A 57,671-nucleotide genomic window follows, 5' to 3' on the forward strand; every position below is an offset into this window, starting at 1 on the left:
TACAGGTTTTTCTATTTTTCACTCAAAATTTATTCAATTATTGATGTTTTAAAGTAGTTTATTTACTTATCAATGGGTATTTCTAGTTAATTTAATTGCTATATCTATCTAAAAATTTTTTATTGTCTTTATTTCAGATCAAACACAACAGATGAGTTAATAAAATAGATTGACTATGGAATCCCTTACCCATTTTAAAAATATAATCCTCATCCATCCATTAAAATTCCATTCAACAAGATAATCACTCTATAGATAAACTCTGGTTAAATTGTTGAATGATTAAAATTAAGAGTGAAGCAATGCGAGAAGAAAGCAATCTTCAATGCACAGTTTTATTAGATGAAAAATAATTTAATAGGGATTCGAGCATTCACCATGATAGCCACCGATAACAATTGTATATTTTTTATTCACATTGAATTTCAGGCATAAAAAAACCGCTTAACGCGGTATCTTTTATCTCGACCATCTTGAAGGAGATGGTCGGAGCAGTAGGATTCGAACCTACGACCCCCTGGTCCCAAACCAGGTGCACTACCAGGCTGTGCTATGCTCCGATTTCAACTTTAAAAGTTGGGGTGAATGACGGGATTCGAACCCGCGACAACTGGAATCACAATCCAGGGCTCTACCAACTGAGCTACATCCACCATCATTTTGATTCTTAACATCAAGCGACCAAATGGCGCGCCTGACAGGATTCGAACCTGTGACCATCCGCTTAGAAGGCGGATGCTCTATCCAACTGAGCTACAAGCGCGTTACTGATGCAAACATCATTTGCCTTGAAGAATTGGTCGGAGCAGTAGGATTCGAACCTACGACCCCCTGGTCCCAAACCAGGTGCACTACCAGGCTGTGCTATGCTCCGATTCATCTCAGCTTTCGTATCGAACATCGTTCGGTACGGTGTGCATTCTAGGCGCGACGCCCGGAGACGTCAACACCTATATTTAAAAAAAACCGAAAAAACGCTTCAAGCGTTTATTTATCAATCGCTTCAGACATTTTTTATACAAATTTTAACGTTTTAGTCCGGCACTAAAGTTCAGCATGCGATCTAGAGGCAGTTTAGCTCGTTCAGCAAGTAGCGGATCGACATGCACTTCCTGATCTTTATGCTGTAACACATGCAAGATACCATCCAGCTCGTTCATGGCCATCCAAGGACAATGCGCACAAGAACGACAAGTTGCCCCCTCTCCTGCGGTTGGTGCTTCAATCAGAATTTTATCCGGCACTGCCTGCTGCATTTTATAAAAAATACCGCGATCAGTAGCTACGATTAAACGCTGATTTGGCAAAGTTTGTGCTGCTTTAATTAATTGTGAGGTACTACCCACCGCATCGGCAATCTCGACCACAGACATCGGTGATTCGGGATGTACCAGAACTGCCGCATCTGGATAGAGCGCTTTCATATTGGCAATACCGCGTGAACGGAATTCTTCATGCACGATACAGGCGCCATCCCAGAGCAACATCTCTGCACCGGTTTTTTTCTGGATATAACGACCCAGATGCTGATCTGGTGCCCAGATGATTTTTTCGCCCAGACTGTCCAGATGTTCGATAATTTCCACTGCACAACTTGAAGTGACGACCCAATCGGCTCGGGCTTTCACGGCCGCTGACGTGTTGGCATAAACCACCACGGTATGATCCGGGTGCGCATCGCAAAAAGCGGTAAACTCATCGACAGGACAACCTAAGTCCAGTGAACAGGTCGCTTCCAAAGTTGGCATCAGCACGGTTTTATTGGGTGAAAGAATTTTAGAGGTTTCGCCCATAAATTTCACACCAGCTACCACAAGCGTTGAAGCTGGATGATCGCGACCAAAACGCGCCATTTCCAGTGAATCGGAAACACAGCCCCCCGTCAGTTCAGCCAGTTCTTGCACTTCAGGATCACAATAATAATGCGCCACCAAAACAGCATCCTGTTTTTCCAGCTCTGCCTTGATCTGTGCAAATTTGTCCAATTTTTCCTGCTGGCTCATTTGATGTTCTTGTGGAACACCTAAACGATCTAAATGCGCCTGCACAATCGATTTAGCTTCATTGGCTATTAATTTGGTCGCATCATTCATAACAACTCTTACTCTACCCTCATGGTTCACTATTCAATGAACCTTTCACCCTACATCCCGGTCATCTCTGGCGAAATGCTATTTTTGACCAGTCATTAAAAATCATTAAGTATAAAAAAAGCCCCACAACGGAGGCTTTATAAACAATCTGAATTATGAGCGATAATCTGCATTGATTTTTACGTAGTCATACGACAGGTCACAGGTATAAACCGTATCTTTTGCCTGACCTCGTCCAAGATCAACACGAATCGTCATTTCAGCCTGGGCCATCACACGTGCACCGGCTGCTTCAGTATAGTCTGCTGCCGCACCACCATCTTTGCAGATTTGTACATCATCTAACCAAACCTGAATTTTTGCAACGTCTAAATTTGGCACACCGGCATAACCAATCGCTGCCAGAATACGGCCCCAGTTTGGGTCAGAAGCAAAGATTGCGGTTTTGACCAGCGGTGAATGCGCAATGCTATAGGCAATATCGCAGCACTCTTGAGTATTGCCACCACCTTCTACAGTCACGGTAATGAATTTAGTCGCACCTTCACCATCACGTACAATCAGTTGCGCAAGGCGTTTCATGGTACGTGTCAATACGTCTAGCACCACTGCATAACGTGGATCTTCAGTCGAAGTGATTTCAGCACCACCGGCCTGACCTGTGGCAATAAAAATACACGAGTCATTAGTTGAGGTATCGCCATCAATTGTAATACGGTTGAACGATACATTGACTGTTTCAGTTAATAACTGTTGAACCAGTTCACGGCTGATCGGTGCATCCGTCGCAACATAGCTCAGCATGGTCGCCATATTCGGGCGAATCATGCCTGCACCTTTGGAAATACCGGTCATGGTATAAGTCACACCATCCAGCTCGAACTGTTCTGACGCACCTTTCGGAGTAGTATCTGTGGTCATGATTCCAGTCGCTGCATCGCCCCAGGCATCATCACGCAATGAATCCAGCGCAGGCTGTAAACCTGTAAGCAAACGCTCCATTGGAAGCTGCTCACCAATCACACCAGTCGAGAATGGCAACACTTCAGCAGCCTGTACGCCTGCAAGTTCAGCTAACTTGGCACAGGTGGCTTCTGCATTTGCCATGCCTGTAGGACCTGTTCCTGCATTGGCATTGCCGGTATTGATTACCAGGTAACGTGGATTTCCCGCTTGCAAATGTGCTTTAGATACATGCACTGGTGCTGCACAAAAGGCATTCTGGGTAAACACCCCTGCAACATTGGAGCCTGCAGCCAGTTCAAATATCACCAGGTCACGTCGGTTCTGATAGCGCACATAGGCTTCAGCCGAACCAATTTTAACCCCTTTCACCACATGCATCTGTGGCATAGATACGTCACCAACTGCCATTTTAAAGTCCAATATTGAAGTTTTAGAAAAATACAGCTTAGTTGATCTGCAACAAAAAATCGAGCCAAAGCCTGAGCCAGCCTGAGATTTGTTATGGATTTTCACAATAAAAAACCAGTCATCAAGACTGGTTCCTACATTTTTAAAATAAGATATTTTTAATTTTGTGCAAGTTGTCCAGATTCGCTTAGCAAAGCCTGTTTCGCCTGTTGTTGACTTGCAGTAGAAAGTGCCGGATTTGTAGCAACAATACGGTCTGCATTTGCCGCATTGGCAGCTGCAATCGCAGCCGTCTGCAACACAATCGGACGATTCTGGTTGGCAAAGGTATAACGGATGCCGGTACGTGGGCTTGCCACAGTCACTTGTGCATCGGTACGTTGTACTTGAGCAGTGTTAGTACCCACCGCTTGCTGAACTTTATCAATTGTTGTGGTCGCTGCAGTTTGTGCAAAACTTAAGGCAGGCATTGCCAAAACGGCAATCATGAGCGTTTTTAATACTTTTTTCATTCAGGTTATTCCACTTTGAGGTGTTGAATGAGCCATTAAATAGCATTTAATTCCTAAGACTGCAAACAGTATTCAATTTCTGAAAAATCTTCATACATAAAAAATCAAAGCCATGGGGCTCTGATTTTTAATAGCGTTTAGATCTTACCATGACACTGTTTGTATTTCAGGCCTGAACCACATGGACAAGGTGCATTACGACTTGCCGGTGCTTCAAAAACTGGTGCTACCGGATTGGCCTGAGCATTTTGCTCGGTCGTCACCTCATGGTCGCCTGCCAACAAGCCGTCAAACTCTTCATGAGATAACTGCAAACGCATTGCCTCAGCCTGTGCCTGCTGCTGTGCTTCCATTTCCGCCAGCTCTTCAGGGGTCGGTACGTGGATGCGTGACAGATCTGTCACGACATCGGATTTGATCGTACCCAGCATGTTCACAAACAGGTTATAAGCTTCTTTTTTGTATTCCTGCTCCGGATTCTTCTGCGCATAACCACGTAAATGAATACCCTGACGCAAGTAATCCATGGCCGCCAGATGCTCTTTCCAATGACGGTCCAGAGAATTCAGCATAAAGTGACGTTCAAGCGATGCTGCAGATTCCCCACCCATTTGTTCACGACGCGAACGGTAGCGGTTCAGCACTTCATCGGTAATACGAACCACCAAAGCTTCTTCATCCAGACGACGGTCCTGTTCCAGCCATTGCCCGATAGGAAGATCCATCGAAAGATCTTCACGTAGCGCCAGTTCCAGACCTTCAATATCCCACTGGTCATGAATCGATTCAGGTGGAATATAGTTGGCGATCACACCCTGCATCACTTCACGGATCATTTCTTCAATATAATCCTGCAGTGAATTTTCTGCCAAAATGTCATCACGCTGACTATAAATGATCTTACGCTGTTCGTTATTCACGTCATCGTATTTCAGCAAGTTCTTACGAATATCGAAGTTACGTGCTTCCACTTTACGCTGCGCATTTTCAATCGAGCGAGACACCATTTTGTGCTCAATCGCTTCATCTTCCTGCAAGCCCATGGCACGCATCATGCCGACTACGCGATCACCGGCGAAAATACGCATCAAGTCATCTTCAAGTGACAGGTAGAAACGTGATACACCCGGGTCACCCTGACGACCGGCACGGCCACGCAGCTGGTTATCGATACGGCGTGATTCATGACGCTCGGAACCGATAATATGCAAACCGCCTGAATCCAGCACGGCCTGGTGATTAACATCCCATTCTGCTTTCAGACGAGTTTCATCTTCAGGAGTCGGGTTTTCAATTTTAGCCAGCAACGCCTTCCAGTTACCACCCAACAGGATATCGGTACCACGACCGGCCATGTTAGTGGCAATCGTCACTGCACGCGGCGCACCGGCCTGCGCAATAATATCGGCTTCACGTTCGTGCTGTTTGGCATTCAGTACTTCATGCTGGATCCCTGCCGCTTTTAGCTTATCCGACAGAATCTCAGAAGCTTCAATGGTGGCTGTACCAATCAAAATTGGTGCGACACCAGCTTCATGCACACGCTGAATTTCTTGAATAATCGCGTTATATTTCCCTTCACGATTTAAATAAATTAAATCGTTATGGTCTTGACGAATCATTGGACGGTGGGTCGGAATCAGCACCACATCCAGACCATAAATTTCTTTCATTTCCGCTGCTTCAGTATCAGCAGTACCGGTCATACCGGATAATTTTTTATACAGACGGAAATAGTTCTGGAAGGTTGTGGTTGCCAGAGTCTGGTTTTCCGGCTGGATTTCCAGACCCTCTTTGGCTTCTACGGCTTGATGCAAACCTTCAGACCAGCGACGTCCCGGCATGGTACGACCGGTATTTTCATCGACAATAATCACTTCACCATCGTTGATGATGTATTGCACATTGCGTTGATAGAGATAATGGGCACGGATCGCTGCAGTGACATGATGCAACAGGTTCAGGTTCGACGCTGAATACAAGCTCTCGCCTTCTGCCAGCAAGCCCATTTCAATCAATTCACTTTCAATGGTTTCAAAACCCACTTCAGTAATTTCAACTGAACGCTGTTTTTCATCAATCCAGAAGTGACCGCCATCCGGCACTTTCTCTTCTTTCTGTGCCTGTAATTTTGGTGGAATATTATTGATCGCTGCATAAAGCTGTGAAGAATCTTCACTTTGACCGGAAATAATCAACGGGGTACGTGCTTCATCAATCAGGATCGAATCGACCTCATCGATAATCGCATAGGTCAAACCACGCTGCTTTTTCTCTGCTAGCGAGAACACCATGTTGTCACGCAGGTAGTCAAAGCCGAATTCGTTATTGGTACCGTAAGTAATGTCGGCACGATAAGCTTCCGCTTTTTCCATCGGATTTTGCATGGAATAAATAATGCCGATGCTTAGACCCAAAAATTCGAATAATGGACGGTTTAACTCAGCATCACGTTGCGCCAGGTAGTCGTTCACGGTAATGACATGTACACCCTGACCACTGATGGCATTCAGATAACAGGCCAAAGTACCCATCAGGGTTTTACCTTCACCGGTACGCATTTCTGCGATTTTACCTTCGTGCAAGGTAATACCACCGATCAGCTGCACGTCATAATGACGCATGCCCATCACCCGCTTTGCGGCTTCACGACAGACTGCAAATGCTTCAGGCAGTAATTTATCGAGGGTTTCACCCTTATTATATCGTTGTTTGAATTCTTCAGTTTTTGCAGATAAGTCTGCATCGCTAAGGGTAGATATCGTCGGCTCGAGCACATTAATCTTGTCTACGATTTTACGCATGCGTTTGAGTTCGCGCTCATTTTTGGTACCGAAGATTCCTCCGATCAGACTTGCCAACATGAATAGACTCTCTAAATCTTGCTTGTCAAATGAATATGTTCTTAGTCGTTATTATGGTGCTAGAAATTTGAACTACAAGGGTTTTGCTGTAAAACCGCTAAAAAAATCTGATCCTTAGTTCTAGCCCTAAGATCTAAGGCAAAGTAATGTAGCAAATTTTCCCTGTGCAACATAGTCAATTAAGTGACTGATTTTTGCGCTTCTGGATAGATGGATATCCTACTTATGCAATTTACTCATAAAGAAAGCAAAAAACACTATTTTTAATCATAAAAAAATTGATTCATATTAAATCCTATCTCGACATTAAAAGACCAATTGAGGCTAAAAAGATGAGTTTACGTTTAGGCGATACCGCACCGAATTTTGAACAGCAATCCAGTGAAGGCCTGATTAATTTTTATGATTTTCTGGGTGATAGCTGGGGCATTTTATTTTCACACCCTGCCGACTATACACCGGTATGTACGACTGAGCTCGGCTATACCGCAAAACTGAAAGATGAGTTTGCAAAACGTGGGGTTAAAGCCATTGCCTTGTCGGTCGATGATGTTGAATCGCATCATGGCTGGATTAAAGACATCAATGAAACCCAGAACACCACGGTGAATTTCCCGATCATTGCCGATCAGGATCGCAAGGTTTCCGAGCTGTATGACTTTATCCATCCGAATGCCAGCGAAACGCTAACAGTTCGTTCTTTAGTGGTCATTGATCCCAACAAAAAAGTCCGTTTGATTATTACTTATCCTGCATCGACCGGTCGTAATTTCCATGAAATCTTGCGTGTGGTGGATTCACTGCAACTGACAGATAGCCATAAAGTAGCAACGCCTGCAAACTGGCAGCATGGCGATGATGTGGTGATTGTCCCTTCATTGAAGGATGAGGAGGAAATCAAGCAACGGTTTCCAAAAGGTTATACCGCGGTTAAACCTTACCTGCGCTTAACGCCACATCCTGAGCAAAATTAAAAGGACTCCTTTTTAATTTTGCGCAAGACAAGCGAAGCGCGTAGCACAGGATAAGATGGAGCTCGTAGTAAAGAATAAGAGAAACTCTATTTTTCCAGATTTTATGTTTTATCGAATACGACATTGACGTGCCACGGATTCGATTTGTTGATACAGCCTGTCTTCGGATAGGCTTTTTTATATTCAAAATTCCATATCCACTTTAAACTTGAAATAACAAAAACAACATCTATGCTCTGTATGAAAATCTGCATATTTCCAATCCTGATGAGCTGCCTCCTGACAGGTTGTATGACCACGCCGGCCCTGCCTGAACCTCAACGTCCTCAGCATTGGGGACAGCCCATTCATCAGAATCATAATTTTCATCAAATCAGCAATTTTGTCTATCGTAGTGAGCAGCCTTCAACTGAACTCATTCCTTTATTAAAAAAGCATCAAATCGATGTAGTTATTAATTTACGTTCACGGGATCAAGACAGCTTTGTTTTGAGCAATGAAAACTTTCAGCTACATCATGTACCCATACATACCTGGGCAATTGATCGGGAAGATTTATTGAAAATTATGCTACTGATTCAGCAAGCACAACAAAATCACCAAAAGGTGCTCCTGCATTGTTATCACGGTTCAGACCGCACTGGTGCAAGTGTCGCCATGTACCGAATTATTTTTGAACATTGGCCGATTGAGCAGGCGCTACAGGAAATGAAACATGGCGGTTATGGCTTTCATGCCATTTGGAGCAATATCGAAAAGTTATTCACGCCTGAAAATGTAAAATGGATTCGCGAGCAACTCAAGAATCCATCTACAGAAACTTTGATTAATACAAAGAATTAACGCTTATCCAGCGGCACCCAGTCATTCACCCAAGCTGATTTCATATTCAGGCTGGCATCAGACGCAATTTTCTTACGGAGTGCATCTGCAGTCTCACGGTCTTTGGACGGACCCACCATGATACGTACACCTTTAGAAGTTGAGCTTTTGGTCACTTTATAACCTTTGGCACGCAGTTTGGCTGCTACAGCATCTGCATTGGCTTCATTCGCTGCCAGTGCCACCTGCACCATCCATTGCTTGTCCTCTTCGCCTTCCAGTAACTTACGCGCCTGTTCAGCTTCGGCTTTCTTCTTGGCTTCTTCGGCTGCAGCCTTTTTCTTGGCTTCTTCAGCTTTACGCTTTTCGTCAGCTTTACGTTTTTCCTCGGCTGCTTTACGTTCAGCCTCTTTCTTTTCAGCTGCCTTACGCTCTTCCTCGGTTTTACGTTTTGCTTCAGCCGCCTTACGTTCTGCTTCGGCTTTTTGCTGTTGCTCTAACTTGCGTTTTTCTTCAGCGGCTTTGCTTTCAGCAGCTTTACGCTCTGCTTCTTTCTTGGCTGCATCAGTAGAACTATTGGCTTTTTTTTGGTCCAGCTGCTGCTGGGCTAACTTTTTTTCTTGCACCGCTTTTTCTTCAGCCAGACGTTTCTGCTTGGCCTGTTCGTCTTCAACCAGTTCTGGTGGAATATTATCGGAACTTTGCTGTCCTAGGCGGTGTGCATTCAGGGCAGCATATTCTTCAGCCGCTTTACGTGCAGCATCTGCTTCAGCCTGCTGTTGCATCGCTAAAAATTCGGCTGCACGCGCCTCCTGTTCTGCAACCGCTTTTTCGCGATCACGGCGTTGCTGTTCAAGTAAACGCTTTTCTGTTTCTACATCGACCGTCAAAGAACCGAGCGAATGATTGCCTGTCTCTTTATTTTCAACTTCCGCAGCCTGTGCCGGATTTTGCTGACGGTCCTGATTGATTTCATCTTGGCCTTTCAGGAGTAATGCTGCCAATAAAACACCACCACCGAGTAAAACAACACCGCCCATCCAGCGCTGTTTGTTATTCATTGACATTCTTCCAAATACTCCCATACCGCTTCTAAGGTATGAAATGATCCACATACCAAAATCAGCTGATTATTATCTGTTTGATCCAGTGCTGATTTAAAAGCTAATTTTACATTGTCAAATTGTTCTACCGCCTCACCGTTTAAAGCATCAGCCAAAACTGTGACCTCTGCCGCACGTGGAACGGATAATGGTGCAATTTTCCACAATTGCACCGTGTCTTTCAATAACTTGACGACAGAATTTATATCTTTATCTGCCAGCATTGAAAATACACAAATGACTTCATTATATTTTTGATTGTAATTTAAATAATCTCGTAATTGTTTCAGTAGAAATTCGACCCCATGCGGGTTGTGTCCTGCATCAAAAATCACGGTTTTATTCTGGATTTGACGAACTTCAAAACGTCCCGGCAATTTTGCCGTTTGAATGCCTTGTGCAATTGCCTGTTGACTGACGTTTAATCCGCTCAGCAGAATGGCGGCCACGGCGGTAGAAATATTATCCAGTGCCAGCGAACCTGTTGGGAGTTTTAAGGTCGTACCCGATGAAGCAAAAGCCCAGCTTTGGCCATCTTCAAAGGCTTTATAGAAATAATCCCGGTTGATTGCATACAAAGATGCATTACATTCTTGAGCTTTATTTAGAATGGCTTGCGGGATCTGTTGCTGTCCACCAAACACGACTGGAATATCCGGGCGAATAATTCCGGCCTTTTCAAAAGCAATTTTCTCGATGGTGTCACCAAGCCAGTCAGTATGATCCAGACCAATATTGGTAATCACCGCAACATCCGGATTGACCACATTGACCACATCCAGACGGCCGCCTAAACCAACTTCCAGCACCCAGACATCACAGCACTGATCTTTAAAAATCACAAAAGCAGCCAGTGTCGTGGCTTCAAAGAAAGACAGGCTCAAACCGCATTCGCGACGAGCCTGATCGACCTGAACAAAAGCATCAATCAGCAACTGATCTTCCACTTCAATGCCGCGCAATTTAACACGCTCATTGAAACGGTACACGTGGGGGGATTGATATAGCCCGACCTTGAAGCCTTGCGCATTCAGGATCGCGGCCAGCGTGGTAGTGGTCGAACCCTTACCATTGGTTCCTGCCACCGTCAGCACTTTGGCCTCTGGAGATGTCACGCCCAGCTTTTCAGCTACAGGAATAACCCGTTCCAGACCTAAATCAATACCCGTAACGTGAACATGGCTCCAATAATCGAGCCATGTGTTTAAAGAATCTGTTGCTAATGGTGCTGTGTTCAATGCAAATTCATCAACTTCGTAACGATACGATAAACTGTATCACGTAATGCATGACGGTGAACAATCTGATCGATTACCCCATGATCAAGCAAATATTCCGCACGCTGGAACGGCTCTTCCAGTTTTTCACGTACAGTCTGTTCGATCACACGTTTACCGGCGAAGCCAATCATCGCTTTCGGTTCAGCAAGATGTACATCACCCAGCATTGCCAATGAGGCAGTTACACCACCGTATACCGGATGAGTCAGCACGACCACATAAGGCAGACCCGCTTCTTTTAAACGCTGGATCGCAGCCGAAGTACGCGCCATTTGCATCAGGGACAACATGCCTTCCTGCATACGTGCACCACCAGAAGCAGCAAAACAGATCAAAGGTTGACGAGCTTCAATCGCACGTTCTGCAGCCTGAACAAAGCGGTCACCGACCACAGTTCCCATAGAACCGCCCATGAAGTCGAATTCAAAGGCACAGGCAATCATCGGTACGCCTTTCAACAAACCTTGAATCACGACCAGTGCTTCAGTTTCACCGGTTTTCTTTTGCGCTTCCGCCATACGGTCTGGATAGGCTTTGCTATCGACAAATTTCAGTGGATCTTTGGCTACAAATTCCTGACCCAATTCTGTTTGCACCTGGTCAAAGAACCAGTTCAGACGTTCACGGGCTTTCATACGCAAATGTTCATCACATTGCGGACAGACATAGGCATTAAATGACATGGCAGTACGGGTCACCAATGCATGACATTCAGGACACTCAATCGTAGGCTCGGTAAATGTCGCTTTATATGCCGTTTGCTCATCGGGTACCTGAATGCCCGGAACAGTACGCTCCGTCCATGGGGTCGATGGGCTCAGAATTTTGCCTGATTTCACTTGTTGACTCATACTAACTCATCGAGCGCTGCTCGAAGCTCCTTGACTTTATTCACCGTCGCAATAACGGCTTGTTCTGGTGCGAGCGTTGCAAACTGCTTTACAAACGCACTACCCACAATAACTGCATCGGCAGCAACACCCATCGCTTTCGCAGATGCAGCATCACTGATACCGAAACCTACGCCTACAGGAACATCAGTCACAGCTTTAATCTTTTGAATGCGTGTAGCGGCTTCAGAAACATCTAAAGTTGCTGCACCGGTCACGCCTTTCAGTGACACATAGTAAATAAAGCCGCTGGCCTGTTTTGCTACATGTTGAATACGTGCATCGGTTGAAGTTGGTGCCAGCAGGAAAATCTGATCCATGTCATATTTTTCCAGTACTTCACCCAGACCTTGTGCTTCTTCTGGTGGCAAGTCCACCAGCAGTACACCATCTACTCCACATTCATAGGCATAAGCCACAAACTTTTCATAGCCAATCACTTCAACCGGATTCAGATAACCCATCAGTACCACTGGTGTTTCGCGATCTTTCAAGCGAAATTCTTTCACCATGTGCAGGGCATCCAGGGTATTGGTTCCACCTGCCAGAGCACGTTCAGCAGCTAGTGCAATCACCGGCCCATCTGCCATCGGGTCCGAGAAAGGAAGTCCCAGCTCAATCACGTCGACACCCGCTTCCACCATCTCATGCAGCAAAGGCACTGTGACTTCTGGATGCGGATCACCCGCCATGACATAAGAAACTAAAGCTTTACGCTGTTGAGATTTAAGTTGTCCAAATCGTGTGGCTAAACGTGACATAGAGAGGTATTTTCCTTAACGTGTTTCAAACTTGAGGCATTGACTATGTAGAAATACAAGACATCGCATTGTAACGCTATTTTTTGTCCAATGAACAGTCTGCGATACCGACCTCGAGTACTTCATTTCCTGTGCGAAGATTTCAAAACAATTCGGAAGGGTCTATTTACGATTATTTTGATTTTTTTCACAATGATCAAAGATGCCTAATTTTGCTATTACCTAAAATCCTGAATATTTAGATAAACTTATTTTTATCATATAAAAATTAATAAAAATGCAGATGTTAGCGCATTCATTTAAAGTTTTCTGAAATAGCAAAACCTGCTTTATACTAGTCCTATTCTCTTACTTTTTTATCTCCTATGCAGACTGATTCTGAGGCTACAGTGCAGGCACGCGCCATTGCACTGCTGCCGCTTATTGTATTTTTAACCATATTTTTGGGTAGCGGGATCTATCATTCCCTGATCGGAACCGAGTTCGCGTTCTATCAGGTGAAAGCGCCTGTGGCCGCCCTGCCTGCGATTATCTTGGCTGCATTAGTGTATCGCGGCAAACTCAACCAGGGCATTGAGGAATTCCTCAGAGGTGCCAGTCATCCGAACTTAATTCTGATGTTTATGGTGTTTATGCTGGCAGGTGCTTTTGCCAGCGTCAGTAGCGCCATTGGCAGCGTCGACGCCACCGTGCAGATGGGCTTGTCAGTGATTCCACCTACATTTATTCTGCCGATGTTATTTGTGATCTCGGCCTTTATTGCCACGGCGATGGGTACCTCCATGGGCACCATTGCAGCCTGTGCGCCGATCGCTTTTGGTTTCACCCAGGTTACCGATATTGACGTGATTTATGCGATTGGTGCGGTGGTTGGCGGTGCTATGTTTGGTGATAACCTGTCCATGATTTCGGACACCACCATTGCGGCAACCACCAGCCAACGCGTACAACTGCGTGACAAGTTCAGGGTCAATGTCTGGATTGCGGTCCCTGCATCAATCGTCACTATTTTGATTTACGTATTGAGTACTGGCAGTAGCAATGCGGTGGAATACAAGGATTTTAACTGGCTTCTGGTTTTACCTTATATCGCCGTATTTATTTTGGCCTTTAGCCGTTTACACGTTCTGGCTGTACTGACCATTGGCGTACTACTTTCCGGCTTGTTTGGCCTATTTGCCACAGCTGAATTCGATCTGCTCAAACTGAATACTTCAATTTACGATGGCTTTGTCGGCATGTTTGAAGTGGCGTTATTGTCGATGTTTCTGGGTGGCCTGTCGGCGATCATGCAGCGTGAAGGTGGTTTACGCTGCATGATCGAGCGTATTTATAGCCTGACCCGTCTGTTTAAAGTTGGGAAGCAACGTGCCGGCGAAATCGGGATTAGTTTTTTGGTGGTGTTTTCGAATATCTTTGTGGCCAATAATACCGTGGCGATTATTCTGTCTGGTGATATGGCACGTGAAGTTGCCAAAGAATACGGCGTAGATCCTAAGCGTTCTGCGGCACTGATGGATATTTTCTCCTGTGTGGTACAAGGGTTGATTCCCTATGGCGCACAGTTACTACTGGCCTGTTCCATTGCAAAAATCTCACCGGTTGAACTGATTGGTGGTGTGTACTATTGCTGGATTCTGGCCATTTTTGCGATTGCGGCGATTGCGTTTAGATTCCCTCAAATCAAAGCCAACGCTTAACCTCACCATTTTCTTCAAATAAAAAAGCGACCGATACGGGTCGCTTTTTTTAGCTGCGCTGTTTGTGTAACTGCTTTCTGCGCTCTAATAATGTCTGTCCGGTGGCTGCCTTGTAGGCCCGTGCCAATGCCGACTGGTCAGAATAATCCAGCTGCTCGGCGATTTCGGTCAGACCTAATCCCTTCTGCAACAACAGCTCGCAACGTTTGATCCGCTGCTGTTCCAGCAGTTTTTTAAATGAAGTGCCATGGGTACTAAATAAGCGTTGCAAACTCCGTGTCGACATCAACAACTGCCGGGCAAGCTGTTCAACTTTAATGGCCTGATGCTGGGTCCGCAGCTGTTCGGCAATCATTTGCTGCGCCTGTTCCAAATGATTTTCAAGGGGCGGCTTGGCTGCAATCGCCTGTTCTGCCTGATGAACCAGTAGCTGCAACAGCATTGGATCAGCCTGCTCAGACCGATGTGCCAGTCCTTGCAAATCCAGTTCTATGCCATAGTAGGCTTGGGAAAATCTCACCTCGCTGGCGAAAAACTTTTGATAATGCATTTGTCCCCTATCGGGCGCATGGGCAAAGCGTACACAACGGACTAACAGTTGATGATCCTGTAAAATGACACGTCCCAACTGCACCATCGCGGCCATGGTCAGTTCATTGAGCAAATTATATTTTTCGTCCAGATAAGCCCAGTATAATTCAATACTATGTTCATGCTGTTTCAACTGCAAAGGTACAAACTCACTGCCATCAATCACCAGTCGTTGAAAGCGCATGATATGGCGGATCATTTCCGAAACACTACTGCTGCGCGAAGCCATATAACCGAGCACACCAAAATGTTCTGGGCGAATGACCTGCACAATCTCGAAAATCAGCTGCGGACAGTTTAAATACTGCCGGGTTGTTAAAAGAAGCTGATTCAATAATTCTAGAGGCACTTGTGTGGCAAAAGGCTGATCAATCAGGGGGACAAGTACTTCATGTAGTTCTTGCAGAAAGTCAGCTTCCAAAGGCTCAATTTGCAGACCGCGCAGATAGGTCGCCCAGAGTTGAATATAACCATTGGATATTTTAATTTCTTGCATGCGCGCTTCTCGCTGCCTGCTTTAGTCTGAGCAGTTTTATTTTCATTTGGCATAAAATGTATAAAAATTGGCAAGCACTGTCAAAACAATTACAGGATTCCCGACATACTGTTCACATCGTCATAAAAAAGAACGTACAAGATGAATGCAGTATTAAAATCTTTGATAAAGCCCGTGGTCCGGACCCAGCTTGATTTTAAACTGGATGAAATTCCGCGCTACTGGTTTGGCGGTGATCCCTTTCTGACCCGCATGTTCGATGCCCTGAGCCTGACATTTCCTGATGGTGAGCGCTATTTTATTCAGAGTGTACGCCTGTTCCGCGAGCAAATCACAGACCCGGAACTACAGCAGCGTGTTGCAGATTTTATTCGTCAGGAAGCACAGCATGGCATTGCCCATGAAAAAATGAATCAGCTGATGCGCGAGCAAGGCATGCCCGTAGATCAGTTCATCCAGCGCCTCAATTACATGATGAATTACGACTTGAAAAACCGCTCACCTGAATACAATATTGCGGTGACTGCTGCTGCAGAGCATTTGACTGCGCTCATGGCCGAGACTTTTTTTGGACAGAAAGATACGTTAAGAGATGCCCATCCTTTTATTCGTGCCATGTTTGCCTGGCATGCCATTGAAGAAATGGAGCATCGTGATGTGGCTTTTGACGTGATGAAAGATGTCGCGAAAACACCTGAATGGATGCGCAAAATGACCCTGCTCAGCACGACATTTTTGATGTTTAGTTATACCGTCTATCGCGCCAATGTCATGCTGAAACATGATGGCTTCAGTGTCTTGGAGCGTTTGCAAATGAACCTGAAAGGACTGCCTTGGTTGTTTGGCCGTAACGGCACCTTGACCCGCATGGGCCCACAATATCGGGACTGGTTTAAAAAAGACTTCCATCCCAGCCAGCATCCTGTGATTGCGCAATACGATGTCTGGGTAAAAACCTTAGCCGAAACCAATGATCCAATTCAGGCCGGTGAAGCCTTCTGGCAGGCCGCCAAAGATTAAGCTCAAATCAAAAGAGCCTTCAAAATTGAAGGCTTTTAAATTAGGTCTTATGTCCTGCACTTTTACCATTTGGCATAATGCTGTTCAAGCAAGGCATATTCATTTAGTAAAATAATTTCCTGATCATCCTGCTGAATCGTTCCGGAAACCTTGGCTTGCCACTGACTAAACTGGCTCCCGACCAGACGCAGGTTCAGATTTTCATAACGGCGCCAGCCTGTGCTGACCATCAGATTCAATCTTTCATCCAGCGACTGAATCGTCCATTGGTTTTCCGATTCCTGTTGAAACAGCACATCGGCCAGTGGATAAATTTTTCCATTGACCCATAGACAGTTCTCGTTGCCAAAACTTTCATTCACGCCCGAAGCCAGATTAAGCCCAATCCGGTTATGGTTCACATCCCAGAAATTACAGGACAGCCAGAACCAGGCGGTTTCCGGGCGTAAAAAGCCACACGTATCATCTAATGAGGCAAAGCTGCGTTCATTAAACTGGATGGTTTGCCCCTGCTTGTTAATGAAAAAGCCTTCACAGCCCAAAGTGGTCAGTTTCTGGGTATAGGTCCAGCCGTTGATGCCAGTCGGACTGCACATACTCAGCGGGTCTGTGCCAGCACAAAAAATCCGGGCACTGAGTTTAATCTCGCCATATTTGCTGACGTTGATATAACGCACGCCGTTGGCATGCTGGATATCGATCTGAAAAGGTGACTTGTGAAAATAACTATGATTAAACAGCGGCTGTTCATCCAGCACAGTGTTGCGTGACAGGAAATTAATCGCATTCCATTCCAGCACTTCATTGCTCATATGGTTATAGACATAGACAAAACCATGCCCTGCCCATGCAATATCGGCAATCGCCAGTCCAATCGTATAATGCTCGTGCTGAATACTACAGAATTTGAATTTTTTATATTTTAGATGCTTACGCCAGCCTGACAGCACATGACCATAAGGATTTTTGTATTGATATGCCTGATAGTCAATACTTTTTGGAAGCTCCTTGAAACGTCCATAACGTGGTTGTCCATTTGCCTGAATTAAATCCATTTAAGACATTCCATCTCAGTCAAAACTGTTTTTCCTTGGCAGTATTATGCCAATTATTAAATTTTGATAAAGAGATTTTTTAAACCGCTTATCGAATCATCAAGCCAGCCGCAAGTTTAATTCAATCGCAAACTGCTTTAAATCGTGAGATAGGTATTTTCCCAGCGATTGCCGCTAAAACTACCCTCTAGCAGTTGGACGTAGTGGCCATAAACCTGATCGATGGCAATACAGTCATCTACATCCAGCACGCGGTCGGTATGCTGTTTTTGCCAGTGCCCGGCGAAGTAAGCTTTACCGCGCTGTTTAGCGACCATAGCATTCTGCGCAACCACCAACACATAACGATGTAACTCACCAAACTCACGTGGATCATAACCACCCAGATTAATCAGCCAAAGTTTTTCATCGGATTGCTGTGGCTGTGCATCAGTAAATTGCAGCACATAGGACTTGCCCTCGAACTCTAGCCCGTTGATTTGCGCCCAGGCATCAATATGCAAGCCTTTCTGTTCCGCAAACCAGGCATTTTTTAATTGCGGATAGGTATCTTCCAGACTCTCCCCCACAGCCAAAACCACATCATGAACTTCTGTATTGGCACGGGCATGACGACCACCGAGCATTACAATAAACAGGCTGGGCATTACATTTCCTTGTTAGTGTCAATCTTTAAGATCATTTCATTAATGCTTGCCAGTATAGCGCAAAGCTATTCCATGATGATGTAGCCATCTGCCAAGGACAAATTTGCATCATCAGCCTGACTGAATTTGCGCAAAACAGCATGAAGTCATTCGGTACCGATATACATCTCGAGGATCAGTTTAAGTCTATGTCGGACTCAAAAAACCATTTTCAGTGAATACAATTGGCTAGCGAATCATTTCCGATCATTTTCATCAGGATTTACAGCAGAAGATGATTATTTTTTTGTACAAAATATAAACACGGCTAAACCATACAAATCTGTACAAATTTTCACCCAAATTTCAATCTAAAGGCATATTTCGTTGACTGAAATGCGCTGAAAGACGATACTCTCAATGTTTTTATTTAAGCAAATCGGTTCAAAGAGGCTGGGCCAAAAGTTCGGTCCTCAGAAACTCAATCCAACGCAAGGGGCTATATATGGCTGGTGGAAAGTCAACTATCATTTACACACTGACCGACGAGGCGCCATTACTGGCGACTTATTCTCTGCTGCCGATCATTGAGACCTTTACTAAGCCAGCTGGCGTTGAGATCGTCAAAAGTGACATCTCTGTAGCTGTGCGCGTGCTCTCCGAATTTACAGATTACCTAAGCGAAGAGCAAAAGGTGCCTGACACTCTAGCTGAGCTAGGTCGTCTTACACAAGATCCAGACACGAACATTATCAAACTCCCAAATATCAGTGCTTCTGTTGGCCAGCTAACAGCGTGTATCAAGGAACTTCAGTCTAAAGGCTATGCAATCCCTGACTATCCTGAAAACCCGACCACTGAAGAAGAAAAAGCAATCAAGGCACGTTATAGCAAATGTCTTGGTTCAGCAGTAAACCCTGTTCTACGTGAAGGTAACTCAGATCGTCGTGCACCTGCTGCCGTTAAAAACTACGTGAAAAAACACCCTCATTCTATGAGCGAGTGGAAACAGTGGTCTCAAACTCACGTTTCACACATGGACGAAGGTGACTTCTACCACGGCGAAAAGTCAATGACTTTAGACCGCGCACGTGATGTGAAAATGGAATTGATCACCAAGTCTGGTGAAACCATTGTTCTTAAGCCAAAAGTTGCGCTTCAAGACGGCGAAATCATCGACTCAATGTTCATGAGCAAGAAAGCACTTTGCGACTTCTACGAGAAAGAACTTGAAGACTGTCGTGAAGCAGGCATTCTGTTCTCTTTACACGTTAAAGCAACCATGATGAAGGTGTCTCACCCAATCGTCTTTGGTCACTGTGTAAGAATCTACTACAAAGAAGCATTCGAAAAACATGGCAAGCTTTTTGATGAGCTTGGCATTAATGTCAATAACGGTATGGCCGGTCTTTACGAGAAAATCGAGACGCTTCCGACTTCTCAACGTGAAGAAATCATCCGTGACCTGCACGCTTGTCAAGAACACCGTCCAGCACTGGCGATGGTTGATTCAGCAAAAGGCATCACTAACTTCCACTCTCCTAACGACGTCATTGTAGATGCTTCTATGCCTGCCATGATCCGTGGTGGCGGTAAAATGTGGGGCGCTGATGGCAAACCTTACGACTGTAAAGCAGTCATGCCTGAATCTACATTCGCGCGTATTTACCAGGAAATGATCAATTTCTGTAAGTGGAATGGTAATTTTGATCCAAAAACCATGGGTACTGTACCGAACGTTGGTTTGATGGCACAAAAAGCTGAAGAATACGGTTCACATGACAAGACTTTCGAGATCTCTGAAGCCGGTGTTGCAAACATCGTTGATCTTGAAACTGGTGAAGTGTTGATGTCACAAAACGTGGAAGAAGGCGATATCTGGCGTATGTGTCAGGTGAAAGACGCACCGATCCGCGACTGGGTAAAACTTGCAGTTACTCGTGCACGCAACTCTGGCATGCCGGCAATCTTCTGGCTTGACCCGTACCGTCCACACGAAAACGAACTCATCAAGAAAGTTGAAAAATACCTGAAAGATCATGACACCACTGGTCTTGACATCCAGATCATGTCACAAGTACGTGCAATGCGTTATACGCTTGAACGTGTTGCTCGCGGTCTAGATACTATTTCTGTAACAGGTAACATCCTGCGTGACTACCTGACTGACTTGTTCCCGATCATGGAATTGGGTACATCTGCGAAAATGTTGTCAATCGTGCCATTAATGGCAGGTGGTGGCATGTACGAAACAGGTGCAGGCGGTTCTGCTCCTAAGCACGTACAGCAGTTAGTTGAAGAAAACCACTTACGTTGGGATTCACTCGGTGAATTCATGGCGTTGGCGGTATCTTTAGAAGAAATGGGTATTAAAGAAGGCAATGACGACATCAAGTTACTTGCTAAAACTTTAGACCAAGCGACTGGTAAATTGCTAGATAACGACAAGTCTCCTTCTCGTCGTACTGGCGAATTGGACAACCGTGGTAGCCATTTCTACCTGGCGAAATTCTGGGCTGAAGCTTTGGCTGCTCAAGACGAAAATGCTGAATTGAAAGCGAAATTTGCACCACTTGCAAAAACTTTAGCTGAAAATGAAGATAAAATCGTTGCTGAGCTTGCAGAAGTTCAAGGCAAATCAGTAGACATCGGCGGTTACTACGCAGTTGATCAAGAAAAAGTAAATGCAGTAATGCGTCCAAGTGCAACTTTGAATGCAGCGCTTGAAACGATCTAAGCTTTTAAGAACTAACTGAGTCAGTGATGTAGAAAAACCGGCGTCTAGGCGCCGGTTTTTTTAATGTGTTTAAAATAATTTATTAAAATCTACCTCGTAACCAAGGGATTTAATTTCTTTGGCAAGTTGAATTTCCCAGCCATTATCAGACATGTAAACCATTCCACTGATATCTCCTGGAAGTTCAATATTATGATCAACAACTAATGGAATTACTTTATCACGTCCTAACTTTCCAATTAAAAGACCGTGTTCAAATACAACATTTTGTCTCGCTCGCAGTTTTAGATTAGCCTGCTTAGAAACTGCCTCACCAACATCATCTGGCGTATATAGCACAATACCAAATCCAACATCGATAAATTTTTCTAATTTTTCAATAATAGTTTTCCCACTACTAGCTTGCTCATGCAAGATAATAGCCTCAAAACCTATTTTTTCTAAGAAGCGTGCTGTCTCAAGCTTTTTAGCTTTATCATGACCATGAACAATAAAAGCTTTTCTTAATGGTGTATTCGAATTTGTATCAGATTTACTAAGTTTGACTTTTGATTTACTAGAATCATCAGCTAGTACTTCATCATTCTCAATATCCATAATTAGAGAATCAATAAAGGAGATTGAGGGTTTATACTCGTCCTCCATAAATTGCTTAATTGGATCATGATAACCAACCATCACTAGAGGATGAAGTTTTGAGTGTAATTTACTAGTATAAGCAGGAAAATATTTTTCTAAAAATTTTTGTATTGCTCTTTCCCATGATTTAAATCTTTCCCGCCCATACTCCCTGCCTTTCTCTTTATAAGCACTATATACTTCTTCGCTAAGCCTATTTTTAAATTCATTTAATTTTTGAATCAATTCGATTTTCTCTACGGTCATACTTAACTCTTTAATTTAAGCTTGATAATTGTTTTATTAAATTAGTGATAACAGTTTCTTCATTATAAACTAGTTGTTATATTTTTCATTAGACAATAAAAAACCCCAAGACTGAATGCGCTTGGGGTTTTCTAGAATTTTGGTCCCGAGGGTCGGACTCGAACCGACACGTCATCTCTGACAGCGGATTTTGAGTCCGCCGCGTCTACCAATTTCACCACCTCGGGAGTGGATGAAAGGTATAATACGCGATTTCTCAGCACTGTCAACGCAGAATATTTTCATTTGTTTATTTTTAAAACAAATCGCATTTTTTCGTTTTAAAATCGAGCAATTCCCGCCATAAAAAAGAAAAAAGTTTATACTAGCCGCAGTTTTTTTAGCGTAAATCATCATGCAACTTTCTGATTTTAATTTTGATCTCCCCGATGAGCTGATTGCTCGCTACCCACTGGAAACACGCAGTGCCTCTCGCCTGTTGCACCTCGATGCCCAAGGTCAATATCATGACCATCAATTTACCGATATTCTGGATTTACTTGAAGACGGCGACTTGTTGGTATTAAACGACACCAAAGTCATGAAGGCCCGTTTAAAAGGTAAACGTGCTTCAGGCGGTGCGGTAGAAGTGCTGGTTGAGCGTATGCAAGATCGCTTTATTGCCTATTGTCATATTAAGGCCAGCAACACTCCGAAAGCCGGTGCAGAACTTTTTATTGGCCCGGATGCAGTGAAAGTGACCGTACAAGGCCGTCATGAAAATCTGTTTATTGTAGAATTTTCACAACCAATTCTCGATGTGCTGGATCAATACGGCGCCTTGCCGATTCCGCCTTATTTCAACCGTGAAGCGGAAGAGATTGATACTGAACGTTATCAAACCGTGTTTAATGACCCAACCAAACTGGCCAGCGTTGCAGCACCTACTGCCAGCCTGCATTTTGATGCCGATCTGTTGGCAAAATTGGAAGCCAAAGGGATTCAAAAAACTTTTGTGACCCTACATGTTGGTGCAGGTACTTTCCTGCCAGTGCGTACCGATGATATTCAAAATCACATCATGCACAGCGAATGGTGCGACGTCCCTGAAACTGCGGTCGAGATGATTCGTCAGACTAAAGCCCGCGGTAATAAAGTCATTTCTGTAGGCACGACTGCCACCCGTGCAGTCGAAAGTGCAGCACAAGCACATAACGGTGAACTGGCAGCCTGGACAGGTGATACCCAGATTTTCATCTATCCGGGTTATCAGTTTAAAGTGGTCGATCGTTTGATCACTAACTTCCATTTACCAGAATCGACCCTGTTAATGCTTGTGTCTGCCTTGTCCAATCGTGACAATATTCTCAATGCTTATAAGCATGCAGTAGACAGCCAGTATCGCTTCTTCAGTTATGGCGATGCCATGCTGATTGATCAGGCGAAATAAGCGAGAACCATTGCCCATGCCGATCGAGTCTGTACAACAGTCCATTCATATTCGCCGCAAGAAAAATGCAGTGGTGTTTCAAAATATCGCTCGGCTTTGGGATCTGGGTCAACAGGCCAAAACGCATCAGCAATTGCTGGATGGGCTGCATCCCTGGAATGGCCCGATTACGCTCAAGTTTGAAAATAACCTGCCGCTTGCGCTTGCCGGAATTGGGCTTTTTCTGATTGGCAGCATTTTTATTGCGCCGGGAAATATCTGGATTCAGGGCAGTTTTTTCCTCGGCTGTCTCTGCATCTTCTGGGCCTATATTTGCTATGAACAGCAGCAGCCCTTAGAGGAAGTCATTGCTTTTCTGGAAGAACAGGCATTGGCCAAGAAATATCAGCTTGCCTTTCAAAAACAGCCACAGCATATTTCCATGCCTCTTAATCCCCTGCACTTTATCCGGCATTTAAAACAATTATTTCCAGTATTCAATCAAGGTTCGTTGAGTAATGAAATTCAACGTTATGCCAGCACGGTCTGGGAAGACGAAAATGGCCAGCAACATCAGGTACTACTCTTCCAATACCACTATATTGATGAAGTGCAGGCCCGAAACAAGGAAGGTCAGCCAGTCAAACTGATGCAGGTCCATAAAGACCTGTGGGGCGTGTTTGTTTTTGATATCCAGATTCAGGGACTGGCCGTTACGACTTCCAGAAAGAAATTTTATTATCCTTATAGCCATCCCTGGCACAGCAGCGATATTCGCACCAACCAGAGATTAAGCTTTTATGGCAGTGATCCGCTGCAAACTGCCAAATTACTCAGTCCGGGTTTTGTGCTGCGACTGGCCGACTTTTTTGAACAGCGTCAGGGTGATTTACTGTTTCACCCAGAAAATAAGATGCTGTGCTATCTAGGGCCCCATGATTTATTTCAGGTATCGAGCAAGCAGCAGAATATTAGCGATATTTCCACATTGCGCGGCCACCTGAGAACGTTTAAATTAAAACAGCTCGAAAACTTACAACATGATCTGCTGCAGTTTTTAAAATAAATTTTTCGCATCATTTTTAAAATATAGATATAGCTTGGGGAGATCTCGGATGGGATTTTTGATTTTATGTTTGATCATCGTTGCGCTGATTGTCGCGATTATCATGATCCGCAACAGTATTGTCCGTCATCACAACGCCACGATTCGCGCCTGGTCAGATGTCGCCAGTTATGAACGGCAAAAACTGAAAATTCTGGATGGGCTACAACCGCTGGTCGAGCAATACTCGAGTTTCGAAAAAGGCACCCTGGAAAAAGTTACCGAACTGCGTCAGAACATCATGAATCTGAATATTAAGGATGCCGATATTGGGCAGTTACAGCGCATTGAAAGCCTGAATAAGCAGTTGATGCATAGCCTGAATGTGGTGATTGAAAATTATCCGGAACTGAAAGCCAATGACATCTATCTGAAAATGATGGCTGAAATTGAAGAACAGAATGAAAATGTCGGTGCTGCGATTACCATTTATAATCGTAATGTCGAGCTGTTTAATAATCAGATCCAGATTTTTCCGCACAACATCATTAACAATATGTTGCTCAGAAAAAAAGTGGTACGTCCATTCCGTGATCAAAGCGTGACCCAGAATTTTGATTACCGTCCGAACTTTCACTGAGTGAACAGCAAGATCTGATAAAATTTTGCATCCTTGGCGCATTAACTTATTATAAAAATAGCCAAGGATGCGGCTGTACCTATCTAAAACTTATAATATAAAGAATAAAAATTATGCTGGATTATTTAGAGCACTTGCAACAGACGCTGGTCGAGGAATTTTATCGGTTATACGACCATTATCAGGATGATCAAATCTATGCCTGTAGTCTGGTCTTTGACGAATTTTTACTGCTGGATGATCTGGCCATCTCGACTGAACGCAGTATTTTTAAAGATCCTGAAGATCCTCAGCAATATCTAGCGGAACAGGATCGCTGGAATGTCCAGAAATGGCGTTATCGGGCCCACACTTCGCCCGACTCAGGACTCACCCCCTTTAAAACCTTGCTGGCCGATTATTTTAAAACCTAGCACAGCTTTGGCCATCCGGTATTGACACAGCAAAAACAGCTGCACGCGACGCATCTGGATTTATTGCTGGATAGTTTTAAACAGGCCAAACATCGTCTTTCTGAGGCCTATGGTCTGGATCTGGATCGCATCCTGTTTTTCATGAGCCTGCCGCCCCAAGTCGCATTTGAATGCCAATCTGCACAGACACTTAATCCTGAGCATATTCATTTACAGGAATTTCTGGCATCCAGACAAACTACTCATTTACCTGCCATACAGAAACGCTTGAAACTCTCGCAAAACGACAAAGATATTCTGATTGATCTGGAGCAGATGCTGGTGATGGAGCCTTATGACTATCTACAAGTGGCGCAAGATGCCTATTTGCTGACTTTGGAATCCTATTTTGTCGATAGCAATATGTATATCCAGAAACTGATCCAGCATATCGCCGCAATGGCCTCTGAGCCGGGAAGATATTCAGCAGCGCTTGCAGCAGTTTTCTACACATCCGCCAATTTCCCCGGATGTTCCCTAGCTTCAGCGATAAATAAAATTACAGAGCGAATGCTCTACAATGCTGGCGTTTAGCGTAAGAATCAAGGAAAATAGCGCCCTTTAGCTATAACAATCAGCGAACTGTTTTTTCGCCTTGATGTGGAACTCCTATGAAGTTTGAAAAATTAGGTCAGTCGGGCCGTGCCCGTCGTGGTCGTTTAACGCTTGAACACGGTGTGGTGGAAACCCCGATGTTCATGCCTGTGGGTACGTATGGTACGGTCAAGGGCCTGTTGCCACGCGACATTAAAGAGATCAAATCTCAAGTCATTCTGGGCAATACTTTCCATTTGTATCTACGTCCAGGACTGGATGTGATTCGTGAACATGGCGGCCTGCACGGCTTTATGAAATGGAATAGTCCCATTTTGACCGATTCAGGTGGCTTCCAGGTCTTCAGTCTGGGCGCAATGCGTAAAATTAAAGAAGAAGGTGTGACCTTCCGCTCGCCAATCGATGGTTCAAAAGTATTTTTATCTCCTGAAATTTCAATGGATATTCAGCACACGCTGAATTCTGACATTGTAATGATTTTTGATGAATGTACCCCGTATCCTGCGACGCATGAAGAAGCGCAAAAATCTTTGCAACTATCTTTACGCTGGGCCAAACGCTGTAAAACCCAGCATCATGACGTACTGAAAAACCGCAATGCGCTATTCGGTATTATTCAAGGCGGCATGTATGAAGATTTACGTGATGAATCTTTAAAAGGCCTGCTAGAAATCGACTTTGATGGTTATGCGATTGGCGGTCTGTCCGTGGGCGAACCAAAAGAGGAAATGATCAAGGTCCTGGATTATCTTCCAGAAAAAATGCCTGCAGACAAACCGCGTTATTTGATGGGTGTCGGCAAGCCTGAAGATATTGTAGAAGCGGTGCGTCGTGGTGTCGATATGTTTGACTGCGTGATGCCAACCCGAAATGCACGTAACGGTCACTATTTTGTGACAGACGGCTTGGTGCGAATCCGTAACAGTAAATATCGTCATGACCAAAGCCCACTCGATCCGCATTGCGACTGCTATACCTGCCAGAACTTTACCCGTGCCTATTTATTCCATCTTGAGAAATGTGGGGAAATGCTCGGCTCTATGCTCGGTACGATTCATAATCTGCGCTATTACCTGCGTTTGACTGAAGCGATGCGTGATGCATTAGACAACGGTACATTTGACGAATTTGTTCATGACTTTTATGCCCGCCGTGGCCTGGAAGTGCCACCTTGTCCGCAAGATTAATCCATCAGCATTTGCGCTGAGGAAAAAGACAATGTAAATTGCAAGAATATGTCAATTTATTATCGAGTTGATCACCAGTTTTTTATTTTAGGAAAATGTAATGAGCCTTTTTATTTCGACTGCTCACGCTGCAGGTGAAGCTGCACAACAACCAAGCATGATGGCGAACCTTTTGATGATTGCTGTTTTTATTGCAATCTTCTATTTCTTGATCTGGCGTCCTCAATCTAAACGTGCCAAAGAACACCGTGCTTTGGTCGACAGCCTTGGCGTTGGCAGTGAAGTGGTATTTGCAGGCGGATTAATGGGCAAAATCACCAAGATTGAAGGTGACTTCGCAGTGGTTGAATTGAGCCGTGGTGTAGAAGTCAAAGTTCAACGTGCAAGTGTGATTTCAGTCCTCCCTGAAGGCACTTTAAATAACCTTTAATCAAAAATAGTCGTGCCCTCGCACGACTTTTTCATTTTAAGAAGAAAACGAATGCGTTACCCAGCATGGAAATATGTACTGATCCTGGTTGTCCTGGTGATCAGTACTTTATATGCCCTGCCAAGTTTGTATCCAGATGAACCTGCTGTACAGATTTCGGGTGCCAAAGCCGGTACTCAAATTGATGCAAGCATCGTACAAAAAGCAGAGCAAATTTTAAAAACTGAAAATATTGCCACCCATGACAATAGCTTTGGCAACAATGCAGCTTTATTACGTGTAGATTCAAGTGAATCGCAGCTTAAAGCTAAAGAGGCTTTACGTCGTGGTTTAGGTGATGATTACGTGGTTGCATTGAACCTTGCCCCGACCACCCCAGAATGGCTGCAAAAAATTGGTGCCAAACCAATGAAGCTCGGCCTGGATTTACGTGGTGGTGTTCACTTCTTGCTTGAAGTGGATATGGACAAGGCCATTTCCCAGCGCATGGAAACCTCTGCGACGGATCTACGTCGTCAGTTGCGTGATAACAACCTGAAATTTAATAGCCTGAATTTAAGCAACAACACCATTGTGATGCAGTTTGCCAACAATGATGATCGTTCTGCAACGATGGACTTCTTGCGCCGTAATGGCAATGAGTTTACCCAGCAGGCTGTTGCGACCGAGACCGGTTCGACCTTACGTCTAAACTATACTGATGTGCGTAAGCAAGAAATTGAATCTTATGCTGTCAATCAGAACTTGACCACTTTACGTAACCGTATTAACGAGTTAGGTGTGGCAGAAGCACTGGTTCAAACTCAGGGCAGCAACCGTATTGTGGTTGAGCTTCCTGGTGTGCAGGATACCGCTGAAGCGAAACGTGTCTTAGGTCGTACCGCGAACCTCGAGTTCCGTCTGGTGTCTGACCTGAATGATCAATATATTGATCCATATACCGGTCAGGCAACGGGTGCATTGCCACCAGGCACAGAAGTCTTTGCTTATGAGTCACTGGACAGTGGTCGTCAGCTCCTCTTGAACCGTAACCGTATCTTAACCGGTGAACGTGTTCAGAATGCATCAAGTGGCTTTAGCCAAGACACAGGCGGTGCTGAAGTTAACATTACCTTGGACAGCGCAGGCGGCAAACTGATGTCGGATGCCACCCGTAATGCGGTCGGCAAACGTATGGCCGTCTTGTTCATCGAGAACAAGCAGCGCATTAATTATGTGGAAGACCCTGCGACCGGCACTCAGACTGAAGTTCGTACCCCGTATACTGAATCTGTAGTCATTAACGCTGCAACCATTCAGGCAGTACTGGGTTCTCAGTTCCGTATTACTGGCCTGGACTCGCCGCAAGAAGCTGCTGAACTTGCCTTGATGCTGCGTGCAGGTGCGTTGGCTGCGCCAATGTATTTTGTTGAAGAACGTGTAATTGGTCCAAGTCTGGGTCAAGAAAACATCGATAAAGGTGTACTTTCAACTCAGATCGGTTTCCTTCTGGTCGCCATCTGGATGGTGGTATTCTTCCGTCTGTTTGGTGTGATTGCCAACTTTGCCTTGGTCTTTAACCTGGCGATGATTCTGACAGTCATGTCTTGGATTGGCGCTTCCCTTACCCTTCCGGGTATTGCCGGTATCGTCATTACCATCGGTATGGCGGTCGATGCCAACGTACTGATCTGTGAACGAATACGGGAAGAAATGAAATGGGGAGCTTCGCCAAAACAGGCGATTGTGGCCGGTTATGATCGTGCCTATAACACCATTTTCGACTCGAACTTGACCACATTCCTGGTGGCGTTCATTCTGTTCGCGATTGGTACAGGTCCGATCAAAGGCTTTGCCGTAACCCTGATGATTGGTATTGTCTGCTCGATGTTTACTGCCATTACAGTAACGCGTGCCGTGGTACAGCTCATTTATGGCAAAAAACGTAACTTGAAAAAGTTGAGCATTTAAGGAGATCACTGATGACTGAAAATACTCAACTGAATCAAAAACAGTACGGTCGCCCGGAAGACGAACGCATTATTCCGTTTATGAAGATTGCGATGCCTGCGGCATTGTTTTCAATCCTCTTAACCGTTGCGAGTATCTTCTTTATTGCCACCAAAGGCCTGAACCTCGGTTTAGACTTTACCGGTGGTGTGGCAGCCGAATTAAACTATACCAATCCGGTCAAACCTGAAGATGTCTCCAAGGCATTGAACCAGGCAGGCTTTAATGATGCTGTGGTTCAGACTTTAGGTTCTGAACGTGACCTGATGGTGCGTATGCCGGTTCAGGAAGATATCGAAGCTGAAGACCTGACCAAAGCTGTTACAGCCGCAGTTCAACTGCCAAATAATGCGGCAGAAGTACCGAAGGTTGATGTCGTCGGTGGACAGGTCGGTAATGAGCTCTATGTCCGTTCTGGCGGTGCTGTGGCACTTGCGCTCCTGCTGATGCTGGTCTATGTCACCATCCGCTTTGAGGTCAAGCTGGCTATGGGTGCAGTATTGTCACTGTTCCATGATATCGTCGTTACCCTCGGGATTTTTGCGATGATGCAGTGGCCATTTGACCTCACTGTACTTGCGGCACTCCTTGCAATCATCGGTTTCTCACTGAATGATAATATCGTGGTCTCTGACCGTATCCGTGAGAACTTCCGTAAGATTCGTGGTGCAGAACCGGTCGAAATCATTAACATTGCCCTGACTGAAACCCTGCGTCGTACCATTCATACCTCTATGACCTTATTGCTCGTGGTGCTTGCCATGATGCTGATGGGTGGTGATGGTCTGAAATGGTTCTCGATCGCGATGTTTGTTGGTGTCTTTGTCGGGACCTATTCGTCGATCTATATTGGTACAGCCTTTGCCTTGTGGCGTGGTCTAAACCGTCAGGACTTTATTGTTCAGGTGAAGCCAGAATTTGAAGACGAGAACCAGATTCCATAATCTGTTCTGTTTCATGTTCATCGTTCAGCCCGTCTTATGATGGGCTGAATTATTTCTGCTGTTTGAATATGTGGCAGTGGGAATAATCGAAATGACTGGATGGATTTTCTCAATATCGGTTTTTTGAAAAATCACCTGTCGGTGTTCATCCAGGCTTTGGAATTCATAATGATCCTGAGCTTCGCTCACCAACTGCAAAATTAGCTGCAGGCCATTGACCAGATATATACAGAGCATGCATGAAATTGGCAACCCGGCCTGTTTGTCACAAATCAGCCACCAACCTGATTTTAAGCTGGGAAAATAATACGGCCCTGCTACCTGAATCGCATAATGCTGTGCTTGCAGATGAAAAATATCCTGATTGAATGAGAGCGCTGAATCCAGGGAGATAAGTGCAAATGCCTGCTGTTCTATTACCTGCATTTGAAACAGAGTACCTTGCGCTGGAACCGGAGCTAATTCAACTTTTGGTTCAGTCGACTGATCTAGAATGAGCACATCTAGACCCAGTTGTTGTTCCAACTCCCTTGCTGCTTTCTCGCCGATCTGGCGTTTGCTATTCAGCAATTGCGCAATATATGAGGCTGACAAGCCGAAATGTTCACAGATCTCTTTGCCGGTTTTAAATTGCTGCGTCTCGATCAGCAAATCAATCACCTTGGCCAGATTATTTCGTCTACGTTCAAATATTTCGGTCGCGCTCATTTTGGTTTGCTGGTCTATTTTTTATGCATGTGATTCAAATACCTTACAATAAAAAAGCCCGCAATTGAATTGCAGGCTTTTTAAACTTAGGTAACAGGAATTAAGTACCCTGTACCAGACGACGCGCGCTGATAATTCCCGGTTGCTGCTCAAGACGGGCCAGCAGCTTGGAAAGTTGTGCCAGACCTTTGACTTCAATCAGCAGCTTCATATTGGCAATACCATCCGCTTCCGAAATGGTATTCACCTGACGGATATTGATCTGATCCGAGAAAATCACTTGCGTGAGATCTTTGAGCAAACCGCGTCGATCATAAGCTTCCACCACAATCTGTACGCTCTGACCACGAGTCGGCTGCATTTCCCAATCGGCTTCTACCGCGCGCTCAGGCTCTTGGGTGATCATGCGCACATAGTCCGGACAGGCCACCTTATGAATGCTCACTCCACGATTCAGAGTGATATAGCCAGCGATCGATTCACCATGCACCGGTTGGCAACATTGCGCGACATGCAGTTCCACGTTATCTAAACCGTCGATCAGAATCCCGTGCGCTGACAGCGTATGACTGGCACGCGGGTTCAAGGCAGGTTTCAGCACCAGCTCAGGCTCGTCCTGATCCAGATGCATGTGACGGTTCACCTGATTAATCAGGGCATGCAGGCTGATATCACCATTGACCAGATTCACCAGAATGTCATCACCGGTTTTGACATTGAAGTGGTTGCAATAATCACTCAGATCAATCGATTTCGGATGAATTGCCAGACGTGACAATTCTTTGTTCAGTACTTCACGGCCGACTTCCAGGTTCTTGCTGCGATCCTGCTGACGGAACCAGTGACGCAGCTTGTCCCGCGCACGGGCAGTCTTGATATAACCTAATGAATTGACCAACCAGTCCCGATTCGGTTCCCGGTCTTTTTTGGTCAAAATCTCGACCTGCTCACCGGTTTTCAGGGTGTAAGTCAGCGGCACATAGCGCTGATTTACCCGTGCGGCATAGCACTTGTTCCCGACTTCGGTATGCACATGATACGCAAAGTCGAGTACGGTCGAATCACGCGGCAGCTCTTTGATATCACCATCACGGCTAAACACATAGATCTTTTCAAAACCTTCAAAATCTTGAATATGTTCAAAATTCTCTATTTCATCTTCAGATTCTTTATGTGCACTGGTTTCATTGCGCTCTTGATAATGCTCAAGTACCGCACGTAAGGAATGCAGACGATGGTTAAAGGAGCGATCTGTCGTTTTTGCACCTTCTTTATAATTAAAGTGTGAACACACCCCCAGTTCAGCTTCGTCATGCATTGCATGGGTACGAATCTGCACTTCAAGTGACTTATTCTCGGCAATCACTGCAGTATGTAAAGAACGATAACCATTGGCTTTCGGATTGGTAATATAGTCATCAAACTGATGCGGAATATGGCGCCAGATCTGATGCACAATACCTAAAGTGTGGTAACACTCCGGTACACTTTTCACCAGTACCCGTAAAGCACGAATATCATAGAGTTGGTCAAAGCTCAGGTTCTTGCTTTTCATTTTTCGATAAATCGAATAAATGTGTTTCACCCGGCCATTAATTTCAGCTTCGATACCATGTTCGGCCAATTCATTGCGTAATTTATCAATCACAAACTGAATATACTGTTCACGCTCCAGACGCTTTTCATTCAGTAAGGAAGCAATTTCTTTATAACGTTCCGGCGCAAGATAACGGAATGCCAGATCTTCCAGCTCCCATTTCAGCTGGGCAATGCCCAAGCGGTGTGCCAGTGGCGAGTAAATGGTCAGAATTTCTCGGGCCACCCGTTCCTGACGCTCACGCGAGGAATTGGCCAGTTCACGCAAGGCATAGGTACGTTCGGCCAGCTTGACCAGAACAACCCGTACATCTTCGGTGACCGAGATCAGCATTTTGTAAATGCCAGACAGATGTTCACGCTGGTTATTATTGAAATGATCTTCCAGGCGTTTATTTTTTTCGATCAGCTCAGACAGCTTACCCATGGCAAGCGTACCTTTGACCAGGCTATGCACCTGTTCGCCGAACTGTTCCAATACTTCACTGAGTGGCATGACGCCTTCACGAACAGCACGATACAGCATGGCTGCGGACAAAGTATCTTCATCGACATGCAGATGCGCCAGAATATCCGCCATCTCAATACCAGTATAAAAGGTATTGGAGCGGTGCTGAACCGTACTTTGCAGCTCTCTTTCTAATGTTAAGTGGGCGACTTCTTCGAGCTGCGTTAAAGGTGCGCCATCTAATATGCCACGAACCCGATCCAACCATTCAGTCAGATCCTGGTGTGCTTGTTCGGCATGTTCTACAGTCGTCTCCTGTGACAACTCATTGAGTCGTCCAGGGAGTTGCTCACGTACTGTGACCATACCCGTCTCCTACTTTTAAAAACATCATTTCTTTAATCGTTTATTTGATTTTCTTTTTCGAACAATGCGATTGATTCAACATGTCCAGTATGTGTAAACATATCCATCACGCCCGCTTGGGTGAGACGATAGCCCTGTTGTACCAAGAGTCCTGCATCTCTGGCGAGTGTCGCAGGATTACATGACACATAAACGATTCTTTTAGCTCCAAACTGAGGGATATAATGCATCACTTCTTCTGCCCCGGCACGTGGCGGGTCGATTAATAATGCATCAAAACCTTGATTTGCCCAAGTGTGGTGCGAGAAATCTTTGGTTAAATCTTGTGAATAGAACGATATTTGTGCAATACCATTGTTTTTGGCATTTTCCGCACCACGTCGAACCATTTCATCACTTCCCTCGACCGCAATCACCTGACCCGACGCACCAACACAGCGCGCAAGAGGTAAGGAAAAGTTTCCTAATCCACAAAAGAGATCCAGAACCCGTTCACCCTGTTGCAGTTGTAGCAAATCACATGCCAATCGTACCATTTGCGGATTGATGCTTGAATTTACCTGAGTAAAGTCCAGAGGATTAAAGCCGAATTTCACATCAAAGTCATCAAGACCATAGTGTAAGCGTGCAGATGCTTCTGTATCATCTATTCGCGAAAGCGTTTCTTTGCCGGCAGGCTGCAGATACAGTTGCCAGCCTTTCTGTAACGTAAATTCGCGCAATTGGTTGACATCATCGGCAGATAATTTTGCAGTTTCACGCACCAGCAGCGCAATGTCCTGATCCCCCATGGCCAATTCTATATGACCGATGTCGGCCTTACCATTCAGACCTTGCAGCAATTGTTTAAGACGTGTAACCGAGCCAAACTCGCGATCCAAGATCATACAGCGATCAATCGGTGTCAGTTTGTTGGACTGATTCTCACGAAAACCCACCACCAGCTGATCCTTGGAAGGTAGATAACGCACCCCAATCCGGGCTTTACGGCGATAATCTTCACGTTGTGAACGTAAAGACGGTAGCCATTGATCAGGCTGGATTCCAGCAAAATGCTGAAGATGCGATTTCAGCACATTCTGTTTCAGTTCAATCTGCGCATCCGCAGCAATATGCTGCATATTACAGCCACCACAAACGCCAAAATGCGGACACACCGGCTTCACGCGAATCTCGGAAGCGTCGCTCAACAATTCAAGACTGTCGGCTTCTTCGAGTTTCTTAACTTCTCGGGTAATACGGGCACGCACGGTTTCACCCGGCAAGGCATAACGGATAAAGACTTTCTTGCCATGTTTATGCTGCGGATGATCTGGATGTGAACCATAATGAGCGATGCCACGTCCCTCATGCGATAGTGACTCAACCTGAAAAATGTACTCGGGTTGCTGGATAGGACGTGCTTTTGCTCGATGTTTCATGAAAACCTAGGGTGTGGAGATGGGAAAATCAAATTGGGTAAATTCAGTTCGTTGCGAAGTCTCACGCCAAACTGATAAAAAGTCCGCATGCTGCGGTTGAGTATGCAAATATTGAATCGTGCTTTGCAGCAAATGCTGATAATCCGGCAGCAACAACTGGCCTTTTAACAGCAACCAGCGGATATACACCAGCCAGGTATTCAGGACATCACCTTCACAATAAGACGTTAGTTCGATCCATTGCTGATTGCGGACATATTCTGGAACCCGATAGGCTCCGTCACCGCGCTTGCCTGGATAGCCCAGCAAATGTGCCACATCATCCAGCTTCTGGAAATGACGGGCATGAAACATGGCCATCACATCCATCAGATCAACATGACGATGATGGTAACGATTCTGGTAGTTATTATAACGCTTTTGCGTATCAATTTCGCCTTGATCGAACAGACTCGGTGCAGAGAGCCCATGATACATAGCACGGTATAGAATTACTGGTAAATCAAACTGTGAGCCATTCCAACTCACTAGAGTCGGATGGCGCTTGTCAAAAATGGACAAGAATTTTTTCAAAATTTCTGCTTCAGAATGTTGTTCCCGGCTAAACGAAAACAGCTTCATGCCCTGCTCATCCATCCACAAACCGGAAATACAGACGATTTCATGCAGCGGTAAACGCTGAAAATCGGAGCCTGAATCCTGACGGCGTAATTTGGTCAGGGCCTGATCCAGATCTGCCTCGGGCAGGTCCAGACCAAACAGATGCGCGCCTGATTTGAGATCGGTTTGGGTTTCAATATCGAAAGTTAAAACAGGCAGGCGCATAAAACAGTGCTCAAATAATTATTCAGGATCTTGTACAGAGAATAACCCTGTAGACAAGTAACGGTCACCACGGTCACAGATAATACACACAATCACTGCATCCGGATGTTCTTCCGCCAGTTTAATCGAGGCCCACACTGCCCCACCAGAAGAGGTTCCGGCACTAATGCCTTCTTTCTGTGCCAGCTTACGCATGGTTTTTTCAGCTTCGATTTGTGGAATATCAATAATGCGATCGACTCGGCTGCGGTCGAAAATGGTTGGCAGATATTCTTCTGGCCAGCGACGGATTCCGGCAATGCTTGAACCATCAGATGGCTGTAAACCGACGATCTGAATATCAGGATTCATTTCTTTCAGGTATTTCGACACACCCATGATGGTGCCGGTGGTACCCATAGAACTAACAAAATGGGTAATTTTGCCACCGGTTTGCTGCCAGATTTCTGGACCCGTGGTCAGGTAATGCGCTTCGACATTGTCCGGATTTCCGAACTGATTCAGCACCAGACCCACACCATCATTCTGCATTTGAGCAGCAAGATCACGTGCACCTTCCATGCCCTGCTCTTTGGTTACTTCAATTAGCTCGGCACCATACGCACGCATCGCGTCCTTACGTTCCTGACTCATATTGTTCGGCATGATCAGCTTCATTTTATAGCCACGCATTGCTGCGACCATCGCCAATGCAATCCCCGTATTTCCGCTCGTTGCCTCAATCAGGGTGTCACCCGGTTTGATCTGCCCACGCTTCTCGGCCTGCATGATCATATTATAGGCCGGACGGTCTTTGACCGAACCTGCTGGGTTATTGCCTTCGAGTTTCGCGAGTACTGTAGCTTGAGTGTGACTTGCCAGACGCTGTAAACGCACCAGCGGCGTTTTGCCTACATAATGGTCTAACAAAAATTCATCTGCTTGAAAATCAGGGATGGTATTACTCATTATTTGCACCTATATCGAGGTGCGGCTATTGTATGAAAAAATGCTTTTCCCTGCACCCATTTAGCAAGGCTTTTTCAGAAAACTCACTAAAACTCACACACTATCAAGCCATAAACTACATTTCCCGATAATTTAGCCAGGTGAAGCAGCTCGCTAATGAAGATGAAAATACTATTTCAGTCTGGCACTTTTACAGATTGAAATTTCGTGCGTCTTAGTCTTGCTGTACCTGAGCAAAATTAACTGAAATCTCTTGTATTTTTAACTGCTAATCCGAAGCTTTATAAAAATTATGCTTAAATTTTAACTGTCGATTTAAAGCATGCTAATATGCCAGGCATAAAGAAAATACTGCTTAAATCATGTCAACGATCAACAAAAAGCTGTTTAAACGCCTACACTTAAATCATGCCTATGGACAGCTGATTGCGCTGATTTTTGTGCCGATTACCATTTTGGCCTGTGTCGGTGCCATGCTGGTGTTGACTGAGACCTCGAATGCCGCACGTGCCCAGCAGAAGCAGATGGCCATTGCGATTCTCACCCGTTTTCAAGGCACCTCAGAATATGCACTGGATATCTTGAATCTGTATCCATGGCAATATGACCAGGCTCACAACGCCATGCAGAACATGCTGAATGAAAAGCATCTGGTTCGGGCAGCAGTTCTGGATGAAAATGGCAAGAACCGTTTGGGCATTGGTTTTCAGGAACAGGCGCCTTGGCCAGAATTTGAGAAAAGCGGCAATTTTGTTGGTCCGATTCTGCATCAAGATAATCATATCTATGCCATTAAAGTGAATGAAAACACTTTTTCTACCGGCTGGCTGGCGATCGAACTGGATAACCAGCCGCTAGCAATTGCCCGTTACCGAGTACTGATCGTACTGATTGCGACCGGATTACTGACCTTATTATTGTTATTACTTTGCTTGAATTTCTACTCACGGCGCTGGATCGCCCCAATGTATGAGATTCGCATGCAATTGCAACGCCTGAATGCCGATACCCTCGGCCAGCATATGGTGATTAACAGCACCGGCGAGCTGCGTTTATTGCAACGTGATATCGCCAATGTGGTGAAACGTTTGCATTTCAGCTTTCTGGAACTGCGTGAACATACCGAACAGACCGAAGACGATTTACGCCGCACCCTCGACACTTTAGAAGTCCAGAATATTACCTATCGTCAGGCACGCGACCAGGCGATCTCGGCCAACCAGGCCAAGTCGGTGTTTCTGGCCAATATTTCCCATGAATTGCGCACCCCGCTGAACAGTATTGATGGTTTTATTCATCTGTTGTTACGTCAGGGCAATCTCAGCAACGAGCAGAGCCTGTATTTGCAGACCATTCGTAAGTCTTCGGCGCATTTGCTGGCACTGATCAATGATGTTCTGGATTTTTCCAAAATTGATGCCGGCAAACTGGAACTGGAAACGGCACCTTTTGATCTGGAAGAAGCGATTTTTGATGTGATGGACATGTTGTCACCTCTGGCAGCACAAAAACATATTGATATGGCCTTCTATTATGCAGATGGTGTGCCAAAACACATTATTGGTGATGCGCTACGATTTAAACAGATTCTGACCAACCTGATTTCCAATGCGATCAAATTCACTCCGGATGGAGAAATCATTGTCCGGGCACGCATGGAACATGATGGAATGGATCAGTGTGTGCTGCATTTTAGTGTACAGGATAGCGGCATTGGCCTGAGTGGTACCGACCGTAAAAAGCTGTTTGAGTCCTTCTCGCAGGGTGATACCTCGGTAACCCGTCAGTTTGGCGGTACCGGTCTTGGTCTGGCAATTTCCAAACAGCTGGTCAGCCTGATGCATGGCCAGATTGGCTTTGAAGACAATCAGGAACGTGCCCCAACCGAAAAAGGCTCGACCTTCTGGTTCACTGCCCAGTTCCTGGTCGATGAAGATACCGTGATTGAGCATCCTGATTTTAGCGAATTGACCGTGGTGTCTTATCTTGCACATCCGGCAACTGCGAATGTACTGCGGCATTATCTGGAAAATTATCAGGTCAAACACATTGAATGTGCATCGATTCTGGATCTGTTTAGCCGTCTGAATCATTTACAGAATAGCGAAAATACCTGGCTGATCGTCGATCATAGTGGTGACAGTGAGGTCTTGTTACGCGAAATCCGTTCACGTTATCAGGGTCATCTGGCTGTCTATGGTTATCAGATGCAGCTGGATCCAAGCATGCTCAACGACCATCGTGCCCGTGCCCTGCATCAGCCACTCAGCCGCAGCGCGCTGATTCAGTTACTCGGCAATCAGCCGGTCTTCGACCAGGAACAGCATGAAGAATTTAATGGTCAAGGCCTGCATATTCTGGCCGTGGATGATCATTTGCCGAACCTGATTGTTCTGGAAGCCTTACTGGGCGAACTCAATGTCACCACAACCAAAGCCCTCAGCGGGCAGGAAGCGATCGATATTATTCAGCGCCGTTATGAACAGGAACAGCCGGCATTTGATCTGGTCTTTATGGACATTCAGATGCCAGTCATGTCGGGGATCGATACCACCCGTGCTATTCGCTCGCTGGAATCAACTTTTGAAAATCATAGCCGTCTGCCGATTATTGCACTGACGGCACATGCGCTTTCTGATGAAAAACATAAACTGCTGCAAAACGGCATGGATGATTATGTCACCAAGCCGATCCAGATCGAGCAGATTATCCAAATTTTGACGCACTGGACTACCGAGCATTTTAAACGGATTCCGGTACTGGAACGCGCCAATGTGATTGATGCACTGGATCCAAATATTCTGGACTGGCAGCAAAGCCTGCAACTGGCAGCCAATAAAGAAGATCTGGCGGTAGACCTGTTACGCATGCTGGTGGACAGCTTTGCAGATGAACTCGATGAAATGCAGCAACTGATTGAACTGGAAGATTTTCCACAACTGGAACATGTGCTGCATCGTTTATATGGCGCGACCCGCTATGTCGGTGCACCGACTTTGCAGAAAGTCACCGGTGGCTTTGAACAGTTCGTTTCAACCCTGCGCAAAGAACGCCGCAAGGCCGATGAAAGCTTTGTTCAAGACGTGTTGAAATATTTTGATGAACTCAAAGCTGTAGTCGAACAGGTAGAACAGGCTGCCCAGCAAATTTTGAAGCAACATTTAAATTAAACCTCTGAAGCTGCTCAGTTCTTAACTTACTCAAGTGTGACTGAGCTGTCATGCAAGGCCAAAGGCTGCATGCTATGCTCAAGCCAGGAAAAGTAAGGAAGAATGCCATGTCACTCGTGCGCTTGGAAAAAAATAACGGCATTGCCACTGTTACACTGAATCGTCCGGATAAACGCAATGCCATGAGCTTTGCCCTGCTACGCGAACTGGTCGCGACTGCACAGAAAATCAAAAAAGATAAAAGCATCCGTTGTGTGATTTTAACTGGCGAGGCCCAGGTCTTTAGTGCCGGTATTGATCTGGCAGATTTAAATAATCCTAAAAATCGTGCTTATGCCGCATGGGAACTGATTCGTCCTGGTCAAAGCTTATTTCAAAAAGCATTTCTGGTCTGGCAAGAATTACCAGTTCCGGTGATTGCCGCAATGGAGGGCTTCTGTTTTGGTGCCGGGATGCAGCTTGCTCTGGCCGCAGATATCCGCATTGCCCATCCTGACACCAAAATGTCGATTATGGAAACTCGTTGGGGACTGGTGCCAGACATGGGACTCAGCCGTTCACTGAAAGGCCTGATTGGGATTGATCTGGCCAAAGAACTGACCTTAACTGCCCGGATTTTTGATGGTGAATATGCCAAAGAAATCGGTCTGATCACCCATGTCGATCAACAACCTTTAGCTAGAGCACAAGCCTTGGCTGAAGAAATGCTGCAACGCTCTCCAGATGCGCTGATGGCCTCTAAATTTGTACTAGATGCCATGCAGCATCATCCAAATAAATCCCTGCGTATGGAAAAAATCTGGCAGCTGAAATTATTACTGGGTAAAAATAGTCAATTGGCTCGTAAAAAAGACAAAAACCCAGATATTCAGTTTGTGCCACGCCAGTACAAATAAACCAAGTCTGAATCCAGGAAAGGAATAAACCAAAGCATGCAGTTGAATCTTGATACTAAAATTGCCTTCTTAGGGATGGGGCTGATGGGCACTCGTATGGCCACACGTCTGCTTCAGGCAGGTTTTCAGGTAGCGGTCTGGAATCGCACACCAGCAGCCTGTGAGCCCTTGCTGGATCTAGGGGCAACTGCGCTATCTTTAGACCAGATTGCCGACTATCCGGTGATTCTTACCTGCCTGGCAGATGATCATGCAGTGCAATCGATCTTTGCTCAGATCGAACCGTATTTGGTTGCGGAGCAAGTGATTGTGGATTTTTCCAGTCTTTCGGTACAACAAACTCAAACACTTGCCGCGCAAGCACAGGCCAAGAAAGTGACCTGGATTGATTCTCCGGTTTCAGGCGGTACAGTTGGAGCCGAACAAGGCAGTCTGGTGATTTTTGCCGGTGGTGATGCCGCGACGATTGAAAATCTTAATCCGATCTATGCAGTACTTTCACAGCGCGTCACCCGTATGGGTGATACGGGTACCGGTCAGGCGACCAAAATCTGTAACCAGCTGATTGTGGCTGCCAATAGCACCTTGATCGCAGAAGCGGTCGCCTTGGCTGGACTTGCCGGGGTAGATACACGCTTACTGGCACCAGCGCTAGCGGGTGGTTTTGCCGACTCCAAGCCTTTTCAGATTCTGGCACCCCGTATGGCCACGCAAACCTTTGAACCGGTGCAATGGAAAGTACAGACCTTGTCCAAGGATCTAAATAATGCCGTACAACTGGCCCAAAGCTTTGACTTGGATGTTCCGGTGGCGACTCAAGCTTTAACGCAGTTAAATGCCCATCAAGCCCAAGGCTTTGCCGAAGCAGATCTGGCCACTGTGATCCAACAGCTTAAACACTCATAACGCTTGATTGATGCAGCCCTGAATATTGAAGAGACATACATGATTAAACTTGCCGTCAACCTGTCGATGATTTTTACCGAAGTGCCGCTGATTGAACGCTTCGCGCTGGCTCGTGCACAGGGCTTTAATCATGTGGAAATCCAGTTTCCTTATGAACTCACAATTGGCCAGATTCAAAACCAGCTCAGCACGCATCAGCTGAACTTGTGCCTGATTAATGTGCCAGCGGGCGATTTAATGCAGGGCGGTCATGGTCTGGCCGGCATTCCAGGACAGGAAATCGAGTTTCGTCATGCGGTTGAGCAGGCCATCCAGTATGCTACCGCATTGAATGTACCTCGGGTGAACATTCTGGCAGGAAAACAGCCTAGGGATTGTGATCTTTTACCCTGCCTGAATACGCTGGCGAGTAACCTAAAAATGGCCTGTTCAATGCTGCTTGAGCATCAAATTGAACCGGTCTTCGAAATGATCAATGGCACCCATATGCCACGTTTTTTGATTCAAAATGTTGCCCAAGCCCAGGAAATGCTGGAAGCGGTACATCATCCGGCCTTAAAAATGCAGTACGACTGTTACCACATGGCAATGATGGGCGAAGATGTCTTAGAAACTTTGCAAGAAAATATTGCCTCGATTGGTCATATCCAATTTGCGGATTGTCCGGGACGGCATCAACCCAATACGGGTTCAATTCAATATCATGATATATTTCAGTGGTTAAAACATAGTCAATATCAAGGTTATGTCGCTGCCGAGTATAAACCTAGCGGACATTCCAACGATTCCTTTGACTGGAAAGCTGAGTTCTTTCCGGAGCATGACTGAGTGGACTGCGGCTTCATTTGAAATTCAGGACTAAAACCGCTATATTAGACCATGCATAATTGTTAGGAAATTACACTCCCCATGAATTTAGAACCATCGCCCAGCGCTTCTAATTCTCACGATCTTACTATGAATTCAAATTCTCAAGCTGTACAGGACTGCTTAAAAGTCGTACATGCTGCACTTGAAGATGTAAAAGCAAAAGAAATTGTTGAGCTTGATGTCAGCGGTATCAGTAATGTGGCTGATGCTATGGTCATTGCAAGCGGTACATCGACACGTCACATCAAATCATTGGCCAATAACGTTGCTGAAGAAGCACGTAAAGCTGGCTTCCGCCCTCTTGGTATTGAAGGCGAACGTGATGCTGAATGGATCCTCATCGACCTTGGTTATGTGGTGGTTCATTGTATGCTTCCAACAGCGCGTAAATTCTATGACCTAGAAAGCTTATGGCGCAATCCTACAGATACTGACTCTGTAGCGTAAAAACCGAATATTCAAAAAAGCGACCTGTGTAGGTCGCTTTTTTATTGCCTGTTCATCTAACTTTATAAGCATTAATACAACTCAATCTGTTCGCTATTTTTTAATTTCCATCTTGTCTTATGCACCGATTTGATTGGTATTTTAGGATCAATTCATCATCAACATAGACGTTCGATGATCACTCAATCATCCTTTTCCCAAGATATAAAATAAAAAATCCCCCTTTATTAAAAGGGGGACTTAGGAGGATTCTAATAATTTAGATGATTAGTGACCCGTACCATTAATGGCTTTAGTCATATCTTCCACCACTTTCTTGGCATCACCAAAGATCATCATGGTCTTGTCATTATAGAACAAGTCATTGTCGAGACCCGCATAACCGGTTGCCATAGAACGCTTGATCACCATAATCGTACGTGCCTTATGGGCTTCCAGAATTGGCATACCATAAATTGGCGATGTTGGATCATCTTTCGCCGCAGGGTTCACAACGTCGTTCGCACCAATCACTAGCACCACATCTGTTGCCGGGAAGTCCGAGTTGATCTCATCCATTTCCAGGATGTCTTCATACGGTACGTCCGCTTCAGCAAGTAGTACGTTCATATGACCTGGCATACGACCTGCTACAGGGTGAATCGCAAAACGAACCGTTACGCCCTGCTCTTTTAGCAAGTTAGCCAATTCTTTTACCGCATTTTGTGCACGGCCTTGCGCCATACCATAACCCGGTACAATCACCACGCTGTCTGCATTTGACATCAGGAAGCCTGCATCATCTGCCGAGCCAGAACGCTGATTACGTTGGACCTGTTCACCTGCTCCTGCTGTCGGCGCAGCTGCACCGCCCATCGCACCGCCAAACAAAACGTTGATGATTGAGCGGTTCATCGCTTTACACATGATGTAAGACAGAATAGCACCTGAAGAACCCACCAGTGAGCCTGCAACGATCAACATGTTGTTTTCTAAGGTAAAACCAATACCAGCTGCTGCCCAACCCGAGAATGAGTTGAGTAGCGATACCACCACTGGCATATCACCACCACCGACTGGTGCAATCCATACCCAGCCGAATGCCAGCGCAAGGCCTGTCATCGCCCAGAACGAGGTCATATTGCCAGTCAGGAAGAAGTGAACACCAAAACCTAACATAGCAATAAAGATGATCGCCTGAACCGGTTTCACCCATGCACCTGAAATGGTTTTTGCCCATTTCTTTGCAGCCAGTTTACCGTAAGCAAAGACTGATGCTGTAAAGGTAATCGCACCGACGAAACAGCCCACAAACAGTTCAAATAAATGAACACGGCTCATTTCATGGAAATTGACACCATTGGCAGCCAACAGGTCTGGACCTAGTTCAATCAATTTGTTGTTGTGAATAATGGCAGCGACAGCAATCAGGACCGCAGCCAGACCCACCAATGAGTGCATTAGCGCCACAGTTTCAGGCATCTGCGTCATTGGAACTGTACGTGCACGGGCAATACCCACGATTGCACCCAGCACCATTGCGCCAATGATCATCCAGACCACTGGATTCTCAGCTACAAAGAAGGTGGTCATGACCGCAATGGCCATCGCGATCATTCCGTAACGGTTACCGGCAATCGCAGTTTTAGGACCTGATAAACCACGTAGCGTCAGGATAAAAAGAACGGCACCAATCAGGTAGAACCAATCCGCATATTCTCGAATCATTTCCATGGATTAACCCTCTTTTTTCTTTTGCTTAGGTTTAAACATTTCCAGCATACGTGCAGTCACGGCAAAGCCACCGAAAATATTAATACTGGCCAGGAATACTGCAATCGCGCCAAGTACGCTCACCACGTTAATGGTCTGGAAATCCACGCTACCTTCAACGCCGATCACCGGCAGGCCAACGGTCTGAATCATCGCACCGACAATAATGATCGATGACAAGGCATTAGTGACCGCCATCAACGGCGTATGCAATGCTGGCGTTACACCCCACACCACGTAGTAACCTACGAAAATGGCAAGGACAAAAATCGTAATTGTTTCAACCATGAGTCTTCTCCTTAACCACGTTTCAGCAGCACTTGGCCGCCATGAGTGACAAGTAGGGCTTTTTGAATTTCTTCTTCTTGATTCAGGACAAAATTCTTATCTGCATCAAATAATGTTTCCACGAAGTTAAATACGTTACGAGCGTATAAAGCAGAGGCTTCAGTTGATACAGTCGACGGAATATTTGGAATGCCGAGAATTTTAACGCCGTTGTCGGTATAGACTGTTTCACCACATTTTGAACCTTCGACGTTACCGCCAGATTCTACTGCCATGTCCAGAATTACTGAACCGGGTTTCATTTTCGCAACTGTTTCAGCACGGATTAAACGCGGTGCATCACGGCCCGGTAAAAGAGCGGTAGTAATCACGATGTCAGCATTTGATACCGCTTTATCAACAATTGCCGCCTGATCGCGAATGTATTCTTCACCCGGCATCCAGCCATAACCATTTTTGGCAGCATCAGCCGCTTTTTGCTGTTCTTCAGCAGACATCGGCACGTCTAGCCATTTACCGCCCAGAGATTCAACCTGATCTTTGGCAGTTGGACGCAAGTCTGTGGCTTCAACGATGGCACCTAAACGTTTTGCAGTGGCAATCGCTTGCAGTCCCGCTACGCCGACACCCATGATCACCACACGAGCCGGTTTAACCGTACCCGCAGCAGTCATCAGCATCGGGAACATGCGCTGGTATTCAGCCGCAGCCAAAAGCACCGACTTGTAACCTGCAAGGTTGGCTTGAGAAGACAAGACATCCATGTTCTGCGCACGAGACAAGGTTCGTGGCAAAAGTTCCAATGCAAATGCAGACACGTTTTGTGCCGCGAATTGGTCAAGCTCAGTATTACGGTAAGGATCAAACATTGCCACGATAGTGGTATTCGGGTTGAGTTTTTGAATTTCATCACCTTTCGGTGCACGAACTTTTAAAATCAACTGACTGCCAGTATAGGCATCATCCGTAATTTTGGCACCAACTTGTTCATAGGCACTATCGATATAGGCAGCTTTAACCCCTGCACCACGTTCGATAATCACGCTATGTCCTGCGCTGATCAATTTCTTTACTGTCTCTGGCGTCGCAGCGACGCGATTTTCACCGACAACAGTTTCGGCTGGAATTCCGATCTGCATGAGCGTTCCTCAAGCTAATTTTTCTTAAGTAAACATCGTCTAAACGATGCTTCCCCTCAGGATGTGTTCTTGTTGAATTTTTGGATTCTAATCAAACTGTTTGAAATTACCACCTACTATTTATTTAATAAATACCTATATTTTGAACTGATGATTCATAAAAATGATGCTGCAATAGCACATTTATTTAATTCTCTAGCTATTCATATTCGATGCTTTTATAAACGATATTCATTCCACTGAATGAAATATCCAGATTTTGCTGGTGTAAATAAGCGCGAATTTCTGATTTATTTTGTTACATTGATGATTCTGACAATGATTGCTGTATTTCCTGATTTAGAAGCAGACTTTCAATTTCTCTAGTCCCTATAGATAGCGGCACTTTAGCTGCGTCGTTTTTTTAGTTTTGACTTTTTTGACAGATTTAGTACTCAAGCAAGAGCACTGTTTTTAGATGTTAAAATCGTATTTTATGAAATGATAGAATTTGTTTTGAGCAGATCTTCATCAGACATAATTGATACATCTGACAAAAAAATAATCGCCAAAATTTTATAAGACCCAAGTCTCAAACAGTCAGATAAAGGGTAGAAAAAAACCTTGCGTACTATTTATTATATTAATGTACTGAACTTGATTCAAAATGGGAAATCCCATTTTTGCACCAAATTTGCGCAAAAAAATAGAGTAAATATTCCACTTTTTTTGACCTCAGTGATCCTTTTTTATTGTTTCTACCTCGAGCTGCGCTTTAATGAAGCAACCCCATCATCAAAAGATAAAAAATTCTGCAAACATTCACTCATATTTTTTATTTAAAATTGCACTTCTTTCTTTAAGCTGCCTGAGTTCTGACAATTTTCAATACTGGCAATATTTCTCTACTTTTAAAGCGGGAACTTCTGGCCTATAGTGCCCTCAATTTAAACATTATTCTCACTTCTCATTTAAATTCTTCCGGTCTGAATACAAGGTTAGCCCTATGCACACGCCTCTCGATATTAGTCAAAATAAGCCCTTATTATGGCTGATGGCGATTGCATGCGGTTTATGTGCTGGTGCGAACTATTATTGCCAACCACTGATTTCATCGATTCAGCAGTATTATCAGGTACCTGAATCACAAGTGGCACTTACTGTCACTTTTGCTCAAATCTCTTATGCTCTGGGCCTGCTGTTTATTGTGCCTTTAGGGGACATGCTGAATAAAACCAAACTGATCCCTTTCCTCATGTTGGGTGCAGCAGCAGGTTTATTTATTTGTGCCAGTGCGGTAAATCTGCCAATGCTCTGGGTCGGCACTATCATTGCCGGACTGTTTTCCGTAGCTGCACAGATTCTGATTCCCTTGGCCACCATGGCGGTCAAACCGGAAAAAACCGGAGAAGTGGTGGGCTTCCTGATGAGCGGATTACTGGTTGGCATTCTGCTCTCGACCAGTATTGCTGGATTACTTTCCGACCTGTTTCACTGGAAAATGATTTATATCGTCAGTGGCATAAGTATGCTGGCCTTAAGTTTTTATTTGAGAGGAAAACTACCGAGCCTGCCACGTCTGAGAATCAGCTATACAGCGATTTTTAAATCTATGGGGATATTACTCAAGCAGGAACCACGACTGGTTTTGCGTTCACTTACAGGTGCGTGTGCTTTTGCTGCCATGAGTATGTTGTTCTCCACCATCGCTCTGCTGTTGACACAGGAACCTTTTCAGCTTTCTGATGTCATGGTCGGACTGGTCACGCTGGTCGGTGTATTTGGCGCACTTTCTACGCAGTTCATTGGTAAATGGGCCGATCGTGGCCATATCAAAATACTGAGCTGGATCGGCTGTTCTATCCTGATGGGGAGCTGGCTGTTTTTATACTTTGGTGCGGTATCCTTGCTCAGTTATATTCTCGGTTATGGACTGATAAATCTCGGGCTCGCAATTACGCACAGCTGTAACCAGAACGTGATTTTCCGCCTGCGCCCGGATGCCAAATCACGGGTCAATTCACTGTATATGACCTTGTATTTTATTGGTGGTGCATGTGGTTCAGCCTTAGGGGTTTATGCCTGGCATCACGGTGGCTGGAGCATGACCTGTCTGGCAGGACTCGGGCTAGCTCTGTGTGCCACCCTATTCGCCCTGCTGGATCAATGGCATCAGGCTAAGACAACCGCATAAGTATTTTACCTCTATTTAGCTGACTTGCGCCGCCGGATAATAAGGCTTATTCAGATCAAGAGTTTGTGAATTTTCCAATAAAATACAGATAAAAACCGGCAATAAGGCTGCCAGAATCCGGCAGCTTTCCTCTAATGATTTATAATTCAGCGAGCTGTGATACGTGGCGCCACCCTGCATTATCTGATGGTGCAAGGTAGATAAACGCTGAAATATTCCAGCTAAAATTTCAACAGAATTTCGTTCTTTTAAAGCATTCTCTATATTCTGTTTCTGTGTTTCCAAGTCAACCTGACAGCTTTCCAGGCTAATTTTCTGATGACGATAATCCCAAAAGCTTTGTTCCACATAGGGATTGGCCAAGAGTGAGCAGATCGGCTGGCTGTATTTTTCCCAAAGAATATGATTAATTTTCTGATCCAGATCCTTTTGGCAGAGTGTTTCCAGAAACTGCTGCAGCTTGTTCTGATCTTGAAGCAGATCACGCTCATCTGCATAAATCGCCTGAAAGCTGATCCACAGGCTGATAAACTTAAAATCTAGATCTTGATCAAGGTCTAGCGATTTTTTAAACCAGCCTAAGCCACGATGAATTCTTAAATTAAAATGTGCCGAATTTTGTGCTTTATGGCTTTTATAAATTTCCTCCAATAACAACATGATTATTCTCCTTATTTCTAAAATTTTTATCTTCATCTTTCTCCTATCAAAATATACCATTCCAACTTGACTGGGAATTCCAATTTTATTTCTTTTTTCATTCCCTGGATTTACCGGGCTAGCTCAAGTTCGCCGGGTGGTTTTTCTGATTTTATGCTAGTATTACGCCCTCTTTTTGCGACGTCAGCCGATCCGGTTTTAGCCAAAAACCAATAGCTGAGTGATTGCATGGATTGCTTCTTCTTTCTTCCATTTCGTTAAGGCGTGATTTTGAATGACTGATCTGACCACCATTGAAAATAAACTTCAACCACGAATCAGTGTTGCGCCGATGATGGATTGGACCACCAAAGACTATCGTTTCTTTGCGCGTCTGTTTAACCCGAATGTGATTATGTACACCGAAATGGTTACTACGGGTGCAATCATTTACGGTGATGCCAAACGTCATTTGGACTTTAATACGCAAGAACAGCCAATCGTGTTGCAACTCGGCGGCTCGAATCCAAAAGATCTCGCCACTTGTACCAAGATGGCGCAGGACTGGGGCTATAACGAAGTCAATTTAAATGTAGGTTGCCCAAGTGACCGGGTACAAAATAATAAAATTGGTGCCTGTCTGATGGCGGAGCCTGATCTAGTCGCAGAGTGTATTGCTGAAATGCGTCACGTGGTGGATATTCCAGTAACCGTAAAACACCGGATCGGAATTGATGATATGCACTCTTATGAAGAGATGCTGCATTTTGTCGACACCGTGGCCAAAACTGGCTGCAATAATTTTATCGTGCATGCGCGGATTGCCTTATTAAAAGGTCTATCACCTAAAGAAAACCGCGACGTGCCACCCCTACGTTATGAAGATGTCTATCGTTTAAAACAGGAGCGTCCTGATCTGCTCATCGAGATCAACGGCGGAATTAAAACCTATGCCGAAACGCTGGAACATCTCAAACATGTGGATGGGGTGATGATTGGCCGCGAAGCCTATCATAATCCTTACTTACTGGCTGAACTGGGCCAACTGTGGAATCTGGATGCACCAGACCGTTTTGACATCATGCAACAGATGCTACCTTATATTGCTCATCGCATCGCCGAAGGTGCACCTTTATCCATTATTACCCGTCATATTTTGGGACTATTCCAGAACTTGCCGGGTGCACGTAAATGGCGTCAGGCTTTAAGCGGTGGTAATGCCAAAACCTTGAAAGATGTAGAAACTGCACTCTTTAATATTCAGGAAGCGATGCAGCGTACCGAAGATTATGTTCGAGAACATCAACAAGTTGAATCCTAAACACAAAAAGCACCGATCATCGGTGCTTTTTTATAGAGATTGCGCATGAGTTATTGCGTATACGCCGTAATATTACCCACCGGAATCGGCTCTTCTTGATAAGAAACATCTTGTAATGCGGGTTCAGCCAGTGGTGTGATCAGAGAGCCGGAGACATTCTGGTTTGGTTCATCTACAGGTTCCAGATCATCCAAGGCTGAGGCCAGTTGCTGTAATTCCCGATCCAGTTGCTGACGATATTTTTCAATTTCAATTTCATCAATAAAAGCAAAAGCATCATCTTCAATCGACCAACTATACCCCCCATCCACCTTAAAGACTTTTACATGAATGGGATATTCCTCACCCTGATAATTCAGATGAGAAATGGCCTGAAACTCATTCCCTTGACGCTGGACAATTTTGACTTTTTTTACGGTAAAACGATAATGTTGATAATCTCGATTGGAATTAAATTCACGTTGCATCTGCGTTTGAATATTTCTGGCCAGTTCATCCATCGAGACAAAATAACTGCATCCAGCCAGACAGGCGACCATCCATAACATCATGATTTTTTTCATAGCGCCCCCTCTTTTTTTCTTTCCACTTCCTGCTTATAGCTGATATACGCAGTATTTTTATCTTTGCTTATTCTGTGACCCATTTTATGCTTTTTTGCAAAAACAATAAACAAACAGCGCTTCGATTAAGACTAAATATTTATGGTTTCTATGGTTTTTTTGAATTAATGATAAAAAATCAGCCATAAAAAAACCCTAATGGATTCAGGGTTTTTTCGATACAGATCGTTTTAAAAATCATCATCACTGGATGGATCACGATGCAGGGCATCATGAATAGCTTCGATCAACTGCTGGGCAATTTCCTGCTTGGAGGCTTTTTCCAGATCGCGTTTATCCAGCTGATAATGCTCGGCAAAGAATACTGTCATGGCATTTTCATCCGAAGCAAAACCGATATCCGTACGTGAAACGTCATTGCAGGCAATCATATCCAGCTTTTTCGCGACCAGCTTTCCGGCAGCATATTCTTCAATATTGCGGGTTTCTGCAGCAAAGCCGACCATAAATGGACGTTTTTCCTGCTGGGCAATGGTGGCGACAATATCCGGATTTTTCACTAAAGCGACATTCAACTCATCTCCGGCTTTCTTGATTTTATGTTCGGCAACCTGTGCCACACGATAATCGGCTACCGCAGCGGTCGCAATAAAGATATCGCAACCGTTTTCCAGCATTTGCATGCTTTCATTCAGCATTTGTACAGCAGAAGAAACATTCTTACGTTTCACGCCATTTGGGGTGTCCAGACTGACCGGCCCTGCGATCAGGGTGACATTTGCTCCTGCTGCATAACAGGCTGCAGCCAGTGCAAAGCCCATTTTCCCGGTACTGTGATTGGAAATATAGCGCACCGGATCAATCGCTTCGCGGGTCGGGCCTGCGGTAATCGTGACTTGTTTACCCGCAAGCAGGCCAAATTTTTCCGCAATCGCACGTTGAGCTTTATGAAAATATTCAGTCACCTGATGCGCTAAATCTTCCGGCTCAGGCATCCGGCCCAAACCTACATCACCACAAGCCTGTGATCCCGCGTCCGGCATGATCACATGCACACCATCTTCGATCAGTGTCGCAAGATTGCGCTGCGTTGCTTTGGCTGCCCACATTTGCTGGTTCATGGCAGGCGCCACCCAGACGGGTGCTTTCGTCGCCAGATATAAAGTACTTAAGAGATCATCAGCCAGACCTGCGGCAAACTTTGCCAAGGTGTCACAGCTGGCCGGTGCTACCAGCAACAGATCTGCCCAACGTGCCAGCTCGATATGGCCCATGCCGGCTTCTGCTTCAGTATCCAGCAATTCGGTATGTACGGGATTGCCCGATAAGGCTTGAAAGGTTAAAGGTGTAATAAAAGCCTGTGCACCGTGAGTCATGACAACCCGCACATCAAATCCGGCATCTTTCAGACGGCGGACCAGAATTGCACTTTTATAGGCAGCAATACCGCCAGTGACGGCCAAAATGATATTTTTATGAGGAATTACACTTAGATCAAAGCTCACGAACAGATTACCTTGCTGTTGCAGTGGGGCTCACAATAGCATTAAATAATCGCATCCCCAAGAGATCAGCTTGCGGGAAAACTGATAATTCATAATAAATAAGTCTAATAACTATGCAATTTTCTATTAAAAACTGGCCGGAACAAGAACGGCCGCGAGAACGCTTAATTCAATATGGCGCAGAAAGTCTGTCCGATGCCGAGCTACTGGCTATTTTTCTACGCTCCGGTTCCCAGCAACATTCGGCAGTTGATCTGGCGCGTTTGCTGATTCAGCATTTTGGTCATTTGACTGCGTTGCTCGATGCACCTTTACAGGAAGTCAGCCAGTTTCATGGCATGGGCATCAGTAAATATACTCAACTGATGGCCGTCAAGGAACTCGGACGGCGTTACATAGCCGAGCACCTGAAACAGGATGCACTGGAACTTACCAATTCCAAGCGGCTGAGAGATTACTTACGTTTTGAACTGCTCGGTGAAACTCAGGAAGTGTTTGCCGTGCTGTGTCTGGATGCCAGTTTAAGAAAAATTGCCTTTAAAAAACTGTTTTATGGCTCCATCAATGCATGTGATATTTCCATTAATCAATTGCTACGTTATGCGATTAGCCAACAGGCGACCTCAATTGTCATTGCACATAATCATCCGCTGGGCCGGCCCTCTCCCTCCAAGGCTGACCTAGTGTTAACCCGTCAGATTCAACAGGCCTGCCAGCTAGTGGATATCCATCTGATTGACCATTGCATCATCGCCTTGGAAGGCAGCTTTTCCTTTGCTGAGCAGCAACTCATCAAACCGGAAATGCAGTATTGAATAGCACTTGACAAAGCAGGCACAACTCCACAAGATCATGAAAAAAATTGTGATGATTCCAATAAATGATCGTACGTGACCAGCCGACTGTTTTTAAACTGCTGTTTTCCTGGCGGGGGACGATTTTACCTAAAGTTTTGCCACCTTTAGGCGTAGTGATGCTGATGTCAGCCATCATCGGTGGCTTGTCACATATTGGTTATTTTCATTTTCCAGAATTACCCCTGGTCGGCTTTACCCTGATTGGAGTGGTACTGTCGATCTTTCTCGGATTTAAGAACTCGGCCTGTTATGACCGCTGGTGGGAAGCGCGCAAACTTTGGGGCATTTTGATTGCCAATTCACGTCATTTTGACCGTGATTGCCGGATGCTGTCTCAAGGTCGCCGTGAACGTGTAATTCAGCATGTGATTGTCTTTGCCAATGTCCTCCGTGACCGGCTACGCCATCAGACAGCCAATCCGACGGAACTTGTGGAAACCAGCGGCATGAGCCAGCAGGCTGTGACCCAGCTCTATCAGCAGGCCAATGCGCCGCAATATACCTTAAGCCTGATTCAATGGGAGTTAATGCAGGCGCTCAAAGAAGGTGAAATCTCCGACATCATCTATATGCAGATGAATAATCATGTAGCAGAACTAAGTATTGTCCAGACTGGTTGTGACCGGATTGCAACAACGCCTTTGCCTTTTGCCTATTCGGTCTTGCTCAATCGTACCGTCTATTTTTTCTGTTTTATTTTACCTTTTAGTTTAGGTTCAACGCTTGGTCTGTTTACGCCTTTACTGGTTGGAATTTTGGCTTATACCTTTTTAGGATTAGATGCTCTAAGTTCGGAAATTGAAGAGCCTTTTGGTACTCAGAGTAATGACTTGCCGCTGGACTCGATGGTACGTACGATTGAAATTGAACTGTTAGGGACTTTAGGTAAACCGACGCCACCACCGATTCAGGCTCAAGATCATAATTTGCTTTAATTTATAATTCTCTCCTCGCCCTTTGTTATTAGTAGCGAAGGGAAAATCTTCTCTCAAATGAAAAAGATCGAGGTAAAGGAATGACTAAACAAAACTCTCCCAAATCCCGACCTGCCCCGGTTTAAGACTCGGGACATTGCCCAGTTTAATCCAGGGCATGTGATCGCCATGAAAATCACTGCCAATCGAAACTTTAAGATCATATTCAGTAATCATTCGATCCACCATCTGCCGGGTGGAACTTGGTTCAATCGCCGGTGGCAGCTCGACGGCATCTCCACCGAACTTGGCAAAGATCTCGATCAGGTAGCGAATATTGGTCGCAGATAAATCATATTTGGTCGGATGTGCCAGTATCGCAAAGCCACCACTTTCATGAATCACCTGAATCGTGTCTTCAAGACTCAAGCCATCAAATTTGACATAAGCTTTCTTGCCTTCCTTGATGTATTTATCAAAGGCCTGTTGCGGACGGGTCACAATCCCCTTTTCTACTAGCGTTTTGGCAATATGGGTCCGTGTCACCCGATCAGGGATATGGTCTACTTTGGCGAGCACATCAATATAAATATCCTCCCCAATTAAAGGAACCAGCAGATCACAAATCTGTTTAGAGCGTTCAGCCCGGATTTTCTTTTGCTGATTGAGGGCTTTTTGTAAAGGCTCAGGATTTTGCATATTTAGGGCGACGATGTGCACGCCATAGTTTTTTTTGGTGGCAGGACGTGACCACTGGCTGGATATTTCCACCCCAGAAATGATCTTAATCTCATGATTTTTAGCGGCTTCCTCAGCCAATACCAAACCATCCATGGTGTCATGATCCGTCAGAGCCAAAGTATGGACAAGTTTTTCCACAGCCGCTTCGACCAATTGCTGAGGACTGAAAGTTCCATCAGAAATATTACTATGTGTATGTAAATCTACGCCGTGCATCTCTATACTATGACATTTATTTGATCAGATTTAGATACTCTAACATGAAAGCACTTTTAGACTTTGTGCCACTCATTATTTTCTTTTATTTATATAAAACTGTAGATCCAAAAGACACTGACCATCAATTGCTGCAATTGATCGGTTCTGCGGGGGGTGTCGACAATAATAATATTCTTGTTGCAACCACAGGTCTGATTATTTCCATGCTGGTCGTCTATGGTGCGTTATTTGTCATGCAAAAATTCCGTCTGGACAAGCAGCAATGGATTGTCTTGTTTATGACGGTGATTTTTGGTGGTATCACCCTGATCCTCAGCGATGATTTTTATATCCGTCTAAAAGCCGTGTTACTGAATCTGGTCTTTGCCGGAGTCTTTTTCTTATCCCCTTGGTTTAGCAAGGATAAAAAGCCCCTTATTCAGCGCCTGTTTGGTCCGGTATTCAATCTAAGCGAAAAAGGCTGGTTCAAGCTAAACTATGCCTGGGTGGCGATGTTTGTGCTGATGTCATTTCTGCATACCTTTTTCGCCTATTTGTGGATGGATGGAAAATATTGGGGCGAATTTACCGCATTCGGTGACATGATCGTGATGTTTTCCTTTATCATTATTCAGTTTATTGTATTGCGCAAATACTTTAAGACCACTGAATAAGTCCAACTACAAACGATTGAGAGTCATCATGCCATTATTCGTCGTTAGCTGTACCGATCGGGAAGGTACAGTTGAAAAACGCCTCGCGATTCGTCCACAACATCTTGCACGTCTGGAACAGTTAAATGCTGAAGGTCGCCTGATTGTTGCAGGTGCCATGCCTAAAGATCCAGCCAATCCACAGGCCGGTTTTTATGGCAGTACCATTATTGTCGATTTTGACAGTCGTGAAGCGCTGGATACATGGCTACAGGATGAACCTTTCTTAAAAGAAGGGGTGTACGAACACATCGATGTCAAACCATTCAATAAAGCATTCCCTCAAGGATAAGGTTCATGCGTGTTGTTACTGCCAGTATCATTGGCCTATGTTTTATGATTTCTCCAGTATGGGCAGTCGAAGTTGCGCCTGCTCCTGTGATTCAGGAAAATCAGACAGCACAACCTCAAGGGACAGCGGCGACTGCCCAAACCCAGTCTACGCCGAAACCTGCCATTATTCCTGCCGTAGCGACTTCTGCCCAGCCAGTGCCACCTGCCGAGAATAAACCTTTAACTGCAGAAGAAATCGCCAAGCTCAAAGCCCAGCAAGATGCCAAGGTGAAAGCTTTGGTCAAAGATCAGGCCACCCGTTTGCAGCAACTGGAAAAAGCCAATCTGGAAGCACTATCGCAAAATCAAGAATTACAGCTCAAGAATGATAATCTTGGGGTGCAGGTACAGGTGCTGCAAAGTGAACGCAGTGCGCAGATGTTCCTCTACGGCGCTGCAACATTGGCAGTAGGTGTGCTGCTGGGCTTTCTGATCGCGAGCTATGTTTATACCAAACGTCGTCGTCAATGGTAAGCTATAGCCCTTCCCGATATCTTTAAGGTCGTACCCGTTTTGTCGCACGCAATTCAAACTGCCGATCTGGATTGGCAATTGGTGGATGGCATTGATGTGCCTATGTCCAAGCAATTTGGTGATGTGTATTTTTCCAAAGACAATGGCTTGCTGGAAACCCGGCATGTCTTTTTAAATGGCAATGATCTCACGACGCGTCTGGCAGATTTAAAACATTTTGAATATTTCTGTGTCGGTGAAACGGGTTTCGGTACTGGTTTAAATATTCTGGCCCTGTGGCAGCTCTGGCAACAGGTGCGTCCGAATAATCACAGTCATCTGCATGCGATTTCAGTTGAAAAATTTCCTCTTTCCAAAGCTGATCTGATTCGAGCCTTAAATGCCTGGTCAGAACTCAAGCCTTTAGCGGATCAACTCATCTCTCAATACCCGATGCCAATTGCCGGCTGTCATCGTCTCAGTTTTCCTGAAGATCGATTCAGTCTGGATCTATGGCTGGGTGATGCATATGATGTTTTCCCGGTAATAGAAAAAACTGCGCCGGTGAACGCCTGGTTTCTGGATGGCTTTGCGCCTTCCTGCAATCCGGATATGTGGGAAGAAAATGTTTTAAATAATATTGTGCGTTTATCCGAGATCGGCACCACTTTCGCCTCTTTCAGTGTTGCTGGCGTTTTAAAACGTGGCTTAAAAAATCATGGGATTTCAATTTCCCGTCCACGTGGTTTTAAGCACAAGCGTGAAATGCTGAAAGCGATCTGGAAGCCAGCTGAAGAGACTGAAAGTTCATTAATACAAGAAATCACTCAAAAAAAAACTGAGCAAGATACAGAGTCCAATATCAGACCTCGCCAAATCGCTGTAATTGGCGCTGGAATCGCTGGTTTAAGTACGGCCTGGGCATTCGCTCAACGTGGTCATCAGGTTACGATTTACGACCAGTCAGCGCCACTCTCAGGAGGTTCTGGCAATCCACTGGCTTTGCTCAATCCCAAACTCTGTCCAGTTGAGCAAAGCGGTGAACATC

Annotated in this window: 49 protein-coding genes, 5 tRNA genes and 1 pseudogene (1 of these 55 running past the window's edge); 26 read left to right on the forward strand and 29 right to left on the reverse strand. The window is 45.1% G+C overall.

Annotated features, from left to right (window positions below; all coding sequences use genetic code 11):
- Positions 1 to 483 precede the first annotated feature (483 nt).
- The 8 genes from MWG72_RS11485 to secA all read right to left on the reverse strand — a co-directional run bounded on the left by MWG72_RS11485 (position 484) and on the right by secA (position 6,843).
- Positions 484 to 560, reverse strand: a tRNA-Pro gene (locus tag MWG72_RS11485).
- 17 nt (positions 561 to 577) lie between these two features.
- A tRNA-His gene (locus tag MWG72_RS11490) sits at positions 578 to 653 on the reverse strand.
- Between the two features lie 33 nt (positions 654 to 686).
- Positions 687 to 763 (reverse strand) — tRNA-Arg (locus MWG72_RS11495).
- Positions 764 to 797: 34 nt separating this feature from the next.
- Positions 798 to 874: transfer RNA gene (locus MWG72_RS11500), tRNA-Pro, on the reverse strand.
- Between the two features lie 151 nt (positions 875 to 1,025).
- Positions 1,026 to 2,093: a quinolinate synthase NadA gene (nadA, locus tag MWG72_RS11505; RefSeq protein WP_247144088.1), complete on the reverse strand. Its 1,068-nt coding sequence runs from the start codon at positions 2,091 to 2,093 to the stop codon at positions 1,026 to 1,028.
- 153 nt (positions 2,094 to 2,246) lie between these two features.
- Positions 2,247 to 3,467 carry a bifunctional glutamate N-acetyltransferase/amino-acid acetyltransferase ArgJ gene (gene argJ / locus MWG72_RS11510; protein ID WP_195725617.1) on the reverse strand — a complete coding sequence of 407 codons (1,221 nt, stop codon included), beginning with the start codon at positions 3,465 to 3,467 and terminating at the stop codon, positions 2,247 to 2,249.
- Between the two features lie 158 nt (positions 3,468 to 3,625).
- Positions 3,626 to 3,979 (reverse strand): hypothetical protein, encoded by a 354-nt coding sequence (locus MWG72_RS11515; protein WP_004281675.1) that lies wholly within the window; start codon positions 3,977 to 3,979, stop codon positions 3,626 to 3,628.
- A gap of 137 nt (positions 3,980 to 4,116) precedes the next feature.
- A complete protein-coding gene (gene secA / locus MWG72_RS11520) occupies positions 4,117 to 6,843 on the reverse strand; it encodes a preprotein translocase subunit SecA (RefSeq protein WP_004733777.1) in 2,727 nt (908 codons plus the stop codon).
- A 332-nt stretch (positions 6,844 to 7,175) separates the two neighbouring features.
- On the opposite strand from secA, the gene MWG72_RS11525 reads away from it, so the two are divergent.
- Positions 7,176 to 7,817, forward strand: a complete 642-nt coding sequence (locus MWG72_RS11525) for a peroxiredoxin (protein WP_005106108.1) — start codon at positions 7,176 to 7,178, stop codon at positions 7,815 to 7,817.
- Positions 7,818 to 8,057: 240 nt separating this feature from the next.
- Positions 8,058 to 8,660 (forward strand): dual specificity protein phosphatase family protein, encoded by a 603-nt coding sequence (locus MWG72_RS11530; protein ID WP_213686888.1) that lies wholly within the window; start codon positions 8,058 to 8,060, stop codon positions 8,658 to 8,660.
- Here MWG72_RS11530 and MWG72_RS11535 read toward each other — a convergent pair.
- The 4 genes from MWG72_RS11535 to trpA are packed head-to-tail and all read right to left on the reverse strand — an operon-like array spanning position 8,657 to position 12,673.
- Positions 8,657 to 9,700 carry an SPOR domain-containing protein gene (locus tag MWG72_RS11535; RefSeq protein WP_247144089.1) on the reverse strand — a complete coding sequence of 348 codons (1,044 nt, stop codon included), beginning with the start codon at positions 9,698 to 9,700 and terminating at the stop codon, positions 8,657 to 8,659. The two genes, MWG72_RS11530 and MWG72_RS11535, sit on opposite strands and share 4 nt — an antisense overlap.
- Entirely contained in the window at positions 9,697 to 10,980 is a 1,284-nt protein-coding gene (gene folC / locus MWG72_RS11540; RefSeq protein ID WP_247144090.1) for a bifunctional tetrahydrofolate synthase/dihydrofolate synthase, read from the reverse strand. Before folC ends, MWG72_RS11535 begins: the two co-directional genes overlap by 4 nt.
- On the reverse strand, positions 10,977 to 11,873 hold the full coding sequence (gene accD, locus MWG72_RS11545) for an acetyl-CoA carboxylase, carboxyltransferase subunit beta (protein WP_247144091.1): 897 nt from the start codon (positions 11,871 to 11,873) through the stop codon (positions 10,977 to 10,979). Before accD ends, folC begins: the two co-directional genes overlap by 4 nt.
- The gene (gene trpA, locus MWG72_RS11550) at positions 11,870 to 12,673 is read right to left on the reverse strand and encodes a tryptophan synthase subunit alpha (protein ID WP_129717563.1); all 804 of its coding nucleotides are present in this window, start codon (positions 12,671 to 12,673) and stop codon (positions 11,870 to 11,872) included. The genes accD and trpA overlap by 4 nt, the downstream gene beginning before the upstream one ends.
- A 365-nt stretch (positions 12,674 to 13,038) precedes the next feature.
- Here trpA and MWG72_RS11555 point away from each other — a divergent pair, with 365 nt between their 5' ends.
- Positions 13,039 to 14,373, forward strand: coding sequence for a Na+/H+ antiporter NhaC family protein (locus tag MWG72_RS11555; protein ID WP_247144092.1), 1,335 nt, complete (start codon positions 13,039 to 13,041; stop codon positions 14,371 to 14,373).
- 49 nt (positions 14,374 to 14,422) lie between these two features.
- Here MWG72_RS11555 and MWG72_RS11560 read toward each other — a convergent pair whose 3' ends face one another.
- Positions 14,423 to 15,460: a helix-turn-helix domain-containing protein gene (locus MWG72_RS11560; protein ID WP_247144093.1), complete on the reverse strand. Its 1,038-nt coding sequence runs from the start codon at positions 15,458 to 15,460 to the stop codon at positions 14,423 to 14,425.
- Positions 15,461 to 15,601: 141 nt separating this feature from the next.
- On the opposite strand from MWG72_RS11560, the gene MWG72_RS11565 reads away from it, so the two are divergent.
- Complete coding sequence (locus tag MWG72_RS11565; RefSeq protein WP_247144094.1) at positions 15,602 to 16,480, forward strand: metal-dependent hydrolase; 879 nt, start codon at positions 15,602 to 15,604, stop codon at positions 16,478 to 16,480.
- Positions 16,481 to 16,542: 62 nt separating this feature from the next.
- On the opposite strand, the gene MWG72_RS11570 is transcribed toward MWG72_RS11565, so the two are convergent.
- Both MWG72_RS11570 and MWG72_RS11575 read right to left on the reverse strand, forming a co-directional pair.
- Positions 16,543 to 17,535, reverse strand: coding sequence for a DUF2804 domain-containing protein (locus tag MWG72_RS11570; protein ID WP_191112605.1), 993 nt, complete (start codon positions 17,533 to 17,535; stop codon positions 16,543 to 16,545).
- Positions 17,536 to 17,672: 137 nt separating this feature from the next.
- Positions 17,673 to 18,182, reverse strand: coding sequence for a DUF1543 domain-containing protein (locus MWG72_RS11575; RefSeq protein WP_247144095.1), 510 nt, complete (start codon positions 18,180 to 18,182; stop codon positions 17,673 to 17,675).
- A gap of 484 nt (positions 18,183 to 18,666) precedes the next feature.
- Between MWG72_RS11575 and MWG72_RS11580 the strand changes: the two genes are divergently transcribed.
- Positions 18,667 to 20,898, forward strand: coding sequence for an NADP-dependent isocitrate dehydrogenase (locus tag MWG72_RS11580; RefSeq protein WP_247144096.1), 2,232 nt, complete (start codon positions 18,667 to 18,669; stop codon positions 20,896 to 20,898).
- A 69-nt stretch (positions 20,899 to 20,967) separates the two neighbouring features.
- Here MWG72_RS11580 and MWG72_RS11585 read toward each other — a convergent pair whose 3' ends face one another.
- Positions 20,968 to 21,783, reverse strand: coding sequence for a TIR domain-containing protein (locus tag MWG72_RS11585; protein WP_180038932.1), 816 nt, complete (start codon positions 21,781 to 21,783; stop codon positions 20,968 to 20,970).
- 140 nt (positions 21,784 to 21,923) lie between these two features.
- Positions 21,924 to 22,010: transfer RNA gene (locus tag MWG72_RS11590), tRNA-Leu, on the reverse strand.
- A 167-nt stretch (positions 22,011 to 22,177) separates the two neighbouring features.
- Here MWG72_RS11590 and queA point away from each other — a divergent pair.
- The 8 genes and pseudogenes from queA (at position 22,178) to secF (ending at position 30,433) form a co-directional block, all read left to right on the forward strand.
- Positions 22,178 to 23,212, forward strand: a complete 1,035-nt coding sequence (queA, locus tag MWG72_RS11595) for a tRNA preQ1(34) S-adenosylmethionine ribosyltransferase-isomerase QueA (RefSeq protein ID WP_005106092.1) — start codon at positions 22,178 to 22,180, stop codon at positions 23,210 to 23,212.
- Positions 23,213 to 23,228: 16 nt separating this feature from the next.
- The gene (locus MWG72_RS11600) at positions 23,229 to 24,257 is read left to right on the forward strand and encodes a hypothetical protein (RefSeq protein WP_247144097.1); all 1,029 of its coding nucleotides are present in this window, start codon (positions 23,229 to 23,231) and stop codon (positions 24,255 to 24,257) included.
- Between the two features lie 49 nt (positions 24,258 to 24,306).
- Positions 24,307 to 24,876: a LemA family protein gene (locus MWG72_RS11605; RefSeq protein WP_247144098.1), complete on the forward strand. Its 570-nt coding sequence runs from the start codon at positions 24,307 to 24,309 to the stop codon at positions 24,874 to 24,876.
- 113 nt (positions 24,877 to 24,989) lie between these two features.
- A pseudogene (locus MWG72_RS11610) lies at positions 24,990 to 25,809 on the forward strand (DUF4303 domain-containing protein).
- Between the two features lie 130 nt (positions 25,810 to 25,939).
- On the forward strand, positions 25,940 to 27,070 hold the full coding sequence (gene tgt / locus MWG72_RS11615) for a tRNA guanosine(34) transglycosylase Tgt (RefSeq protein WP_005252828.1): 1,131 nt from the start codon (positions 25,940 to 25,942) through the stop codon (positions 27,068 to 27,070).
- Positions 27,071 to 27,170: 100 nt separating this feature from the next.
- The gene (gene yajC, locus MWG72_RS11620) at positions 27,171 to 27,500 is read left to right on the forward strand and encodes a preprotein translocase subunit YajC (protein WP_004645158.1); all 330 of its coding nucleotides are present in this window, start codon (positions 27,171 to 27,173) and stop codon (positions 27,498 to 27,500) included.
- A gap of 51 nt (positions 27,501 to 27,551) precedes the next feature.
- The gene (gene secD, locus MWG72_RS11625) at positions 27,552 to 29,450 is read left to right on the forward strand and encodes a protein translocase subunit SecD (RefSeq protein ID WP_004733746.1); all 1,899 of its coding nucleotides are present in this window, start codon (positions 27,552 to 27,554) and stop codon (positions 29,448 to 29,450) included.
- A gap of 8 nt (positions 29,451 to 29,458) precedes the next feature.
- The gene (gene secF / locus MWG72_RS11630) at positions 29,459 to 30,433 is read left to right on the forward strand and encodes a protein translocase subunit SecF (RefSeq protein ID WP_171066787.1); all 975 of its coding nucleotides are present in this window, start codon (positions 29,459 to 29,461) and stop codon (positions 30,431 to 30,433) included.
- Positions 30,434 to 30,457: 24 nt separating this feature from the next.
- Here the strand turns inward: secF and MWG72_RS11635 are convergent, their stop codons facing one another.
- From MWG72_RS11635 to cysM, 5 genes are all read right to left on the reverse strand, one after another.
- Positions 30,458 to 31,141: a hypothetical protein gene (locus MWG72_RS11635; protein WP_247144099.1), complete on the reverse strand. Its 684-nt coding sequence runs from the start codon at positions 31,139 to 31,141 to the stop codon at positions 30,458 to 30,460.
- A gap of 100 nt (positions 31,142 to 31,241) precedes the next feature.
- Positions 31,242 to 33,551, reverse strand: a complete 2,310-nt coding sequence (locus MWG72_RS11640) for a RelA/SpoT family protein (protein WP_180038925.1) — start codon at positions 33,549 to 33,551, stop codon at positions 31,242 to 31,244.
- A gap of 32 nt (positions 33,552 to 33,583) precedes the next feature.
- Positions 33,584 to 34,972, reverse strand: coding sequence for a 23S rRNA (uracil(1939)-C(5))-methyltransferase RlmD (rlmD, locus tag MWG72_RS11645; RefSeq protein ID WP_247144100.1), 1,389 nt, complete (start codon positions 34,970 to 34,972; stop codon positions 33,584 to 33,586).
- A gap of 6 nt (positions 34,973 to 34,978) precedes the next feature.
- Positions 34,979 to 35,797 carry a 3'-5' exonuclease gene (locus MWG72_RS11650; RefSeq protein WP_247144101.1) on the reverse strand — a complete coding sequence of 273 codons (819 nt, stop codon included), beginning with the start codon at positions 35,795 to 35,797 and terminating at the stop codon, positions 34,979 to 34,981.
- An 18-nt stretch (positions 35,798 to 35,815) separates the two neighbouring features.
- Positions 35,816 to 36,745 (reverse strand): cysteine synthase CysM, encoded by a 930-nt coding sequence (gene cysM, locus MWG72_RS11655; RefSeq protein ID WP_004281649.1) that lies wholly within the window; start codon positions 36,743 to 36,745, stop codon positions 35,816 to 35,818.
- Between the two features lie 362 nt (positions 36,746 to 37,107).
- Here cysM and MWG72_RS11660 point away from each other — a divergent pair, with 362 nt between their 5' ends.
- The 5 genes from MWG72_RS11660 (at position 37,108) to rsfS (ending at position 43,034) form a co-directional block, all read left to right on the forward strand.
- The gene (locus MWG72_RS11660; protein ID WP_005106081.1) at positions 37,108 to 39,915 is read left to right on the forward strand and encodes a GacS-like sensor histidine kinase; all 2,808 of its coding nucleotides are present in this window, start codon (positions 37,108 to 37,110) and stop codon (positions 39,913 to 39,915) included.
- Between the two features lie 107 nt (positions 39,916 to 40,022).
- The gene (locus MWG72_RS11665; protein ID WP_071851623.1) at positions 40,023 to 40,811 is read left to right on the forward strand and encodes a crotonase/enoyl-CoA hydratase family protein; all 789 of its coding nucleotides are present in this window, start codon (positions 40,023 to 40,025) and stop codon (positions 40,809 to 40,811) included.
- A 36-nt stretch (positions 40,812 to 40,847) separates the two neighbouring features.
- The gene (locus MWG72_RS11670) at positions 40,848 to 41,717 is read left to right on the forward strand and encodes an NAD(P)-dependent oxidoreductase (RefSeq protein ID WP_247144102.1); all 870 of its coding nucleotides are present in this window, start codon (positions 40,848 to 40,850) and stop codon (positions 41,715 to 41,717) included.
- 39 nt (positions 41,718 to 41,756) lie between these two features.
- Positions 41,757 to 42,545 carry a hydroxypyruvate isomerase family protein gene (locus MWG72_RS11675; RefSeq protein ID WP_247144103.1) on the forward strand — a complete coding sequence of 263 codons (789 nt, stop codon included), beginning with the start codon at positions 41,757 to 41,759 and terminating at the stop codon, positions 42,543 to 42,545.
- An 81-nt stretch (positions 42,546 to 42,626) separates the two neighbouring features.
- Complete coding sequence (gene rsfS, locus MWG72_RS11680) at positions 42,627 to 43,034, forward strand: ribosome silencing factor (protein WP_004645144.1); 408 nt, start codon at positions 42,627 to 42,629, stop codon at positions 43,032 to 43,034.
- Between the two features lie 267 nt (positions 43,035 to 43,301).
- Here rsfS and MWG72_RS11685 read toward each other — a convergent pair whose 3' ends face one another.
- Genes MWG72_RS11685 through MWG72_RS11695 form a run of 3 tightly spaced genes read right to left on the reverse strand, consistent with a single transcriptional unit; the run spans position 43,302 to position 46,213 of the window.
- Positions 43,302 to 44,747: an NAD(P)(+) transhydrogenase (Re/Si-specific) subunit beta gene (locus MWG72_RS11685; protein ID WP_247144104.1), complete on the reverse strand. Its 1,446-nt coding sequence runs from the start codon at positions 44,745 to 44,747 to the stop codon at positions 43,302 to 43,304.
- Positions 44,748 to 44,750: 3 nt separating this feature from the next.
- A complete protein-coding gene (locus MWG72_RS11690) occupies positions 44,751 to 45,074 on the reverse strand; it encodes a proton-translocating transhydrogenase family protein (RefSeq protein ID WP_004281642.1) in 324 nt (107 codons plus the stop codon).
- An 11-nt stretch (positions 45,075 to 45,085) separates the two neighbouring features.
- A complete protein-coding gene (locus tag MWG72_RS11695) occupies positions 45,086 to 46,213 on the reverse strand; it encodes a Re/Si-specific NAD(P)(+) transhydrogenase subunit alpha (protein ID WP_005248073.1) in 1,128 nt (375 codons plus the stop codon).
- Between the two features lie 985 nt (positions 46,214 to 47,198).
- On the opposite strand from MWG72_RS11695, the gene MWG72_RS11700 reads away from it, so the two are divergent.
- A complete protein-coding gene (locus MWG72_RS11700; RefSeq protein WP_247144105.1) occupies positions 47,199 to 48,386 on the forward strand; it encodes an MFS transporter in 1,188 nt (395 codons plus the stop codon).
- Positions 48,387 to 48,401: 15 nt separating this feature from the next.
- Here the strand turns inward: MWG72_RS11700 and MWG72_RS11705 are convergent, their stop codons facing one another.
- Positions 48,402 to 49,046, reverse strand: a complete 645-nt coding sequence (locus MWG72_RS11705) for a hypothetical protein (protein WP_247144106.1) — start codon at positions 49,044 to 49,046, stop codon at positions 48,402 to 48,404.
- Positions 49,047 to 49,320: 274 nt separating this feature from the next.
- On the opposite strand from MWG72_RS11705, the gene dusA reads away from it, so the two are divergent.
- Complete coding sequence (gene dusA, locus MWG72_RS11710) at positions 49,321 to 50,346, forward strand: tRNA dihydrouridine(20/20a) synthase DusA (RefSeq protein WP_420908507.1); 1,026 nt, start codon at positions 49,321 to 49,323, stop codon at positions 50,344 to 50,346.
- Positions 50,347 to 50,396: 50 nt separating this feature from the next.
- Here dusA and MWG72_RS11715 read toward each other — a convergent pair whose 3' ends face one another.
- Entirely contained in the window at positions 50,397 to 50,909 is a 513-nt protein-coding gene (locus tag MWG72_RS11715; protein WP_247144107.1) for a hypothetical protein, read from the reverse strand.
- Positions 50,910 to 51,139: 230 nt separating this feature from the next.
- A complete protein-coding gene (coaBC, locus tag MWG72_RS11720) occupies positions 51,140 to 52,414 on the reverse strand; it encodes a bifunctional phosphopantothenoylcysteine decarboxylase/phosphopantothenate--cysteine ligase CoaBC (protein WP_191112593.1) in 1,275 nt (424 codons plus the stop codon).
- Between the two features lie 113 nt (positions 52,415 to 52,527).
- Between coaBC and radC the strand changes: the two genes are divergently transcribed.
- Entirely contained in the window at positions 52,528 to 53,229 is a 702-nt protein-coding gene (gene radC, locus MWG72_RS11725) for a RadC family protein (protein ID WP_005101798.1), read from the forward strand.
- Positions 53,230 to 53,294: 65 nt separating this feature from the next.
- The gene (locus MWG72_RS11730; protein ID WP_114541813.1) at positions 53,295 to 54,206 is read left to right on the forward strand and encodes a bestrophin family protein; all 912 of its coding nucleotides are present in this window, start codon (positions 53,295 to 53,297) and stop codon (positions 54,204 to 54,206) included.
- 84 nt (positions 54,207 to 54,290) lie between these two features.
- Here the strand turns inward: MWG72_RS11730 and MWG72_RS11735 are convergent, their stop codons facing one another.
- Positions 54,291 to 55,142: a PHP domain-containing protein gene (locus MWG72_RS11735; protein WP_247144108.1), complete on the reverse strand. Its 852-nt coding sequence runs from the start codon at positions 55,140 to 55,142 to the stop codon at positions 54,291 to 54,293.
- Positions 55,143 to 55,186: 44 nt separating this feature from the next.
- Between MWG72_RS11735 and MWG72_RS11740 the strand changes: the two genes are divergently transcribed.
- The 4 genes in view from MWG72_RS11740 to mnmC are tightly spaced (at most 39 nt apart) and all read left to right on the forward strand, a layout consistent with a single transcriptional unit that may run on beyond the window.
- The gene (locus tag MWG72_RS11740; RefSeq protein ID WP_086044473.1) at positions 55,187 to 55,798 is read left to right on the forward strand and encodes a septation protein IspZ; all 612 of its coding nucleotides are present in this window, start codon (positions 55,187 to 55,189) and stop codon (positions 55,796 to 55,798) included.
- Between the two features lie 28 nt (positions 55,799 to 55,826).
- Complete coding sequence (locus MWG72_RS11745; protein WP_004281605.1) at positions 55,827 to 56,129, forward strand: YciI family protein; 303 nt, start codon at positions 55,827 to 55,829, stop codon at positions 56,127 to 56,129.
- 5 nt (positions 56,130 to 56,134) lie between these two features.
- Positions 56,135 to 56,644 (forward strand): SH3 domain-containing protein, encoded by a 510-nt coding sequence (locus MWG72_RS11750; protein WP_247144109.1) that lies wholly within the window; start codon positions 56,135 to 56,137, stop codon positions 56,642 to 56,644.
- A gap of 39 nt (positions 56,645 to 56,683) precedes the next feature.
- Positions 56,684 to 57,671: the 5' portion of a bifunctional tRNA (5-methylaminomethyl-2-thiouridine)(34)-methyltransferase MnmC2/FAD-dependent 5-carboxymethylaminomethyl-2-thiouridine(34) oxidoreductase MnmC1 gene (mnmC, locus tag MWG72_RS11755; protein ID WP_247144110.1), read on the forward strand. The gene runs 911 nt beyond the window's last position; only the first 988 of its 1,899 coding nucleotides appear in the window; it begins with the start codon at positions 56,684 to 56,686; its stop codon lies beyond the right edge, outside the window.

It is taken from the genome of Acinetobacter lwoffii (assembly GCF_022967985.1).
In the GTDB taxonomy this organism is placed as follows: Bacteria; Pseudomonadota; Gammaproteobacteria; order Pseudomonadales; family Moraxellaceae; genus Acinetobacter.

Coding starts and splice junctions, on each gene's coding strand:
- MWG72_RS11730 (WP_114541813.1), top strand. CDS start 53,295: ATGATCGTACGTGACCAGCCGACTGTTTTTAAACTGCTGTTTTCCTGG.
- MWG72_RS11675 (WP_247144103.1), top strand. CDS start 41,757: ATGATTAAACTTGCCGTCAACCTGTCGATGATTTTTACCGAAGTGCCG.
- trpA (WP_129717563.1), bottom strand. CDS start 12,673: ATGTCACGTTTAGCCACACGATTTGGACAACTTAAATCTCAACAGCGT.
- MWG72_RS11640 (WP_180038925.1), bottom strand. CDS start 33,551: ATGGTCACAGTACGTGAGCAACTCCCTGGACGACTCAATGAGTTGTCA.
- radC (WP_005101798.1), top strand. CDS start 52,528: ATGCAATTTTCTATTAAAAACTGGCCGGAACAAGAACGGCCGCGAGAA.
- MWG72_RS11685 (WP_247144104.1), bottom strand. CDS start 44,747: ATGGAAATGATTCGAGAATATGCGGATTGGTTCTACCTGATTGGTGCC.
- MWG72_RS11600 (WP_247144097.1), top strand. CDS start 23,229: ATGCCGATCGAGTCTGTACAACAGTCCATTCATATTCGCCGCAAGAAA.
- MWG72_RS11700 (WP_247144105.1), top strand. CDS start 47,199: ATGCACACGCCTCTCGATATTAGTCAAAATAAGCCCTTATTATGGCTG.
- dusA (WP_420908507.1), top strand. CDS start 49,321: ATGACTGATCTGACCACCATTGAAAATAAACTTCAACCACGAATCAGT.
- yajC (WP_004645158.1), top strand. CDS start 27,171: ATGAGCCTTTTTATTTCGACTGCTCACGCTGCAGGTGAAGCTGCACAA.
- argJ (WP_195725617.1), bottom strand. CDS start 3,467: ATGGCAGTTGGTGACGTATCTATGCCACAGATGCATGTGGTGAAAGGG.
- secD (WP_004733746.1), top strand. CDS start 27,552: ATGCGTTACCCAGCATGGAAATATGTACTGATCCTGGTTGTCCTGGTG.
- MWG72_RS11530 (WP_213686888.1), top strand. CDS start 8,058: ATGAAAATCTGCATATTTCCAATCCTGATGAGCTGCCTCCTGACAGGT.
- MWG72_RS11515 (WP_004281675.1), bottom strand. CDS start 3,979: ATGAAAAAAGTATTAAAAACGCTCATGATTGCCGTTTTGGCAATGCCT.
- MWG72_RS11735 (WP_247144108.1), bottom strand. CDS start 55,142: ATGCACGGCGTAGATTTACATACACATAGTAATATTTCTGATGGAACT.
- MWG72_RS11560 (WP_247144093.1), bottom strand. CDS start 15,460: ATGCAAGAAATTAAAATATCCAATGGTTATATTCAACTCTGGGCGACC.
- MWG72_RS11705 (WP_247144106.1), bottom strand. CDS start 49,046: ATGTTGTTATTGGAGGAAATTTATAAAAGCCATAAAGCACAAAATTCG.
- MWG72_RS11525 (WP_005106108.1), top strand. CDS start 7,176: ATGAGTTTACGTTTAGGCGATACCGCACCGAATTTTGAACAGCAATCC.
- MWG72_RS11635 (WP_247144099.1), bottom strand. CDS start 31,141: ATGAGCGCGACCGAAATATTTGAACGTAGACGAAATAATCTGGCCAAG.
- rlmD (WP_247144100.1), bottom strand. CDS start 34,972: ATGAAACATCGAGCAAAAGCACGTCCTATCCAGCAACCCGAGTACATT.
- tgt (WP_005252828.1), top strand. CDS start 25,940: ATGAAGTTTGAAAAATTAGGTCAGTCGGGCCGTGCCCGTCGTGGTCGT.
- MWG72_RS11565 (WP_247144094.1), top strand. CDS start 15,602: ATGAATGCAGTATTAAAATCTTTGATAAAGCCCGTGGTCCGGACCCAG.
- MWG72_RS11555 (WP_247144092.1), top strand. CDS start 13,039: ATGCAGACTGATTCTGAGGCTACAGTGCAGGCACGCGCCATTGCACTG.
- MWG72_RS11695 (WP_005248073.1), bottom strand. CDS start 46,213: ATGCAGATCGGAATTCCAGCCGAAACTGTTGTCGGTGAAAATCGCGTC.
- nadA (WP_247144088.1), bottom strand. CDS start 2,093: ATGAATGATGCGACCAAATTAATAGCCAATGAAGCTAAATCGATTGTG.
- secA (WP_004733777.1), bottom strand. CDS start 6,843: ATGTTGGCAAGTCTGATCGGAGGAATCTTCGGTACCAAAAATGAGCGC.
- MWG72_RS11670 (WP_247144102.1), top strand. CDS start 40,848: ATGCAGTTGAATCTTGATACTAAAATTGCCTTCTTAGGGATGGGGCTG.
- MWG72_RS11750 (WP_247144109.1), top strand. CDS start 56,135: ATGCGTGTTGTTACTGCCAGTATCATTGGCCTATGTTTTATGATTTCT.
- MWG72_RS11570 (WP_191112605.1), bottom strand. CDS start 17,535: ATGGATTTAATTCAGGCAAATGGACAACCACGTTATGGACGTTTCAAG.
- MWG72_RS11660 (WP_005106081.1), top strand. CDS start 37,108: ATGTCAACGATCAACAAAAAGCTGTTTAAACGCCTACACTTAAATCAT.
- MWG72_RS11690 (WP_004281642.1), bottom strand. CDS start 45,074: ATGGTTGAAACAATTACGATTTTTGTCCTTGCCATTTTCGTAGGTTAC.
- MWG72_RS11715 (WP_247144107.1), bottom strand. CDS start 50,909: ATGAAAAAAATCATGATGTTATGGATGGTCGCCTGTCTGGCTGGATGC.
- MWG72_RS11575 (WP_247144095.1), bottom strand. CDS start 18,182: ATGCCCAGCCTGTTTATTGTAATGCTCGGTGGTCGTCATGCCCGTGCC.
- MWG72_RS11650 (WP_247144101.1), bottom strand. CDS start 35,797: ATGCGCCTGCCTGTTTTAACTTTCGATATTGAAACCCAAACCGATCTC.
- cysM (WP_004281649.1), bottom strand. CDS start 36,745: ATGAGTAATACCATCCCTGATTTTCAAGCAGATGAATTTTTGTTAGAC.
- MWG72_RS11605 (WP_247144098.1), top strand. CDS start 24,307: ATGGGATTTTTGATTTTATGTTTGATCATCGTTGCGCTGATTGTCGCG.
- rsfS (WP_004645144.1), top strand. CDS start 42,627: ATGAATTTAGAACCATCGCCCAGCGCTTCTAATTCTCACGATCTTACT.
- accD (WP_247144091.1), bottom strand. CDS start 11,873: ATGAGTCAACAAGTGAAATCAGGCAAAATTCTGAGCCCATCGACCCCA.
- MWG72_RS11740 (WP_086044473.1), top strand. CDS start 55,187: ATGAAAGCACTTTTAGACTTTGTGCCACTCATTATTTTCTTTTATTTA.
- MWG72_RS11535 (WP_247144089.1), bottom strand. CDS start 9,700: ATGAATAACAAACAGCGCTGGATGGGCGGTGTTGTTTTACTCGGTGGT.
- MWG72_RS11585 (WP_180038932.1), bottom strand. CDS start 21,783: ATGACCGTAGAGAAAATCGAATTGATTCAAAAATTAAATGAATTTAAA.
- MWG72_RS11580 (WP_247144096.1), top strand. CDS start 18,667: ATGGCTGGTGGAAAGTCAACTATCATTTACACACTGACCGACGAGGCG.
- MWG72_RS11745 (WP_004281605.1), top strand. CDS start 55,827: ATGCCATTATTCGTCGTTAGCTGTACCGATCGGGAAGGTACAGTTGAA.
- queA (WP_005106092.1), top strand. CDS start 22,178: ATGCAACTTTCTGATTTTAATTTTGATCTCCCCGATGAGCTGATTGCT.
- MWG72_RS11665 (WP_071851623.1), top strand. CDS start 40,023: ATGTCACTCGTGCGCTTGGAAAAAAATAACGGCATTGCCACTGTTACA.